The organism is Paraburkholderia sp. CNPSo 3274 (assembly GCF_024206475.1).
In the GTDB taxonomy this organism is placed as follows: domain Bacteria; phylum Pseudomonadota; class Gammaproteobacteria; order Burkholderiales; family Burkholderiaceae; genus Paraburkholderia.
Map to the genome: position 1 here is coordinate 1 of NZ_JAMBPR010000062.1, position 54,100 is coordinate 54,100.

The following is a 54,100-nucleotide window of genomic DNA, read 5'->3' on the forward strand; positions in this document are numbered from 1 at the left end:
GGGTGGCAAGGTCGGGGTGGGAAAGGTGGCTCCACCGGGGGACGGATGGAACGTGGCGGAGTCGGTGCCTCGTCCCGTGGTCTGCCGGAACAGGGTGGTCGCTGACGTCTTTTGGGCCATGGCGCGCGCGGCAGGTTGTAATACGCGCATTGCGCCATGACGCCGTGACGGCAACATGACAGTCACGAGAAGGTCTCGTTACGTAGTCCCAGGTGGTACGGTGCAGCCGCTTTTCCGGCGCGATGGGGGATGTCGTGCGGGCGGCTACCCCGTCGCGCCCTGTCGCGTAATTGCGACAATGCGTGTGCCCGCAATGCGGTCGTGAAGGAACTGGCGGTCGTGGGAGAGGCGGGCGCTCGCGGCCCAGATCACGAACCAGAAGGCAACGAGCGCAAGCGTGTGCGGAACCGAAAGATTGAGTAGCGGATGCAGCACGAGTGGCGGCAGGAACCAGAGCCATGCGGCGAGGTAGCGCAGCGTCCCTCGCGCGATCGTGGGCGGCTTGCCGTCCGGGCCGACCACACGCAGGCGCCAGGTCTTCATCGGCAGCGTCTGCCCGCCCTTGTGCCAGAAGCCGACGAAGTATGCGCCAGCCACGAAGATGATCCAGACCGCCATCGCGTTGTGATGCGTGTAGCCATTGCGCTGCTGCAGGACGAGGCTGAACGCGAGCCCCGCGGCGAAGACGACGCCGAAAAGCAGCACGCTTTCGTAGACGAACGCGGCGAGGCGGCGGCGAATCGAAACGGGCGCAGGTTCAACCGGGAAGACGACGGCGGACGACAGGACGGCGGTTTGGGCGCTTTCGGACACGATGGCGTCAGTTCGGGGACGGGACGTCCAAAGCATAACCTCGAAAACGCGCGTGGCGAAACGACCGGAACGCCGCGGCGGGGTTAACGAGGGTGCGTGCGAGGGTGCCGCTCGCGCCTGGTGGCGGCTTCAGGAGCCCTTGAATGCCGCGGGTGCTTCGGCAGGCGAGACAGGGATTGGCGTGGCCGGCACGAAGCTGCCGGCGGCGGGAATGCCCGCCGCGAACGACGAAGCCACCGGCGGCTCGCTCGGCGCGCCAGGCGCTGCGGGCGCGAGACCCGAGCCCGTGCTGCTCGCGCCAGCTGCGCCCGATGCCCCGGTGACGCCCGCGGGCGCATGCGGCACGCCGCGGTGATCGCGCTCGTTGACGAGGCGCTCGATATCGCGAATCTCGCTCTTGTTGCCGCTGGGCGGGGCGCTCACGACGGTAGGACGGCGCTTGTGCTCGCTCGCGGCAAGGCGTTCTTTCTGCTCTTCGGGGAGTTGCTGGTAAGCCTTCCAGGCGCGCTGGCGCGCCTGCGCCGGCAGTTCCTTGGAAACCTGGTAGTTTTCGCGCGCGACGCGCCGTTGCTCCGGCGTCATGCCGACCCATTCCGCCATGCGCTCATGCAGGCGCTTCTGTGCTTCGGGTGACATCTTTGGATAACGTGCGGCGATCTTCAGCCATTTGCGCTTACGTTCGTCGCTGAAGCGGTCCCATTCAACGGCGAACGGCGCGAGCGCGACGTGCTGCGCGTCGCTGAGATGCGCCCACGCGAGCGGATCGGACTGGCCGGGCAACGGGGCGAACGCGGTCGTAATCGAATTATCGACCGAGGGCGCTTTCGCCTGCGCGGGCGCGCCAGCGGAGTTCTCGCCAGCGGAGTTCTCGCCGGTGGGCTCGGGGTGAAAGCGCGGGTAGGTCGCCACATACGACACGACTGCCGCGACCACACATCCAATGACAACGGCCAGGCCGCGCTTGTAACTCACCCCGTCAGTCTCCTGCTCAGATTTTCCTTAGTGCGCGCGCGTCAGATACGCGTTGAACCCGTGATCGAGGTAGGCCGTGAGCGGCAGGTCGTCGCTCAGCATGGCCGCGTCGATATCGGCGAGTTCAGCGGTGCGTTGCTGATCTTCGAAATACGCGATGGCAAAGAGGCCCGCCACGAGCGCCGCGAGCGGCCAGGCGAGCGCGAAGCGCGCGAGCGCCGAACGGCGCCGCGCGGGCAAGTGCCTGGGCGCGCCGGACAGGCTGCCCACACCGGCCGCGGCGAGCGCCGGTGCGCGCACGAGCACGACCTCGGCCTTTTTGTGGACGAGTGCGGTCTTGCGTGCGGCGGCGAGTCGGGCAGTGGTGCCAGCGGGCAGGTTGGCGGCGCTCTCGTCGAGCGCACGACGCATCTCCCGCACGAACTCTAGTTCTTTATTTTCAAGGGCGGAGCTCATAGCGTGATTCCTTTGGCCTTGAGCGCTAGAGCCAGCGTATGGGTGGCTCGTGAGCAGTGCGTTTTCACGCTGCCTTCGGAGCAGCCCATTGCGGCGGCAGTCTCGGCGACATCCATATCCTCCCAGTAACGCATCAGAAACGCCTCCCGTTGACGTGCCGGTAATTTCTGGATCTCGTCGTCGATCATCTGGAGCACCTGGGCGCGCTCGATCTGCTGCTCGCTGCTCTCCGCTCCAGCCGTTCCCTGCTGCGCCTCGAAGGTCTCGAGGGGGTCGAACTCCTCGTCGTCGGCGTTGCCGAGCGACGAAAACAGGCTCACCCACGTATTGCGTACTTTCTGCCGACGAAAATAGTCGTGCATCGTATTTTGCAAAATACGCTGAAAGAGCAGGGGGAGTTCTGCGGCCGGGCGGTCTCCGTATTTTTCCGCGAGCTTGATCATCGCGTCCTGCACGATGTCGAGCGAGGCGTCGTCGTCCCTTACGGCGTAGACCGTCTGCTTGAACGCGCGTCTTTCGACGCCCGCCAGAAAGTCGGCGAGTTCCTTGTCTGATGCCATCCGGTGCAGGGCGCCGCCGCCAGCGTACGCGTAATCGTTCGAAAAATGTCGTAAAACCCGCGGATCCTAGCAAATTTTCGCGCCGACAGGGTAGCGGGAAGGCGGTGAGAATGTTTCGCATCATGGATGCGCCCGCCCAGAGGCTTCCCTGCCGGCCCTTGGCCGCCGCCGCGAGGTGTGCGCGCTGCCGCAACGTTCGTGCCCGCCTTCTCAATAATTCCTTGACCGAAAGACATCGAGCCGCTATCTTCGACGGTTCGCAACATAAGTGACTTGTCTCAATTCGGATGTGGCCCAAGAAGCTCATCTGTCAACTGGACGCGCCGCTTGAACCCGAGCCACAAGCCCGGCAGAGAGCACCCGATCAATTTTTTGCCGAAAATTCGAAAGGTCAATGATGAATATGCCCAGCGCGGAATTCTCCACGTCGGTCCCCCCTTCGCAAGAATCTGACCCTCAAGCTCATACCTCCATCGGCGGAACCGTGCTGATGAAGGCGCTCGCAGACGAGCAGGTCGAATTCATCTGGGGCTATCCCGGCGGCTCGGTGCTCTACATTTACGACGAGCTGTACAAGCAGGACAAAATCCAGCACGTTCTCGTGCGCCACGAACAGGCAGCCGTGCATGCCGCCGACGCCTATGCGCGTTCGACCGGTAATGTCGGCGTGTGTCTCGTGACCTCGGGACCTGGCGTCACCAATGCGGTGACGGGCATCGCGACGGCCTACATGGATTCGATCCCGATGGTGATCATCAGCGGCCAGGTGCCTACCGCCGCGATTGGTCAAGACGCCTTCCAGGAGTGCGACACGGTCGGCATCACGCGCCCCTGCGTGAAGCACAACTTCCTCGTGAAGGACGTGCGCGACCTCGCTGCTACCGTCAAGAAAGCTTTCTACATTGCGCGCACCGGCCGTCCCGGCCCCGTGCTGATCGACATTCCGAAGGACGTGTCGAAAACGCCGTGCGCGTATGAACCGGTGAAGAACGTCGCGCTGCGCTCGTACAACCCGGTCACCAAAGGCCACTCGGGGCAGATCCGCAAGGCGGTGTCGCTGCTCCTCTCGGCCAAGCGTCCGTACATCTACACCGGCGGCGGCATCATCCTCGCGGATGCGTCGCGCGAACTGAATCAGTTCGCGGACCTGCTCGGCTACCCGGTTACGAACACGCTGATGGGTCTGGGCGGCTACCGCGCGAGCGACCGCAAGTTCCTCGGCATGCTCGGCATGCACGGCACCTACGAAGCCAACATGGCGATGCAGCACTGCGACGTGCTGATCGCGATCGGTGCGCGCTTCGACGACCGTGTGATCGGCGACCCCGCGCACTTCGCCTCGCGTCCGCGCAAGATCATTCACATCGACATCGACCCGTCGTCGATCAGCAAGCGCGTGAAGGTCGATATCCCCATCGTCGGCGACGTGAAGGAAGTGCTCAAGGAGCTCATCGAGCAGCTTCAGCACGCCGATCACGGCCCGGATACGGCCGCGCTCGCCGACTGGTGGAAGGACATCGAAGGCTGGCGCGAGAAGAACTGCCTGAAGTTCGACCGTTCGAGCGAGATCATCAAGCCGCAGTACGTGGTGGAGAAGGCGTGGGAGCTCACGGGCGGCAACGCCTTCGTGTGCTCGGACGTGGGCCAGCACCAGATGTGGGCCGCGCAGTTCTACCGCTTCAACCAGCCGCGCCGCTGGATCAACTCCGGCGGCCTCGGCACGATGGGCTTCGGCCTGCCGGCGGCAATGGGCGTGAAGATGGCGCACCCGGACGACGACGTGCTGTGCATCACGGGCGAAGGCTCGATCCAGATGTGTATTCAGGAGCTGTCGACCTGCAAGCAGTACGACACGCCCGTGAAGATTATTTCGCTGAATAACCGCTACCTCGGCATGGTCCGCCAGTGGCAGCAGATCGAATACAGCAAGCGCTATTCGCATTCCTATATGGATGCGCTGCCTGACTTCGTGAAGCTCGCCGAAGCGTATGGCCACGTCGGCATGCGGATCGAAAAGACGGCGGACGTCGAGCCGGCGCTCAAGGAAGCGCTGCGTTTGAAGGACCGCACGGTGTTCCTCGATTTCCAGACCGACCCTTCCGAAAACGTCTGGCCGATGGTACAGGCCGGCAAGGGCATCACTGAGATGCTGCTCGGCTCGGAAGACCTGTAACGGTATTTGCACGGCGCCGTTTCGACCTCGCGCGGCGCGCGTCCACACAACGGGCGCGCGGGTTCGCAGGGGAGGGCGGCAGTCACGCTCAACTGGATAAATCGCGGATCACATCATGAGACACATTATTTCCGTTTTGCTGGAAAACGAGCCGGGCGCGCTCTCGCGCGTGGTCGGCCTCTTCTCCGCACGCGGCTACAACATTGAAACCTTGACGGTGGCGCCGACCGAAGACCGTTCGCTGTCGCGCATGACCATCGTTTCCATTGGCTCGGACGACGTGATCGAACAGATCACGAAGCATCTGAACCGCCTGATCGAGGTGGTGAAAGTGGTCGACCTTACCGAGGGCGCCCACATCGAGCGCGAGCTGATGCTGATCAAGGTAAGGGCGGTCGGCAAGGAACGTGAGGAGATGAAGCGGATGGCGGATATTTTCCGTGGCCGCATCATCGACGTCACCGAAAAGACCTACACGATCGAACTGACGGGCGCGAGCGACAAGCTCGACGCGTTCATCGAAGCGATCGATGCGACCGCGATTCTCGAGACCGTCCGTACGGGCGGCTCGGGCATTGGGCGCGGAGAGCGCATTCTGAAGGTGTGACCCGACCACAGTCGATCTTGCACCGGAACCTGGCCGGATGCGCAAATAACGACGCATCCGGTGAAGCAAAAGCTAATAGCAGTACCGAAATTCACCAGACTCTCGCCAAGGAACCAACATGAAAGTTTTCTACGACAAGGACGCCGATCTCTCCCTCATCAAGGGCAAGCAGGTCACGATCATCGGTTACGGCTCGCAAGGCCACGCACACGCGCTGAACCTGAAGGACAGCGGCGTGAACGTCACGGTCGGTCTGCGCAAGAACGGCGCATCGTGGAGCAAGGCTGAGAACGCCGGCCTGCAGGTCAAGGAAGTGGCCGAAGCGGTGAAGAGCGCCGACGTGGTCATGATGCTCCTGCCCGACGAGCAGATCGCCGATGTCTACGCGAAGGAAGTCCACGCGAACATCAAGAACGGCGCAGCGCTCGCGTTTGCCCACGGCTTCAACGTGCACTACGGCCAGGTGATCCCGCGCGCGGATCTGGACGTCATCATGATCGCCCCGAAGGCGCCGGGCCACACGGTTCGCGGCACGTACTCGCAAGGCGGCGGCGTTCCCCACCTGATCGCTGTCCACCAGGACAAGTCGGGCGCAGCGCGTGACATCGCTCTGTCGTACGCAGCAGCGAACGGCGGCGGCCGTGCCGGCATCATCGAAACGAACTTCCGCGAAGAAACCGAAACCGACCTGTTCGGCGAACAAGCCGTGCTGTGCGGCGGTACGGTCGACCTGATCAAGGCTGGCTTCGAAACGCTGGTCGAAGCGGGCTACGCGCCGGAAATGGCTTACTTCGAGTGCCTGCACGAACTGAAGCTGATTGTCGACCTGATCTATGAAGGCGGCATCGCCAACATGAACTACTCGATCTCGAACAACGCCGAGTACGGCGAGTACGTGACGGGCCCGCGCGTCATCACGGCCGAGACGAAGAAGGTCATGAAGGAAGTCCTGAAGGACATCCAGACCGGCGAATACGCCAAGAGCTTCATCCTGGAAAACAAGGCCGGCGCACCGACGCTGCAATCGCGCCGTCGTCTCGGCGCCGAGCACCAGATCGAAGTGGTCGGTGCGAAGCTGCGCGCGATGATGCCGTGGATCGCCGCGAACAAGCTCGTCGACCAGTCGAAGAACTAATCTGACGGTATCAATCTGATTGCGCGTGCGGTTTTGTGCAGTCGCGCAGCAGTTTGATCTGAGTCAGACCTGAAAAAGCCGCCCAGGTGGGATGAACCCTGGGCGGCTTTTGCTATCCTACGGTTTTTAAAATAACAGCGAAGCCACCATGAATTACCCTCATCCGATCATCGCGCGCGAAGGCTGGCCGTTCATCGCCATTGCGGCCGTCGTGGCGCTCTTGATCCATGCGGTCGCAGGCTTCGGACTCGCATGGCCCTTCTGGCTGATCCTGATCTTCGTCGTCCAGTTTTTCCGCGATCCGCCGCGCCCGATCCCGAGCCAGGCCAACGCCGTACTGTGCCCGGCGGACGGCCGCGTCGTCGCCGTGGAAACCGCACACGATCCGTATGCAAACCGTGAAGCGCTCAAGATCAGCGTGTTCATGAACGTCTTCAACGTACACTCGCAACGTTCGCCCGTGGATGGCGCCGTCGCCAAGGTCGAGTACTTCCCGGGCGCGTACCTGAACGCCGCCATCGACAAGGCTTCGACCGAGAACGAGCGCAATGCCGTGGTCCTGACCATGGCCGACGGCACGACCGTCACCTCGGTTCAGATCGCGGGCCTCATCGCGCGCCGCATTCTCTGCTACGTGCGTGCCGGTGAGCCGCTTTCGCGTGGCCAGCGCTATGGCTTCATCCGTTTCGGTTCGCGTGTCGACGTCTACCTGCCTGTGGGCAGCCGCCCGCGTGTGGCGATTGGCGAGAAGGTGTCTGCCTCGTCGACGATCCTCGCCGAACTGCCGACCCAATCGGCATAAAGGAGGGCTGCGATGGCCGGATTCAAACAGCGTCGACCCCGTAACCCGGCCGGCGGCCCGCTGCCGCGGCCGTTTCGGCGCAACAAGGCCGTGCAGGAGCCCATGGGCGTCGCCGCGAACCGGCGCGCGGCGCGCCAGGAGTTCCTGAAGAAGCGCGGCATCTACCTGCTGCCCAACGCATTCACCACGGCGGCGCTCTTCTGCGGCTTCTTCGCGGTCGTGCAGGCCATGAACGTGCGCTTCGAGGTGGCGGCCATCGCCATTTTCGTGGCGATGGTGCTCGACGGCATGGACGGGCGCGTGGCGCGTATGACGCACTCGCAAAGCGCGTTCGGCGAGCAGTTCGACAGCCTCTCGGACATGGTGTCGTTCGGCGTGGCGCCCGCGCTCGTGATGTACGAGTGGGTGCTCAAGGATCTCGGGCGCTGGGGCTGGCTCGCGGCTTTCGTCTACTGTTCGGGCGCGGCGCTGCGTCTTGCGCGCTTCAACACGAACATCGGCGTGGTGGACAAGCGCTTCTTCCAGGGCCTGCCGAGCCCGGCCGCGGCCGCGCTCATTGCCGGCTTCGTCTGGCTCGCCACCGACAACCGTGTGCCCGTGAAGCTCTCGTGGCTGCCGTGGGTGGCCTTTGTGCTGACGATCTACGCGGGCGTGACGATGGTGTCCAACGCGCCGTTCTACAGTGGCAAGGCGCTCGACGTGCGCCATCGCGTGCCGTTCGCGGCCACGCTGCTCGTGGTGGTGGCGTTCGTGCTGGTGTCGTCCGATCCCCCGCTGATGCTGTTCGGCCTGTTCGTGCTCTACGGCCTTTCGGGCTATGTGTTCTGGGCGTACCAGGCCGTGCGCGGACGCTCGAACCCCGCGCGTTCGTCGCCGCGCGAGCGGTAGGCGCGGATGCGGGAATGCCGCAAAGAAGGCTGCGCGCGAGCGCGGCCCTTTTTCTTTTTGCGCGCGCCCGGGCTGGTCTCTTCCAATTGCGCTATCGGCGGAATCCGGCTATAGTCGGCGGCATGGACACCATCCAGTTCCCCCTCTTCTCCCTTCAAGCCGGCGCGCGACTAAGCACGCTAGCGGTAGCGCGCCTGCCGCGCTGATCTCGCTCGCCCTCCGTAAGCCTCGTTCATTGTCAGCGTCGCCATCGGTGGCGCGAACACTCAAAATCCGTTTTAGACACTGAACAAGTCCCCCTGGAGACCCGAAATGGCAGCAGACAAGCTCATCATCTTCGATACGACGTTGCGTGACGGCGAGCAGTCGCCCGGTGCGTCGATGACGAAGGAAGAGAAAATCCGCATCGCGAAGCAGCTCGAGCGCATGAAGGTCGACATCATCGAAGCGGGCTTCGCGGCCAGCTCGAACGGCGACTTCGACGCGATCCAGACGATCGCCGGCATGATCAAGGACAGCACGATCTGCTCGCTCGCCCGCGCGAACGACAAGGACATCCAGCGCGCCGCCGACGCGCTCAAGGTCGCCGACCACTTCCGCATTCACACGTTCATCGCCACCTCGGCGCTGCACATGGAGAAGAAACTGCGCATGTCGCCCGAGCAGGTGCTCGAGCAGGCGAAGCTCGCGGTGCGTTTCGCGCGCAAGTTCACGAACGACGTGGAGTTCTCGCCCGAAGACGGCAGCCGCTCGGACATGGACTTCCTGTGCCGCGTGCTCGAAGCCGTGATCAACGAGGGCGCGACCACGATCAATATCGCCGATACGGTCGGCTACGGCATTCCCGAGCTGTACGGCAACCTCGTGAAGACGCTGCGCGAGCGCATTCCGAACTCGGACAAGGCCGTGTTCTCGGTGCACTGCCACAACGACCTCGGCATGGCCGTGGCGAACTCGCTGGCCGGCGTGCAGATCGGCGGCGCGCGCCAGGTGGAGTGCACGATCAACGGTCTCGGCGAGCGCGCGGGCAACACGTCGCTCGAAGAAATCGTGATGGCCGTGAAGACCCGCAAGGACTACTTCGGCCTCGATCTCGGCATCGACACCACGCAGATCGTGCCGGCTTCGAAGCTCGTTTCGCAGATCACCGGTTTCGTGGTGCAGCCGAACAAGGCCGTGGTCGGTGCGAACGCCTTCGCGCACGCCTCGGGCATTCACCAGGACGGTGTGCTCAAGGCGCGCGACACCTACGAAATCATGCGCGCGGAAGACGTGGGCTGGAGCGCGAACAAGATCGTGCTCGGCAAGCTCTCGGGCCGCAACGCGTTCAAGCAGCGCCTGCAGGAACTGGGCATTCAGCTCGACAGCGAAGCCGAACTGAACAACGCGTTCGCGCGCTTCAAGGAACTGGCCGATCGCAAGGCCGAAATCTTCGACGAAGACATCATCGCGATCGTCACGGAAGAGTCCGCGCAGGCGCAGGATCGGGAGCACTTCAAATTCATCTCGCTCGCGCAGCACTCGGAGACGGGTGAGCGTCCGCACGCACGCGTCGTGTTCTCGGCCGACGGCAAGGAAGTGACCGGCGAAGCCGCGGGTAACGGCCCGGTGGACGCCACGCTCAATGCCATCGAAACCGAAGTGGGCAGCGGCTCCGAGCTTTTGCTGTACTCGGTGAACGCGATCACGACGGGCACCCAGGCGCAGGGCGAAGTGACGGTGCGTCTCTCGAAGGCCGGCCGCATCGTTAATGGCGTGGGCACCGATCCGGATATCGTTGCCGCTTCGGCGAAGGCGTATATCTCGGCGCTCAACAAGCTCTACTCGGGCGACAAGGTCAATCCGCAGCGCTCCGAAGCGGTGTAAGCGGTGGCGAGGCGTCTTGCCTCGCATCGCCAGCAATGAAAAACCCCCGGGGCTCGCGAGAGCGCGGGGGTTTTGTTTTGCCGAGCCGCGATTCGAACAATCAGAACAGGCTGCGGCGATCCGGATCGTGCAGCGGATCGGGCGTCTTCTGCGTGAGCCGCAGAATGCCCTGGTCGTCGAAGTAGAAGCTGTAGAGCATGTACCAGACGTTGTCTTCGAGGTAACGGTAGGTCCACACTTCCTTCTTCATCAGCGGGAAGTAGGAGGTTTCGACCGGGCGGCCGAAGTTCACGAGCACGTCGGTGCGCGTCCATTTGCCGATTTCCGCGCGATAGAACTCGTTGGGCTGCAGCACCTGGCGCACGTTCACGACCCGGGCGCTGGCGTCGATGTCGGCGGCGGTGGTGGTTTCGCCCATCGGCTGGGTTGGCCACATCAGGCGCTTGCCGCCGTCGGGCAGGTCGTAGGTTTCAGCCGGCGGCCCGAAGCGGGCGATCACGGCCTGCGCGTCGTCGCCCGCATGGAATTGCTGCCACGGCTGTGCGCAGCCGGCGAGCGCGAGTGCGCCTACGCCCGCGAGGAGCCCGAGACGCAAGCGGCGCGAGGCGCGGCGCACAGGCGTTGCGAGCGAGGTTGATAGGCGCGTGAACATGATGTCCCCCGATGGCAAGGTTTCAATGACCGCCGTGAATGTGGAACCCTTATTTTGACACGGCGCGAGAGGCTCGCGGGGCCGGCCTGTCCGCGCACCCGACGGATCGCGGCCTTGCCGTCGCCCCGACTCGCGGCCTATGATCCGCGCTTCGAATGACAATCCGGCTGGCATCAAACAATGAGAGAAAAGCGCATAACGGCACGCATGGCGCGTGCGGCGGCGATCATGGTCGCCATGGTGGCGCTGGCGGCAGGGCTCGCGGCCGTAACCGGCGCACAGGCGGATGAGGCGCCGACCGGCAAGCCGATCCAGCTCGCGCTCATCGAGGGTATGTCCGGTCCGTTCGCGGACGCGGGCGCGGCCGTCGAGCGCAACCTGCGCTTCGGCGTGGAGCGGGTCAATGCGAGCGGCGGCGTCGTGCTGCATGACGGGCGGCATCCGCTCGAACTGGTCACGCTCGACAGCAAGGGCAGCCCCGAGGCGGCGCTCGTGCAGTTGCGCATGGCGCAGGACCGCCACATCGGCTATGTGATGCAGGGCAACAGTTCGGCGGTGGCGGCGGCGCTCGTGACGGCGATCGATCGTCAAGCCGCGCGCAATCCGGAGAACCGCGAAGTCTTCCTCAACTATTCCGCCGACGACCCCGCGCTCACCAACGCGAATTGCAGCTTCTGGCATTTCCGCTTCGACGCGCACGCGGGCATGCGCATGGACGCGCTCGCGGACGTGATCGCGGGGGACAAGTCGGTGAAGAAGGTATATCTGCTCAACCAGGACTACAGCTTCGGCCACGACGTGAGCACGCTCGCACGCGCGGCGCTGGCGAAGGACCGCCCGGACATCGCCATCGTCGGCGACGAGTTCCACCCCATCGGCCGCGTGAAGGACTTCGCGCCTTACGTCGCCAAGATTCGCGCCGCGGGCGCCGACGCCGTCATCACCGGTAACTGGGGCAGCGACCTCACGCTGCTCGTGAAGGCCGCGCGCGAGCAGGGCCTCGACACGAAGTTCTACACCTTCTACGGCAACAGCCTGGGCGCGCCGGCGGCGCTGGGCGACGCGGGCGTGAAGCGCGTGATTGCGGTCGCCGACTGGCACCCGAACGTGGGCGGCGCGGCCTCCGACGCGTGGTACAAGGCCTTCCGCACGCGCTATCCGGCGGCTAAGGACGACTACCCGGTGCTGCGCATGTCGATGATGGTGGAGATGCTCGCGCAAGCCATGGCGAAGGCGGGCACGGCCGACCCTGGGGCGGTCGCGAAGGCACTGGAGGGCATGCGATTCGATAATGGCTTCCACGCCATGTGGATGCGCGCCGACGACCACCAGGTGATCCAGCCCCTTTATGTCATGGAGATGGACAAGCAGGGCACGCCCGGTGTGCGCTACGACAACGAGGGTTCCGGCTACGGCTTTCGCACCGTGCTGGCGCTGCCCGCGGAGCGCACCGTGCCCGCCACTGCCTGCCAGATGACACGGCCTTGACGGCGTCCCTTACAAGCGGTTTCGCGGCAAATCGGGGCTGTGCTACAATACGCCCCTTGTCGCGAGCCTGCGGCAAGACAATTACGCAGTGAGAACCAAGCCACGGCACGGCCTTTCTTCCGTGACCGCTCGTTTGTTTTAAAGGAAAAGCAAAATGTCCGTAGCAGATATCAAGAAGTCCGACGTCGTCGCGCAATTTGCGCGCGGCACCAATGACACGGGTTCGCCCGAAGTTCAGGTTGCGCTCCTGACGTCGCGTATCAATGAACTGACCTCGCACTTCAAGTCGCACGCGAAGGATCACCACAGCCGCCGCGGTCTGCTGCGCATGGTGAGCCGCCGCCGCAAGCTGCTCGACTACCTGAAGGGCAAGGACGCTGACCGTTACCGCGCGCTGATCGAAAAGCTGGGTCTGCGTAAGTAATCGGAAGGTCTTCCACAAAGATGCCTGTGTCAGTTCCGCTGATGCAGGCATTTTGTTTTTGAACGGTGCGCATCATGCTGCTTTTCAGGCCGCTTCGATGCGATGAACACCGTCCGTAACACAAGGCAACATCACGTAGCACCAGCAGTACAAGCAGCAGGGCCGGGCCTCGGTGGCAGAGCTTTGTGTCATTCCAGCAGATCGTACGCGGCGATGCGTCACAGCCGCATTGCAACCGTTTTGCAACCTCGCGATCCGCTGGAATGGCATAACACTCCTCTTCCTGCGCGGTGTCGGAGCCTGTCTTGCCGCATCGTCCGCGTGTGCGGGCGGCGCATAACAAATGAGTAAGGAGTGAGTGACCATGACCATGTTCAATAAAGTCGTGAAGGAATTCAAATGGGGCCAGCACAACGTGCGCCTCGAAACGGGTGAGATCGCCCGTCAGGCGAGCGGTGCTGTCATCGTCGATGTCGAAGACACCGTCGTGCTCGCGACCGTCGTCGGCGCGAAGACCGCCAAGCCGGGTCAGGACTTCTTCCCGCTCACCGTCGACTACATCGAAAAGACCTATTCGGCCGGCAAGATCCCGGGCGGCTTCTTCCGCCGCGAAGGCCGTCCGTCGGAAGGCGAGACGCTCATCTCGCGCCTGATCGACCGTCCGCTGCGCCCGCTTTTCCCGGAAGGCTATTACAACGAAGTTCAGGTCGTGATCCACGTCCTGTCGATCAACCCGGAAGTCCCGGCTGACATCCCCGCGCTGATTGGCGCGTCGGCTGCGCTGGCGATCTCGGGTCTGCCGTTCAACGGTCCGGTGGGCGCCGCACGCGTGGCGTACATCAACAACGAGTACGTGCTCAACCCCACGCGCGCCCAGATCAAGGAATCGAGCCTCGACCTCGTCGTGGCCGGTACCGAGCGCGCTGTGCTGATGGTGGAATCGGAAGCCGACCAGCTGCCGGAAGACGTGATGCTCGGCGCGGTCGTGTTCGGCCACGAGCAAATGCAAACGGCTATCGACGCGATCCACGAGCTGGTGCGTGACGGCGGCAAGCCCGAATGGGACTGGACGCCTGCGCCGAAGGACGAAGCGCTCATCGCGCGCGTCACGGCCATCGCCAACGACAACCTGCTTGCCGCGTACCAGCTGCGCGACAAGCAACAGCGCTCGACCAAGCTGAAGGAAGTCTACGCAGCGACGTCGGCGAAGCTCGAAGAAGAAGCGGCTGCGGCCGGCACGACGGCGGCCGACAAGGCCACGGTCGGCAACATCGTGTTCGACCTCGAAGCGAAGATCGTCCGTTCGCAGATCCTGAACGGCGAGCCGCGTATCGACGGCCGTGACACGCGCACGGTTCGCCCGATCGAGATCCGCACGGGCGTGCTGCCGCGCACCCACGGTTCGGCGCTCTTCACGCGCGGCGAAACGCAGGCGCTGGTCGTCGCGACGCTCGGCACCAAGGGCGACGAGCAGATCATCGACGCGCTCGAAGGCGAGTACCGCGACCGCTTCATGCTCCACTACAACATGCCTCCGTTCGCGACCGGCGAAACGGGCCGTGTTGGCTCGCCGAAGCGCCGTGAAATCGGCCACGGCCGTCTCGCCAAGCGTGCGCTCGTCGCGTGCCTGCCGAGCGCCGAAGAGTTCGGCTACTCGATCCGCGTGGTCTCGGAAATCACCGAGTCGAACGGTTCCTCGTCGATGGCTTCGGTGTGCGGCGGCTGCCTCGCGCTGATGGACGCCGGCGTGCCGATGAAGGCGCACGTGGCCGGTATCGCCATGGGCCTGATCCTCGAAGGCAACAAGTTCGCCGTGCTGACCGACATCCTCGGCGACGAAGATCACCTCGGCGACATGGACTTCAAGGTGGCCGGTACGGAAGCTGGCGTGACCGCGCTTCAGATGGACATCAAGATCCAGGGCATCACCAAGGAAATCATGCAGGTCGCACTCGCGCAAGCGAAGGAAGGCCGCATGCACATCCTCGGCAAGATGACCTCGGCTGTCTCGGGCGTGAACACCGAGCTGTCGGCGTACGCTCCGCGCATGATCACCATCAAGATCAATCCGGAAAAGATCCGCGACGTGATCGGCAAGGGCGGTTCGGTGATCCGCGCGCTGACGGAAGAAACCGGCACGACCATCGACATTTCGGATGACGGCGTCGTGACCATCGCCTCGACCTCGAGCGAAGGCATGGCCGAAGCGAAGAAGCGCATCGAGAACATCACGGCCGAAATCGAAGTGGGCCAGGTGTACGAAGGCGCGGTCCTCAAGCTGCTGGACTTCGGCGCGATCGTGAACCTGCTGCCGGGCAAGGATGGTCTGCTGCACATCTCCGAGATCGCCAACGAGCGCATCAAGGATATCAACGACTATCTGAAGGAAGGCCAGATCGTGAAGGTCAAGGTTATCCAGACGGACGAGAAGGGCCGCGTGCGTCTGTCCGCCAAGGCGCTGCTCAACGAGCAAGCGAATGGCGGCGCACCGCAAGGCGAGCCGCAGCAGTAAAGCGGTAAGCTCCAACGGCCGGCAGCGTGCGGAACGCGCCGGCCGTTTTTTTATGACAATGAGGGTGAATGGCAGTGCGCACGCATCAATCATGTCGCGTGCGCAGCGCCATCCAGACGGGGCGCCCAGACCGGGGCGCGAAGCTCCAAGGAGACGCGAGATGAAGGCAGTCGAGATTACGGAATTCGGTGCGCCGGACGTGCTCAAGCTGGCCGAACGGCCAACCCCCGAGCCGAAGGCTGGTGAAGTGCTGATCAAGGTGAGCGCCTCGGGCGTGAACCGCCCCGACGTGTTCCAGCGCAAGGGCTCGTATGCGCCGCCGCCGGGTATTTCCGATCTGCCGGGGCTCGAGGTGGCGGGCGAGATCGTTGGAGGCTCGATCGATGAGAAGAACAATCCGTTCGGCCTGAAGATTGGCGATCGCGTGTGCGCGCTGATCGCGGGCGGCGGTTACGCCGAATACGCGGTCGCGCCGCTCGGGCAATGCCTGCCGGTGCCGAAGGGGCTCACGGATGTCGAGGCGGCCTCGCTGCCCGAAACGTTCTTCACGGTCTGGAGCAACGTATTCCAGCGCGCCTACCTCGGCCAGGGCGAGGGCGGCGAGAACGAGACTCTGCTCGTGCAGGGCGGCTCGAGCGGCATCGGCGTGACGGCGATCCAGATCGCGCATGCCCTTGGCTTTCGCGTGTTCGCAACCGCGGGCTCGGACGACAAGTGCCACGCCTGTGAAGCGCTCGGCGCCGACCGCGCCATCAACTACCGCACCAGCGATTTCGTGGAGGTCGTGAAGGCGCTCACGAACGACCGCGGCGTGGACGTGATCCTCGACATGGTGGCCGGCGGCTATGTGGCGCGCGAGCTTTCCGCGCTTGCGACCGGTGGCCGCATCGTACTCATCGCGACGCTCGGCGGCTCCAAGGCCGAACTCAACATGGGTGAGATCCTGCGCCGCCGGCTCACAGTGACCGGTTCGACGCTGCGTGCGCGGTCCGTGGAGTTCAAGGCCCAGATCGCTCAGGAACTCAAGGCGAAGGTCTGGCCCCTCATCGAAGAGGGTCGCATCAAACCCGTCGTGTTCCGCGTATTTCCCGCCGCGCAGGCCGCCGAGGCCCATGCGTTAATGGAAAGCAGCGAGCATATCGGCAAGATTATGCTCGACTGGAGCAGCGCGGCCTGACGGCACATCGGCGCGAGCCACCCGCTCGTGCTTGATTTTTCGGGTTTTTTTCGCGTATTTTTTTGTGCATCGCGGGCGGGGCGGTTTGACCCACCTGGATTTCACGCAGTAAAATCATGTGTTTTGCGTCCGCTTTTAACAGCAACCGGAACAATGACGAAACAACGATCGAAGCTCGTAGTCGGTAACTGGAAGATGCATGGCCGCCTCGCGGTCAATGCGGCACTGCTAGAAGGCGTTGCGCGCGGTGCGCAGGCGCTCCCCCAGGACGTGCACGTTGGTGTGTGCGTGCCGTTCCCGTATCTCGCGCAGGCGCAGGCGCTGCTCGGCGGCAGCCGGGTTCAGTGGGGCGCGCAGGACATTTCGGCGCACGAGCAGGGTGCCTATACGGGCGAAGTCGCGGCAGGCATGGTTGCCGACTTCGAATCCACTATTGCGATCGTTGGTCACTCGGAGCGTCGCGCGTACCACGGCGAGAGTTCCGAATTCGTCGCCGTGAAAGCGCAGCGCGCGCTTGCGGCGGGCCTCACGCCTATCGTCTGCGTGGGTGAGACGCTCGAAGAACGCGAGTCAGGCGCGACCGAGCGCGTGGTTGGCGCACAGATCGATGCCGTGCTGGCCGTGCTGTCGGTCGAAGAGGCGGCGCGTATCGTTGTCGCTTACGAGCCGGTTTGGGCGATCGGCACCGGCAAGAGCGCGAGCTCGGACCAGGCTCAACAGGTGCATGCGTTCCTGCGTGCGCGCCTCGCTGCCAAGGGCGCGCAAGCGGCGGACGTGCCGCTGCTCTACGGCGGCAGCGTGAAGCCGGAAAATGCGGCGGAGCTCTTCCGTCAGGCCGACATCGACGGCGGCCTGATCGGCGGTGCGTCGCTGAAAGAGGGTGATTTCCTCGCGATCTGCGTGGCCGCCGCGGCGGGCGCCAGCGTCGCGAGCTAAAGGCTTGCGCACGAAGCATTCGAAATAAAACGCGTCGTGCGGGCTGCTTATGCGTCTGCTCCGGGAGGGGCGGACGTTCAACCAGGACTCAGGTGAGTGTGATGCTGTATTTGAAAACGTTGATTATCGTCGTCCAGCTTCTGTCGGCGCTCGGGGTGATTGGCCTCGTCTTGCTGCAGCACGGAAAAGGCGCGGATATGGGCGCTGCTTTCGGCAGCGGCGCATCGGGCAGCCTGTTCGGCGCGAGTGGCTCCGCGAACTTCCTTTCGCGTACTACCGCAGTTCTCGCAACGGTGTTTTTCTGCTCCACCCTTGCGTTAACTTACCTGGGGTCGTATCATGCGAAGCCTTCGGCGGGCGTGCTTGGCGCTTCGGTTCCAGCCCCAGTCGTAGCCTCGTCGCCGGCTGCTTCGGCGCCGGTTGCATCTGCTCCTGGCGCATCCGCTCCGGCGGCGGCTTCGCCGGCTGCAGCAGGCTCGCAACCCGGCAACGACGTTCCGAAATAAGTTTGAGAAACTTGTTTTGTGCGTTGAACAAAGAACGGAAACAAGTTACAATCTAAGTCTTGAAGCGATTCGCGGGTTGCAAGATTTTGTTGTCCCGGATTGCATGTAGTGCCGACGTGGTGAAATTGGTAGACACGCTATCTTGAGGGGGTAGTGGCGAAAGCTGTGCGAGTTCGAGTCTCGCCGTCGGCACCAATGTTATCTAAAAATGCCAGCCGCTTGCTTCAGCTTCGGCTGGCATTTTTGCTTCTTACGTCGTGTTCGTCTTCTGTTCGCAGCGCGAAGTACGTGAAGTGATTCCCGCGGAGCGATGCAAGTTCCAGCGGAACCTCAGAACCAACCGATATAGAGGATAACCTTGAACCTCGCTGCCTATTTCCCCGTCCTTCTGTTCCTCCTCGTGGGTGTCGGTCTGGGCATAGCGCTAGTGACAATCGGCAAGGTCCTCGGTCCCAACCGGCCAGACAGCGAAAAAAATTCGCCGTACGAGTGTGGCTTCGAAGCGTTCGAAGACGCCCGAATGAAGTTCGACGTACGCTACTACCTGGTCGCCATCCTTTTCATCATCTTCGACCTCGAAACGGCGTTCCTGTTTCCGTGGGGCGTGGCCCTGCGCGACATCGGCTGGCCGGGCTTCCTGTCGATGATGCTGTTTCTGCTCGAATTCCTGCTGGGCTTTGCCTACATCTGGAAGAAGGGTGGTCTCGACTGGGAATAATGGGTTAATCGCCGGATTGCATGGGCGGCACTGCGGGGAAACTGTGGGCTGTCCGTCTGGAGTGGAAAGCACATGAGTATCGAAGGGGTCTTGAAGGAAGGGTTTGTCACCACCACGGCTGACAAGCTGATCAACTGGACGCGCACTGGCTCGCTGTGGCCGATGACGTTCGGTCTGGCGTGTTGCGCGGTCGAGATGATGCACGCGGGTGCGGCCCGTTATGACCTTGACCGTTTCGGCGTGGTGTTCCGTCCGAGCCCGCGTCAGTCGGACGTCATGATCGTCGCCGGCACGCTCTGCAACAAGATGGCGCCCGCGCTGCGCAAGGTCTACGACCAGATGGCCGAGCCGCGCTGGGTCATTTCGATGGGGTCGTGCGCCAACGGTGGCGGCTACTACCACTATTCGTATTCGGTCGTGCGCGGTTGTGATCGCATCGTGCCGGTCGACGTCTATGTGCCGGGATGCCCGCCGACAGCGGAAGCCCTGGTCTACGGGGTGATCCAGTTGCAGGCGAAGATTCGCCGCACCAGCACCATCGCCCGTCAATAAAGGCCGCGTGCCTCCCCATAATATGGCAAGCAAACTCGAGACCCTGAAAGCGAACCTCGAAGCGGCCCTCGGCGCGCGCATCGTCAGCCTCACCGAGGCGCTCGGCGAGCTGACGCTGTTCGTCAAGGCGAGTGAGTCCCTCGCAGTGGCCAAGGAGCTGCGCGACAATCCCTCGCTGCGCTTCGAACAACTGGTCGACCTGTGCGGCGTCGACTATCAGACCTTCGGTGACGGCGCGTGGGAAGGCGCGCGCTTTGCCGCGGTGTCGCATCTGCTCTCCCTCGCGAACAACTGGCGCGTGCGTCTGCGCGTGTTCGCGCCGGACGATGAAGTGCCTATCGTGCCCTCGCTCGTCGAGATCTGGAATTCGGCCAACTGGTACGAGCGCGAGGCGTTCGACCTGTATGGCATCGTCTTCGAAGGCCACCCCGACCTGCGCCGCATCCTGACCGACTACGGTTTCATCGGCCACCCGTTCCGCAAGGACTTCCCGGTTTCGGGCTATGTCGAAATGCGCTACGACCCGGAGCAGAAGCGCGTGGTCTACCAGCCCGTCACGATCGAGCCGCGCGAGATCACGCCGCGTGTGATCCGCGAAGATCGCTACGGCGGTCTGAAGAAACACTAAGAGGGTCGCATGTCAGAGATCAAGAACTACACGCTCAACTTCGGCCCGCAGCACCCGGCAGCGCACGGTGTGCTGCGCCTCGTGCTCGAGCTCGACGGCGAAGTGATCCAGCGCGCCGATCCGCACATCGGCCTGCTGCATCGCGCGACGGAAAAGCTTGCCGAAAGCAAGACGTTCATCCAGTCGGTGCCGTACATGGACCGTCTCGACTACGTGTCGATGATGGTCAATGAGCACGGCTATGTGCTTGCCATTGAAAAGCTGCTCGGCATTGAAGTGCCGATCCGCGCGAAGTACATCCGCGTGCTGTTCGACGAAGTCACGCGCGTGCTGAACCACCTCATGTGGATCGGCTCGCACGCGCTCGACGTCGGCGCGATGGCGGTGTTCCTCTACGCGTTCCGCGAGCGCGAAGACCTGATGGACGTCTATGAGGCGGTCTCGGGTGCGCGCATGCACGCGGCGTACTACCGTCCGGGCGGCGTGTATCGCGATCTGCCCGACGCAATGCCGCAATACAAGGCGTCGAAGATTCACAACGAGAAAGCGCTCGCCCGCATGAACGAGGCGCGCCAGGGCTCGGTGCTGGACTTCATCGACGACTTCTTTACGCGCTTCCCCGGTTGCGTCGACGAGTACGAAACGCTCCTCACCGACAACCGTATCTGGAAGCAGCGTCTCGTCGGTATCGGCGTGGTGAGCCCCGAGCGCGCCATGCAGCTTGGCCTCACGGGTGCGATGCTGCGCGGTTCGGGCATCGAGTGGGACCTGCGCAAGAAGCAGCCGTACGAAGTCTACGACCAGATGGACTTCGACATTCCGGTGGGCGTGAACGGCGACTGCTACGACCGTTATCTCGTGCGCGTCGAAGAAATGCGCCAGTCCACTCGCATCGCGAAACAGTGCATTGAGTGGCTGCGCAAGAATCCCGGCCCCGTGATGATCGACAATCACAAGGTTGCGCCGCCCTCGCGCGTGAACATGAAGTCCAACATGGAAGAGCTGATTCACCACTTCAAGCTCTTCACGGAAGGCTTCCACGTGCCTGAAGGCGAGGCGTACGCTGCCGTCGAACATCCGAAGGGTGAATTCGGCATCTACCTGGTGTCAGATGGCGCGAACAAGCCGTATCGTCTGAAGATCCGCGCGCCGGGTTATGCCCACTTGTCCGCGCTCGATGAAATGGCGCGCGGCCACATGATTGCCGACGCGGTCACGATCATCGGCACGCAGGACATTGTGTTCGGTGAAATCGACCGCTAAGGCGCGCAGTAGGGTGCGCCCGGTCCCGGGCGCACGCAGCATGGAACGCCACGTCTGTCGCAGCGAATGGTTGAAAACGCGCGGCAGGTTTTCGTTCGGTAGGAATTGAAAGAGTCGTGTCTGAAAATGATCTCAGCTGAAGGCCTGAAAGAAATCGATCGCGCGTTGACGAAGTACCCCGCCGATCAGCGACAGTCCGCCGTGATGGCGGCTTTGGCCGTTGCTCAGGAAGAGCATGGCTGGCTGTCGCCCGAAATCATGCAGTTCGTGGCCGACTACATTGGCATGCCGCCTGTCGCGGTCCAGGAAGTCGCCACGTTCTACACGATGTTCGAGACGAAGCCCGTCGGCAAGCACAAGATCACGCTCTGCACGAATCTGCCGTGCCAGCTCGGCCCGGAAGGCGGCTCGGAGAGCGCCGCCGAATACCTGAAGCAGAAGCTCGGTATCGACTTCGGCGAAACCACGTCCGACGGCAAGTTCACCTTGAAAGAAGGTGAGTGCATGGGCGCGTGCGGCGATGCACCGGTGATGCTCGTGAACAATCACCGCATGTGCAGCTTCATGAGCCGCGAGAAGATCGACCAGCTGCTCGAGGAGCTTTCGAAATGACTTCGTTGCACGACCGTCACATCAAACCGCTGATTCTCGCGGGCCTCAACGGCGAGAACTGGCATCTCGAAGACTACGTCGCGCGCGGCGGCTACAAGCAGCTGCGCCGTATTCTCGAAGAAAAGATTCCGCCCGAGCAGGTGATCGCCGACGTGAAGGCGAGCGGTCTGCGCGGCCGCGGCGGCGCGGGATTCCCGACCGGCCTGAAGTGGAGCTTCATGCCGCGTCAGTTCCCGGGGCAGAAGTATCTCGTCTGCAACTCGGACGAGGGGGAGCCTGGCACGTTCAAGGACCGCGACATCCTGCGCTGGAATCCGCATAGCGTGATCGAGGGCATGGCCATCGGCGCGTACGCGATGGGGATCACCGTGGGCTACAACTACATCCACGGCGAGATTTTCGAGGTGTATCGCCGCTTCGAGGCAGCGCTGGAAGAAGCGCGCCAGGCGGGCTATCTCGGCGACAACATTCTCGGCACGGACTTCTCGTTCCAGCTGCACGCGCACCATGGCTATGGCGCGTACATCTGCGGCGAGGAAACCGCGCTGCTCGAGTCGCTCGAAGGCAAGAAGGGTCAGCCGCGCTTCAAGCCGCCTTTCCCGGCGAGCTTCGGCGTGTACGGCAAGCCGACCACGATCAACAACACCGAGACTTTCGCCGCGGTGCCGTTCCTGTTGACCGTGGGTCCGCAGACGTACATGGAACTCGGCAAGCCGAACAACGGCGGCACGAAGATCTTCTCGATCTCGGGCGACGTGGAGCGTCCGGGCAACTACGAGATCCCGCTCGGTACCCCATTCGCGACGCTCATGGAGCTGGCTGGTGGCATGCGCGGCGGCAAGAAACTGAAGGCCGTGATTCCGGGCGGCTCGTCGGCGCCGGTCATTCCGGGTGACCTGATGATGCAGACGGACATGGACTATGACTCCATCGCCAAGCAGGGCTCGATGCTCGGCTCGGGCGCCGTCATCGTCATGGACGAAACGCGCTGCATGGTGCGCTCGCTGCTGCGCCTCTCGTACTTCTATTACGAAGAGTCGTGCGGCCAGTGCACGCCGTGCCGCGAAGGCACGGGCTGGTTGTACCGCGTGGTCAACCGCATCGAGCACGGCGAGGGCCGCCAGGAAGACCTGGACCTGCTGAACTCGGTGGCGGGCAACATCATGGGTCGCACGATCTGCGCGCTCGGCGACGCGGCGGCCATGCCGGTGCGCGGCATGCTCAAGCACTACTGGGACGAATTCGAATATCACGTGCACAACAAGCGTTGTCTCGTCGGCGGTCATGCCGGCTCGCACGCGGCATCGGAAACGGTGGCCGCCTGACAGCGAGTCAAGACAGCGCGTTGTGTGCGAACCGCGTAGCACGACGCATCGGGGAATGCCGCTGTGAAATTGAGCGGTAACAGGTTAGGGACGATTAACCATCATGGTTGAACTTGAAATAGACGGCAAGAAGGTGCAGGTGCCCGAGGGCAGCATGGTGATCCAGGCTGCTCAGCGCGTGGACACGTACATCCCGCACTTCTGCTATCACAAGAAGCTCTCCATCGCGGCCAACTGCCGGATGTGTCTCGTCGATGTCGAGAAGATGCCGAAGGCCGTGCCCGCGTGCGCGACGCCGGTGTCGCAAGGCATGGTCGTGCGCACCATGTCGGACAAGGCCGTGCAGGGTCAGCAAGCCGTGATGGAATTCCTGCTGATCAACCACCCGCTTGACTGCCCGATCTGCGATCAGGGCGGCGAATGCCAGCTCCAGGATCTGGCCGTCGGCTACGGCAAGTCCGCGTCGCGCTACAGCGAAGAAAAGCGCGTGGTGTTCCACAAGAACGTCGGTCCGCTCATCTCGATGGAAGAGATGTCGCGCTGCATCCACTGCACGCGCTGCGTGCGTTTCGGCGACGAAATCGCCGGTGTGATGGAGCTCGGCATGCTCGGCCGCGGCGAGCACTCGGAAATCACCTCGTTCGTCGGCAAGACGGTCGACTCGGAACTCTCGGGCAACATGATCGACCTGTGCCCGGTCGGCGCGCTCACGAGCAAGCCGTTCCGTTTCTCGGCGCGGACGTGGGAACTGTCGCGCCGCAAGTCGGTGAGCCCGCACGACGCAACGGGTGCGAACCTCGTCGTGCAGGTGAAGAACAATCGCGTGATGCGCGTGCTGCCGTTCGAGAACGAATCCATCAACGAATGCTGGATCTCGGACAAGGACCGCTTCTCGTACGAAGGCCTGAACAGCGAAGACCGTCTCACGCGCCCGATGATCAAGCAGGGCGGCGAGTGGATCGAGACCGACTGGCAGACCGCGCTAGAATACGTCGTGAAGGGCATCAAGGGCATTTGCGACGAGCACGGCGAGAACCAGCTCGCGCTGCTCGCGAGCCCGCACAGCACGCTCGAAGAACTCTATCTCGCGAAGCAGTTCGCGGACGCGATCGGCACGCCGAACGTCGACTTCCGCCTGCGCCAGAGCGACTTCTCGGCGCCGCTCGAAGGCGCGCCGTGGCTCGGCACGAAGATCGCGGAACTCTCGTATGCCGACTCGGCGTTCGTGATCGGTTCGTTCCTGCGCCGCGATCACGCGCTGTTCGCCGCGCGTCTGCGCCAGGCTGCGAAGGGCGGTGCACAGGTCAGCTTCCTGCAAGCCACCGCTGACGGCTCGCTGATCCCGAACGCGCAGCGCATCGTCGCCGCGCCCTCGGCATGGCTCGACGAACTCGCTTCAATCGCAGCGGCTGTGGCCGAGGCGAAGGGCGTTGCGATGCCGGAAGGCTTCGCGGGCGCGCAGGTGACTGAAGCCGCGAAGCAGGTCGCCGCATCGCTTGCGAACGGCGAGCGACGCTACGTGCTGCTCGGCAACGCGGCGGTCCAGCATCCGGAATTCTCGCGCCTGCACGCAGCCGCGCAGTTCATCGCCGAAACGACGGGCGCGACGCTTGGCTTCCTCACGGAAGCGGCCAACACGGTCGGCGCGCATATCGCCGGCGTACTGCCGGGCCGCGACGGCCTGAACGCACGCGAAGCGTTCGAGCAGCCGCGCAAGGGCTATCTGCTCTTCAACGTCGAGCCGGAATTCGATACGGCTAACCCGGCCGCCGCGCGTGCCGCGCTCGCGCAGGCCGAAATGGTCGCCGTGTTCTCGCCGTACAAGACGGGCCTCGACTACGCAGACGTGCTGCTGCCTATCGCACCGTACACGGAAACCTCGGGTACCTTCATCAACGCCGAAGGTACGGCTCAGATCTTCAACGGCGTCGTGCGCCCGCTCGGCGACACGCGTCCGGCGTGGAAGGTCCTGCGCGTGCTCGGCACGCTGCTGGGCGCCAAGGGTTTCGAATACGATACCGCCGAAGAAGTGCGCCGCAAGGCGCTCGGCGACGGCAGCTTCGAAGGTCGTCTGTCGAACAAGGCCGGCGCCGCGGTTGCGCGCGGCAGCCTCGCGAAGGCCGCGGAAGGCCGCTTCGAGCGCATCGCCGACGTACCGATCTACCACGCCGATCAAATCGCGCGCCGCGGCGAAGCGCTGCAGCTCACCATGGCTGCCCGCGTGGCGAACGCGATCGGCCTGCCGGCGGCATACTTCGACCAGCTCGGCCTGAAGGAAGGCGACGCCGTGCGCGTGCGCCAGGGCGATCTGTCGGTAACGGCGCCCGCGACGCGCGATGCGAATCTTGCGCCGACGGTGGTGCGCGTGTCGGCGGCGACGCCTGCCGGTGCGCAACTCGGCAGCCTGTTCGGTGAACTGCTGGTGGAGAAGGCGTAAATGAGCTTGTTCGATACGATCAATGCAGGCGGCAGCCAGCTGCTCGGCGTGGCATGGCCCACCGTCTGGGCGCTGGTGCGCATTCTCGTCGTCGCGGTGGTGATCCTGCTGTGCGTGGCGTACCTGATCCTCTGGGAGCGCAAGCTGATCGGCTGGATGCACGTGCGTATCGGTCCGAATCGCGTGGGCCCCGCAGGTCTGTTGCAGCCAATCGCCGACGTGCTGAAGCTCCTGCTCAAGGAAGTGATTCAGCCTGCGCAGGCGAGCCGCTGGATCTACATGGTCGCGCCGATCATGGTGGTGGTGCCGGCCTTCGCGGTCTGGGCGGTGATTCCGTTCCAGGCGGGCGCGGTGCTCGGCGACATCAACGCGGGCCTGCTCTACGCGATGGCGATCTCGTCGATCGGCGTGTACGGCGTGATTCTGGCGGGCTGGGCGTCGAACTCGAAGTACGCGTTCCTCGGCGCCATGCGCGCCGCGGCGCAGATGGTTTCGTACGAAATTTCGATGGGCTTCGCGCTCGTCGTCGTGCTGATGGTGTCGGGCAGCCTGAATCTTTCTGTGATCGTCGAAGGCCAGATGCGCGGCATGTTCGCAAACTGGGGCATTACGTTCCTCTCGTGGAACTGGCTGCCGCTCCTGCCGATGTTCGTCGTCTACTTCATCTCGGGCATTGCCGAAACGAACCGCCACCCGTTCGACGTGGTGGAAGGGGAGTCGGAAATCGTCGCGGGTCACATGATCGATTACTCGGGTATGGCGTTCGCGCTGTTCTTCCTCGCCGAGTACATCAACATGATCGTGATCTCGGCGCTCGCCTCGGTGCTGTTCCTTGGCGGGTGGAGCGCCCCGTTCGGGTTCCTCGACTTCATCCCGGGCGTGTTCTGGCTGGTGTTGAAGGTCTTCTGCCTGCTGTCGGTCTTCATCTGGGCCCGCGCGACGTTCCCGCGCTATCGCTATGACCAGATCATGCGTCTCGGCTGGAAGGTGTTCATTCCGGTGTGCATCGTATGGCTGATCGTGGTCGGCTTCTGGTACATGTCGCCGTTGAGCATCTGGAAATAAGGGGCGAACACAACCATGAACGCTATCCAAAACTTCTTCAAGACGTTTTTCCTGACCGAGCTGCTCAAAGGGCTCGCGCTGACGGGGCGTTACGCCTTCAAGCGCAAGTTCACCGTGCAGTTCCCGGAAGAAAAGACGCCTATGTCCCCGCGTTTTCGGGGTTTGCACGCGCTGCGCCGCTATGAAAATGGCGAAGAGCGCTGCATCGCGTGCAAGCTGTGCGAGGCCGTGTGCCCCGCGCTCGCGATCACGATCGAATCGGAAGTGCGCGAGGACAACACGCGCCGTACGACGCGTTACGACATCGACCTGACCAAGTGCATCTTCTGCGGTTTCTGCGAAGAGAGCTGCCCGGTCGACTCGATCGTCGAAACGCACATTCTCGAGTATCACGGCGAGAAGCGCGGCGATCTGTATTTCACGAAGGATATGCTGCTGGCCGTTGGCGATCGCTTTGAAGCGCAGATCGCGGCGAGCAAGGCAGCGGATGCACCGTACCGTTGATCTTTCAGTTTGACGCTGCATCGGCCCGCGGTTCGGGCCGGCTGTGGGGAACGCGTGTGTCGAACACCCGCGCTTTACCGCAGCCTGACCGCCGCGGCGCGACGCTCCCTGGTCTGGCCGCCAGTCTGCGCCGCGCAATCCGCCTCACGAAGGCCTCAACGATGAACCAGTAATCATGGAATTCACGACCGTCCTGTTCTACATCTTCGCGCTGCTGCTCACGCTGTCAGGGCTGAAGGTGATCACTTCGCGCAATCCTGTCGCGTCTGCGCTCTTCCTCGTGCTCGCGTTCTTCAACGCGGCCGCGATCTGGATGCTGCTCGAGGCCGAATTCCTCGCGATCCTGCTGGTGCTCGTCTACGTGGGCGCGGTGATGGTGCTGTTCCTGTTCGTGGTGATGATGCTGGACATCAACGTCGACGTGCTGAGCCGCGACTTCAAGCGCTTCATCCCGGTGGCGACCATCGTGGGCGCGATCATCGTGGTCGAGACCGCGCTGATCCTGTGGCACGGCTTCGGCGCGACGAGCACGCCGGTGCCCGACACCACGCCGGCCGCTGCCGCCGCGATCTCGAATGCGCACCTGATCGGCAAGATCATCTACACCGACTACATCTTCGCCTTCGAAGTCGCCGGCCTCGTGCTGCTGGTGGCGATCGTCGCGGCCGTCGCGCTGACTGTGCGCGAGCCGAAGGACTCGAAGCGTCAGGACGTGTCGAAGCAGGTCAAGGTGCGTCGCGAGGACCGCGTGCGCCTCGTGAAGATGCAGGCCGTCGTGGAAGTGCCGGAGCCGGCGGAACCGGCGCAAGCCGAAGCCGGGGCTGCGCCTGCGGCGGGTGCCGCACCGGCCGCACCGGCAACGAAGAGCTAAGCGCGAAGGAGCGAACCATGCTGACACTGGCCCATTACCTCGTCCTCGGCGCGATCCTTTTTGCGATCTCGATCGTTGGCATTTTTCTCAATCGGCGCAACGTCATCATCATCCTGATGGCGATTGAGCTGATGCTGTTAGCGGTGAACACGAACTTCGTCGCGTTCTCGCATTATCTCGGTGACGTTCACGGACAGATTTTCGTGTTCTTCGTGCTAACTGTTGCGGCAGCGGAAGCCGCGATTGGTCTGGCTATTCTTGTGACTCTGTTCCGCAGCCTCGACACGATCAACGTCGAGGACCTCGATCAGCTCAAAGGCTAAGGCAGGCTGCTATGGCAACAACACTCAACGAAACCTTATTGCTGGCGATCCCGCTGGCGCCTCTCGCCGGTTCTCTCATTGCCGGTTTGTTCGGCAAAACGGTCGGGCGCGCGGGCGCGCATACGGTGACCATTCTTGGCGTCGCGATTGCGTTCGTGCTTTCGTGCATCACGTTGTTCGACGTGATGGGCGGTGCGAGCTTCAACGCGACCGTCTACGAATGGATGTCGGTTGGCGGCCTGAAGTTCGAAGTGGGCTTCCTCATCGACTCGTTGACGGCGCTCATGATGGTCGTCGTGACCTTCGTGTCCCTGATGGTGCACATCTACACGATCGGCTACATGGCGGACGAAGAGGGCTACGAGCGCTTCTTCTCGTACATCGCGCTCTTCACGTTCTCGATGCTGATGCTCGTGATGGCCAACAACTTCCTGCAGCTGTTCTTCGGCTGGGAAGCGGTGGGTCTCGTCTCGTACCTGCTGATCGGCTTCTACTTCAAGCGTGAAAGCGCCATCTACGCGAACATGAAGGCGTTCCTCGTGAACCGCGTGGGCGACTTCGGCTTCCTGCTCGGCATCGGCCTGCTGCTCGCATACGGCGGCTCGCTCAACTACAACGACGTGTTCGCGAAGGGGCATGAAATCGCCGCGCTGACGTTCCCGGGCACCTCGTGGAACCTGCTCACCGTTGCGTGTATCTGCCTCTTCATCGGCGCAATGGGTAAGTCGGCGCAGTTCCCGCTGCACGTCTGGCTCCCGGACTCGATGGAAGGCCCGACGCCGATCTCCGCGCTGATTCACGCGGCAACCATGGTGACGGCCGGTATCTTCATGGTCGCGCGCATGTCGCCGCTGTTCGAACTTTCGGAAGCCGCGCTTTCGTTCATCGTCGTGATCGGCGCCATTACCGCGCTCTTCATGGGCTTCCTTGGCGTCGTGCAGAACGACATCAAGCGCGTGGTCGCGTACTCGACGCTTTCGCAACTCGGTTACATGACCGTGGCGCTCGGCGTCTCGGCTTACCCGGTCGCGATCTTCCATCTGATGACACACGCGTTCTTCAAGGCGCTGCTGTTCCTCGGCGCGGGTTCGGTCATCATCGGCATGCACCACGATCAGGACATGCGCAACATGGGCGGCCTGCGCAAGTACATGCCCATTACGTGGATCACCTCGCTCATCGGTTCGCTCGCGCTGATCGGCACGCCGTTCTTCTCGGGCTTCTACTCGAAGGATTCGATCATCGACGCCGTGAAGCTCTCGCACCTGCCGGGTTCGGGCTTCGCGTACTTCGCGGTGGTCGCCAGCGTGTTCGTCACGGCGCTGTACTCGTTCCGTATGTACTTCCTCGTGTTCCACGGTGAAGAGCGCTTCCGCGGTCCGAAGCATCCGGAATCGCCGATGGCGATCGAAGCCGCTAACGCTGCCCACAGCGGTCACGGCGATCACGGCCACGGTCACGACGAACACCACGTACACGTGCCGCACGAGTCACCGTGGGTCATCTGGGTGCCGCTCGTTCTGCTCGCGATTCCTTCGGTGATCGCCGGTGCGTTTGCGATCCAGCCGCTGCTCTTCGGTGATTTCTTCTCGCATGGCGTGGCGTTCCAAAACGTCATCTTCGTTGGCGAGAACCACGAAGCGCTCATGGAGATGGGCAAGGAATTCCAGGGCTGGGCCGCGATGGGCGCACATGCGTTCTCGGGTCTGCCGGTGTGGCTCGCACTCGCGGGTGTGGTGGTGGCGTGGTTCTTCTACATGAAGCGCCCGGAACTGCCGGCCGTCGTGTCGCGCACTTTCTCGCCGGTCTACAAGCTGCTGGCAAACGCGTACTACCTCGACAAGATCAACGAAATCGTCTTCGCTCGCGGAGCAGTCGCGATCGGTCGCGGTCTGTGGAAGGAGGGTGATGTCGTCGTGATCGACGGCGTCGTGAACGGGAGCGCCAAGTTTATCGGCTGGTTTGCAACTGTGATTCGGTTCCTGCAATCCGGCTATATCTACCACTACGCATTTGCCATGATCATCGGCATGCTTGGCCTCCTTACCCTGTTTGTAACGCTCGGCGGCAAATAAGGCAAAATAAGGCGAGGAAACGCATGCACGCAACTCCGATTCTCAGTATTGCGATCTGGATGCCGATCGTATTCGGCATCATCGTTCTTGTAGTGGGTTCCCGTCGGAACCCGAGTGCGGACCGCTGGCTCGCACTCATCGGTTCGGTGCTTAGTTTCCTCGTCACCCTTCCGCTCGTTGCGGGCTTCGATACGACCACGGCTTCCCTGCAGTTCGAGGAGAAGTCGGTCTGGATCGATCGGTTCAATATTTCGTATCACCTGGGCGTCGACGGCATCGCGATGTGGTTCGTCGTGCTGACGGCGCTCATCACCGTGATCGTCGTGATCGCGGGCTGGCAGGTCATCACGAAGAACGTCGCGCAGTATTACGCGTCGTTCCTCATCCTGTCGGGCATCATGATCGGCGTCTTCTGCGCCGCTGACGGTCTGCTGTTCTACGTGTTCTTCGAAGCCACGCTCATTCCGATGTACATCATCATCGGTGTGTGGGGCGGCCCGAATCGCGTGTACGCGGCGTTCAAGTTCTTTCTCTACACGCTGGCCGGCTCGCTGCTCATGCTGGTCGCATTGCTGTACCTGTACCGCATTACCGGGACCTTCGACCTCGCCGCCTGGCAGGCCGCGAAGATCGCCATGACGCCGCAAATCTTGCTGTTCATCGCATTCTTCTTCGCGTTCGCCGTCAAGGTGCCGATGTGGCCGGTTCACACGTGGTTGCCGGACGCACACGTCGAAGCGCCCACGGGCGGCTCGGTTGTGCTGGCCGCGATCATGCTCAAGCTCGGCGCGTACGGTTTCCTGCGTTTCTCACTGCCGGTCACGCCGGACGCGAGTCACTACCTGGCGCCGGTCATCATCACGCTGTCCTTGATCGCCGTGATCTACATCGGCCTCGTGGCGATGGTGCAGGCGGACATGAAGAAGCTGGTCGCGTACTCGTCGATTGCCCACATGGGCTTCGTCACGCTCGGCTTCTTTATGTTCGGCCCGTCGAGCCAGCTCGCGATGGAAGGCGGGATCATCCAGATGATTTCGCACGGTTTCGTCTCGGGCGCCATGTTCCTGTGCATCGGCGTGCTGTATGACCGCATGCACACACGCGATATCGCGGATTACGGCGGTGTGGTCAACACCATGCCGAAGTTCGCGGCGCTGGTCATGCTGTTCGCCATGGCCAACTGCGGCCTGCCGGGCACCTCGGGATTCGTCGGCGAATTCATGGTGATTCTGGCAGCCGTGCAGTACAACTTCTGGATCGCTTTTGGGGCGGCGTTCACGCTGATCCTGGGCGCGGCCTATACGCTGTGGATGTACAAGCGGGTGTACTTCGGCGCCATCGCGAACGACCACGTTCGCGAGCTAAAGGACATCAACAGTCGCGAATACTTCATGCTTGCGGTGCTCGCGCTGTTCACGCTTTTCATGGGCATCTACCCGAAGCCCTTTACCGATGTGATGCACGTTTCCGTGGAAAACCTCCTCTCCCACGTCGCAGTGTCGAAACTGCCGCTGTCACAGTAATACCCGAGCGGAGGAACAAAAGATCATGCCAAACGCCCCTATGTACGCTCTGCTGCCCGACGGCCTGGTGATGACCGGCCTCGTCGTCGCGTGGCTCAACGACACGTTCACCGGTCCTGAAGGCCGGCGCACGACCTACTTCATCGCGCTGCTGACCACGGTCATAGCCGGTATCTGGTTCGCGGTGGACGCGTTCGATCCACACGTGTACTACTACTTCACGCGCATGTACGTGGTCGATCCGTTCGCGAGCGCCATGAAGGCGGTGGTGACGCTCGGCTACGCCGTGTCGATCGTGTACTCGCGCAAGTATCTCGAAGACCGCGACATGTTCCGGGGCGAGTTCTTCCTGCTTGGCCTGTTCTCGCTGCTCGGCCAGCTCACGATGATCTCGGGCAACAACTTCCTCACGCTGTACCTCGGCCTCGAGCTGATGTCGCTCTCGCTCTACGCGGTCATCGCACTGCGTCGTGACGCGGCGCAGTCGAACGAAGCGGCCATGAAGTACTACGTGCTGGGTGCGCTCGCTTCCGGCTTCCTGCTCTATGGCATCTCGATGCTGTACGGCGCGACCGGCTCGCTCGAGCTGAACGAAGTGTTTAAGGCCGTGGCTTCGGGCCACATCAACGATATCGTCCTGCTGTTCGGCGTGGTGTTCATCGTCGCGGGCGTGGCGTTCAAGATGGGGGCGGTGCCGTTCCACATGTGGGTGCCCGACGTCTATCAAGGCGCGCCTACGGCGATGACGCTGCTCACCGGCGGCGGCCCGAAGGTCGCGGCATTCGCGTGGGCCGTGCGCTTTCTCGTGATGGGCCTGCTGCCGCTGGCAGTGGACTGGCAGGAGATGCTGATCATCCTCGCGGCACTCTCGATGATCGTCGGCAACATTACGGGTATCGTCCAGCGCAACATCAAGCGCATGCTCGCGTACTCGGCCATCTCGAACATGGGCTTCGTGCTGCTCGGCCTGCTCGCCGGCATCGTCGACAACAAGGCGACGGGTGCGGCCAGCGCATACAGCTCGGCCATGTTCTACAGCATCGTCTATCTGATCACGACCCTCGGCGCGTTCGGTGTGGTGATGCTGCTGTCCCGCCGCGATTTCGAAGCGGAAACGATCGACGACTTCAAGGGCCTTAACCAGCGCAGCCCGGTGTTCGCGTTCGTCATGATGCTCATGATGTTCTCGCTCGCCGGCATTCCGCCGACCGTTGGCTTCTACGCGAAGCTCGCTGTGCTCGAAGCGACCATGAACGCGGGCCTCACGTGGCTTGCCGTGCTCGCCGTGATCACGTCGCTGTTCGGCGCGTTCTACTACCTGCGTATCGTCAAGCTGATGTACTTCGACGCACCGCAGGACGACGCACCGATCGAGGGCCACGCATCCAACCGCGCGCTGCTCACGCTCAACGGCGTGGCGGTGCTCGTGCTGGGTATCCTTCCTGGCCCGCTGATGTCGATCTGCCTGCAGGCTGTCACGCATACGCTGCCGCTCTAATGTCGGCAGCGGGCTGGTTCATTGTGCTGTTGGCGCTCGCGGGCGCCAACCTGCCGTTCCTCAACCAGCGATTGTTCGGCGTCGTGCCGCTTCGCGCACCGAAGAAGAGTGCGTGGATTCGCATCGCTGAAATGATCGTGCTGTATGTTGTGGTCGGTACGTTCGGCTTCCTGCTGGAGGCGCGCGCTGGCAATCGTTTTGACCAGGGCTGGCAGTTCTACGCGATCACCTTCAGTCTTTTTGTCGTGTTCGCGTTCCCCGGCTTCACCTGGCAATATCTCGTCAAACGCCGCCCGGCGTGACGCGCGTAGCCGGCCCCCGCGGCCGGCACGCGTCGTGCGACCCGCAGTCCGGCCCGCAGTTTGGCCGATTTCACTTCAAGCGGCGCGCCCGCGGCTACCCGATTTTTCTGAGCACCCACGAGGCTGACTATGGCTGAACATCATCAACACGACCCGGCGCTCGCCGAGACGTGCGTGGAAAGCACGACGCTCTACGCGGGCAATTTTCTTACCCTGAAGCGCGACACCGTCGCGCTGCCGGACGGCAAACACGCCACGCGCGAGTTCGTCCAGCATCCTGGCGCGGTGATGGTCATCCCGCTGTTCGACGACGGTCGCGTGCTGATGGAGCGCCAGTACCGCTATCCGCTTTCGCGCGTGATGACCGAATTCCCCGCGGGCAAGCTCGATCCGCAGGAGGGTGCGCTTGCCTGCGCGATCCGCGAACTGAAGGAGGAGACGGGCTATACGGCGCGCGAGTATGTGTATCTCGCGCAGATCCATCCCGTGATCTCGTACTCGACCGAGTTCATCGACATTTACCTCGCACGCGGGCTGACCGCAGGCGCGGCCAAACTCGATGACGGCGAGTTTCTCGAAACCTTCACGGCGACGGTTCCCGAACTGCTCGAATGGGTGCGAACGGGCAAGATCACCGACGTGAAGACGATCGTCGGCACGTTCTGGCTCGAAAAGGCGCTGTCGGGCGCGTGGCCGCTCGCGAAGGCAGAACAGGGCTGACACGCTACGCGGTGCAGCGAACTCCCGATCAACGGCGGCCCTCGTGGCCGCCGTTGTCGCTTCTGCGTGCACCCGAAGCAGAACACGCGTCGAAGCACCTTCAGCGCGCCGGCCCGAGCGGCGCTACAATCGAACCCCCGGGAAAATCCCCGGTGGGTGGCCGCAGGATTTTTTTCGAACGGTCGTTCACAAATTTACGATTTGCGCTAAACTCATCGCAAGCCTCGATTCCCCATGAAGGTCCTCGATTTACAGTGTCCAGACGGCCATCGGTTTGAAGGCTGGTTCGCATCGGTTGACGACTTCGAGTCGCAACTGTCCCGCAAGCTGGTCGAATGTCCGATGTGCGGCGCCACCCACGTGACCCGCTTGCCGTCCGCGCCCCGGCTGAACCTGTCCGGCGCGAGCGAAACGCCGAAAGCGTCGCCGCACGAGCAGGCAGCGCAATGGCAGGCGCATGCGATGCGTGTAATCCGCGAGGTCCTCGAGAAGACGGAGAACGTAGGCGACCGTTTCGCCGAGGAGGCGCGGCGCATTCACTACAACGAAGCGCCGTCGCGCAGCATCCGTGGAGTCGCTTCCGCGGACGATGCGCAAGCTCTCGTCGAAGAAGGCATCGATGTGATGCCGCTGCCGGTTCCGGCCGCGTTGAAGGGTCCGCTGCAATAACGCCATGCGGGTCTTCGCCGCGGCGCGGGGAACGCTCCGCACCGGCCGCGGCCAGGAGACATTGCGCATGGATCTGGACTACACCCCCGCTGACGACGCATTTCGCGCCGAAATTCGCGCCTGGCTCGAGGCCAATCTGCCTCAAGCGATACGCGACAAGGTTCTCAACCACAAACGCCTCTCGCGCGACGACATTGCCAACTGGCACAAGCTGCTAGGCAAGCAGGGCTGGTCCGCGCCTGCGTGGCCCGCGGAGTGGGGCGGGCCCGGCTGGACCGAAACGCAACGCCATATCTGGGATGCCGAGTGCGGCCGCATCGGCGCGCCGCCGGTACTGCCGTTCGGCGTGTCGATGGTCGCGCCCGTGCTCATGAAATATGGCAACGAGGCCCAGAAGCGCCGCTATCTCCCGCGCATCCTTTCCGGCGAAGACTGGTGGTGCCAGGGCTACTCCGAGCCGGGCTCGGGATCCGACCTCGCGTCGTTGCGCACGCGTGCCGTTCTTGTGAAAAGCGGCGAAGGCGATCACTACGTCGTGAACGGACAGAAGACCTGGACCACGCTCGGCCAGTACGCCGACATGATGTTCTGCCTCGTGCGCACCGATCCTGCTGCCAAGAAACAGGAAGGCATTTCGTTTCTCCTCATCGACATGAAAACGCCCGGCATCACCGTGCGTCCGATCATCACGCTCGATGAAGATCATGAGGTTAACGAAGTATTTTTTGAAGACGTGAAGGTGCCCGTCGAAAATCTCGTTGGCGAGGAGAACCGCGGCTGGACCTACGCGAAGTATCTGCTCGGCCACGAACGCACGGGCATTGCGCGCGTGGGCGCGTCGAACCGCGAGCTCGCATTCCTCAAGGGCGTCGCCCTCGAGCAGAAGAAGCACGGTAAGCCGCTGCTCGAAGATCCCGTGTTCGCGGCGCGCGTGGCAGCCGTCGAAATCGAGCTGATGGCGCTCGAAGTCACCGCCGAGCGCGTGATCGCGAGCGCGTCCAACGGACGCGGCCCTGGTCCCGAAGCGTCGATGCTCAAGATCAAGGGCACGGAGATCCAGCAGGCGCTGACCGAACTGATGGTCGACGCGGTCGGCCCGCTTGCGGCGCCGTTCGATCCGGCCTTCCTCGAAGGCGAGCACGAACACGCGGCAGGCGGCGACGACGACGCGGCACCACTCGCGGCGTACTACTTCAACTATCGCAAGACGTCGATCTACGGCGGATCGAACGAAATTCAGAAGAACATCATCTCGCAGATGATTCTGGGGATTTGAGGAGCGGCGCCATGAACTTCAATTTCACCGAAGAACAACAGCAACTCGCCGACGCGTTGCGTCGCTATCTCGACAAGAACTACGGCTTCGAAGCGCGCCAGGCGATCGTGAAGGCGCCCGCTGGCGTTTCGGAGCAGCACTGGAACGCGTTCGTCGAACTTGGACTGACCGCGCTGCCGGTACCGGCGGAGCAGGGCGGCTTCGACGGCGCGCCATTCGACATGCTCGTCGTCATGCAGGAGCTGGGCCGCGCGCTCGTGGTCGAGCCGTACTGGGCAACCGCGGTGGGCGTCGAGGCGCTCAAGCTCGCGGGCGGTGCGGCCAATCCGGAAAACGCGGCGTTGCTCGAACGCGTGGCCTCGGGCGAGATCAAGCTTGCTGCCGCGTTCCACGAGCCGCAGTCGCGCTACGACCTGTTCTCGCTGGAAACGCAGGCGAAGGAAACCGGCGACGGCTTCGCGCTCACCGGCACGAAGTCGGTCGTGCAACACGGCGCCCAGGCCGACCACTGGATCGTGCCGGCGCGGTTCGCTGGGGAGCTCGCGCTCTTCGTCGTCGCTCGGGACGCGAAGGGTGTCGAGGTGAGCGATTACCGCACGATCGACGGCCAGCGCGCCGCGACGCTGACCTTCAAGGAAGCGCACGCGCGCCGTCTTGGCGACGCGCACGCCGGCGCGGCGACGTGGGAGAAGATTGCCGACTACGCCACCTTCCTGCTGTGCGCGGAAGCCGTGGGTGCAATGGACGCGCTTAACCATGCAACGGTCGAGTACACGAAGACGCGTCAACAGTTCGGTGTGCCGATCGCGCGCTTCCAGGCGCTGCAGCACCGCATGGCAGAAATGCTGATCCACGCCGAGCAGGCCCGCTCGCTGACTTACCTCGCCGCCGCGCGTTACAGTAGCGAATCGGCCGAAGAGCGGCGCCGCGCGATCTCGGCAGCGAAGGTGCGCGTGGGGCAGGCGGCGCGTTTCATCGGCCAGCAGGCTGTGCAGTTGCACGGCGGCATGGGTGTCACCAACGAAGTGGCGGCCGCGCATCTGTTCAAGCGTCTCGCGATCATCGAAACGACGCTCGGTGATGTCGATCATCATCTTGAACGCTTCGCCTCGCTGCCCGGTTTCGCGCAGGCAGCGTAATGCGTGGCGGCAGCAGGTAACATCAGTGGAGAATACGGATGGGCGTGAGTTACGAAGATCTCGAAGTAGGCAAGCGCTATGTGGTCGGTTCCCACACTTTTAAGCGCGACGAGGTAGTGCATTTCGCGGAGCAGTTCGATCCGCAGCCGTTCCACATGAGCGAAGCGGGCGGCGAGGCGTCGATGTTCGGCGGCCTCGTCGCGAGCGGCTGGCATACCTGCTCGGTCATGATGGGCATGCTCGTGCGCAATTTTCTCAAGGACTCGACCTCGATGGGCTCGCCCGGCGTCGACGAGATCCGCTGGCTCAAGCCCACGCGCGTGGGCGACACGCTGACGATGACGAACGCGATCCTGAGCAAGCGTGTTTCGGCGAGCAAGCCCGATCGCGGCATCGTCGAAACGCAGTGGGAAGGTCACAACCAGCACGGCGAACTGATCGTGACCGTGCGTTCGAAGGCACTGTTCGGCCTTCGCCATCCAGGGAGCGCAACGTGAGCGAAAGCGATGTCATGCAGATTGCCGACGCGGCGGCGTTGCGCGCGCTGATCGGCGCGGGGCCGTTCGTGAGCGGCTGGCGCGAGGTGAGCGAGGCGGACGTACACGGTTTCGCCGACGCCACGGGCGACCACCAGTGGATCCACATCGACGCCGAACGTGCGCGCCGCGAGTCGCCGTTTGGCGGCCCGATTGCGCATGGCTTCCTCACGCTTTCGCTGATTCCTGTGCTGCTCGGAGGAACACTGCACATGCGCCAGCGCATGGGCGTGAACTACGGGCTCAACCGCGTGAGGTTCACGCAGCCGGTGCCCGTGGGCGCGAAGGTGCGTGCACGTATCGCGGTGAAAGAAGTGAGCGACGTGGAAGGCGGCGGCGTGCAGGTCGCGTGGGATGTGAGTATCGAGCGCGAAGGCAGCGAGCGGCCCGCATGCGTGGCCGAGTTCATCACGCGGCACTACTTCTAGGTTTGTTGCGCGATGAACGAAAAGGGGCGCTCCGCTGCAAGGCGGGCGCCCCTTTAGTTTTGCCCGGGCTTCAGCGCAATTAGTGCCTGGCGTACTGCGTCGCGCCGAACAGCATCTCCTTCGCCTTGTCGTCCATGAGCGGCTTGCGCGCATTGGCGAGCACTTCCACGCCGCGCTTGACCGCCGGCCGCGCCGCGATCGTTTCGTGCCAGCGCTTCACGTTGGGCAGCGAATCGAGATCGATGCCCTGGTTTTGCCAGGAGCGCGTCCACGGGAACGCGGCGATATCCGCGATGGTGTACTCGTCGCCGGCCAGATACTCGGTCTTTTCCAGCTGCGTTTCCATCACGTTGTAGAGCCGCTTCGCTTCATTCGTGTAGCGATTGACCGCATAGTCGATCTTCTCGGGCGCATAGATGCGGAAGTGGTGCGCCTGGCCGAGCATGGGGCCGAGGCCGCCCATCTGGAACATCACCCATTGCAGCACGTCGTAGCGCGCGGCGAGGTCCTCAGGCATGAAGCGGCCGGTTTTCGCGGCGAGGTAGATCAGGATCGCGCCCGACTCGAACAGCGAGAACGGCTGGCCGTCGGCGCGGCGCGGGCCTTCGGAGTCGGTAATGGCGGGAATCTTGTTGTTCGGGCTGATGGCGAGGAATTCGGGCTTGAACTGGTCGCCTGCACCGATATCGACCGGATGCACCCGGTATTCGAGGCCGGTTTCCTCGAGCATGATATGGACTTTGTGACCGTTCGGCGTGGCCCAGCTGTAGACGTCGATCATCGTGGCTCCTTGGCACCATGAAAGAAGGCGCCGCGAAAGTCTGGATAGTCTTCCGCGACGCCCGATCTGGCGCAAATTAGCATAGATCGGCGTCGCTCGCAGAGGGCGCAAGAGCGCCCCTGCTGCGCTTGTGGACTTGCGCGGACCTACGAACGCGTGACCGGCATCTCTACGCGCGACGCCGCTCCCGCGTCCATATGGCGCGCGAGTTCGAGCTTGGCGATGGCGTTGCGGTGCACTTCGTCGGGGCCGTCGGCGAAGCGCAGCGTGCGCGCCGAAGCGTACGAGTACGCCAGCGGGAAGTCGCCGCTCACGCCCGCCGCGCCGTGCACCTGCATGGCCCAGTCGATCACCTGGCAGGCCATGTTCGGCGCCACCACCTTGATCATGGCGATCTCACCGCGCGCGCCCTTGTTGCCGACGGTATCCATCATGTATGCGGTCTTGAGCGTGAGCAGCCGGGCCTGTTCGATCATGCAGCGCGCTTCGGCAATGCGCTCCTGCGTGACGGTCTGCTGGGCGACTGCCTTGCCGAATGCCACACGTGAAAGGGCGCGCTTCGCCATGAATTCGAGTGCGCGTTCCGCGAGGCCGATGAGACGCATGCAGTGGTGAATGCGGCCCGGTCCCAGTCGCCCTTGCGCGATCTCGAACCCGCGGCCTTCGCCGAGCAAAATGTTCGCAGCGGGCACGCGCACGTTTTCGAGCGTGATCTCCATATGGCCGTGCGGCGCGTCGTCGTAGCCGAACACGGTGAGCGGGCGGCGCACGGTGATGCCGGCCGAGTCCGAGGGCACAAGGATCATCGACTGTTGAGCATGGCGCGGCGCATCGGGATCGGTCTTGCCCATCAGGATGTAGATCGCGCAGCGCGGGTCGCCCGCACCCGACGACCACCACTTCGTGCCGTTGATCACGTAGTCATCGCCGTCGCGCTCGATGCGCGTCTGGATGTTCGTCGCGTCCGACGAGGCCACGTCGGGCTCGGTCATCAGGAAGGCGGAGCGGATCTGGCCTGCCAGCAGCGGCGCGAGCCATTGCTGCTTGTGCGCCTCGCTGCCGTAGCGCTCGATGGTTTCCATGTTGCCGGTGTCGGGCGCGCTGCAGTTGAACACTTCAGGTGCCCAGTGCACGCGGCCCATGATTTCGCACAGTGGCGCATATTCGAGGTTCGTGAGGCCCGCGCCGCGTTCGGAGGCAGGCAGGAACAGGTTCCACAGCCCAGCCGCGCGCGCCTTTTCCTTCAACTGCTCGACGATCTCCGTGGGCACCCACGCGTTGCCATTCGCGCGATTGCGCTCGACTTCCTCGTGGAAAACGGCTTCGTTCGGATAGATGTGTTCGTCGAAGAACGCGAGCAGTTTCTCGCGCAGCGCCTGCACTTTCGGGGAGTAATCGAAATTCATCGGTAACCTCGCAATGCGATGCAGTGACAGTGACAGTGACAGTGACAATGAAAAGTAAGTCGTTTCTCGAACGCGTTTCAGCGAACCTTCTGCGCGTAGCGCCAGGCGAGCTCCGCCATCGGCCTCGCGCGGCGCCCTGCGTCGATTGCCTGCGCGCTCGCGGCTGTGCCGTCCACCACGCGTTTCATGATGCCCTGCAGGATCGCCGCGATCCGGAACATGTTGTACGCAAGATAGAAGTTCCAGTCGCCGCGAATCTCGAGGCCGGTGCGCTCGCAATAGCGCGCGACGTACTGCGCCTCGTCGGGAATGCCGAGCGCCTGCCAGTCCAGCCCGGCAATGCCGCGGAACTGCGCGGGATCGACGTGCCAGGCCATGCAGTGATAGGAGAAGTCGGCGAGCGGGTCGCCGAGTGTGGAGAGCTCCCAGTCGAGCACGGCCAGCACGCGCGGCTCGTGCGGGTGAAAGATCAGGTTGTCGAGGCGATAGTCGCCATGCACGATGGATACGCGTGAGCCCGCATCATCGGGCATGTGCTGCGGCAGCCATTCGATCAGGTGATGCATGGCGTCGATGCACTCCGTTTCCGAGGCCTGATACTGGCGGCTCCAGCGATCGATCTGGCGTGCGAAATAATTGCCTGGCTTGCCGTAATCGGCGAGGCCCACGGCGTCGGGTTTCACGTTGTGGAGCGCGGCGATCACACGGTTCATCTCGTCGTAGATCGCGCCGCGTTGCTCGCGCGTCATGCCGGGCAGCGACTGGTCCCAGAGCACGTGCCCCTCGACGAACTCCATCACGTAGAACGCACGGCCGATCACCGCTTCGTCGTCGCAGAGCGCGAGCATTTTTGCGACCGGTACGTCGGTTGCGGCGAGCGCGTCCATCACGCGGTATTCGCGTTCGATCGCGTGCGCGGACGGCAGCAGCTTCGCCTTGGGTCCCGGCTTCGCGCGCATCACGTAGGTGCGGCCGGGTGTGACGAGCTTGAACGTCGGGTTCGACTGGCCGCCGGCGAACTGCTCGATCGTGAGGGGGCCTTTGAAGCCTTCCACGTGAGCGGCGAGCCAGGTGCCCAGCGCCTCGGTGTCGAAGCGCTGGCGCTCGGCAACCGGGCGCGTACCTTCGAACGCCGAGTAGTCGGGGCGCGGTTGCGCGTTGTTTTGCGTGTCTCCATCCGGGGTGGCTTGCGCCATATTCGTCTCCCTTCTCCTGATTCTCCTGTGGGTCGCCGCGCGTCAGCCGCGCGGTTTATAGCGCAGGTACTGCGCGTACAGCATCTCCATCGTCGTGTTGCGGGTGTCGCGGTGCAGCGGCGAGGGCGGCGCGTGGTTGAGCATGCGCACGACCCAGTCTCGCGGCGCGGCGCCGACATCGAGTGCGTTGATGCAGCCCGTGGCCTGCGCGAGATGGCCGAAGAATGCGCGTCCGCCCGCCGTGATCGCATGCGAAAGAATCGCGCGGTTCACGCCGCCGTGCAGCACGAGCAGTGCCGAGTCCCACGAACGGTCGGCGCGCAGTGCATCGAGCGGCGGCAGCACGCGGTCGAGCAGCTCGCCGATGGTCTCACCGCCGAGAAAGCGCGTGTCTTCCGGCACGATGCCGTCGAACACGCGCAGAAAGGCGGCTTCGACTTCAGCGGGGGGAATGGCGGCGAGACGGCCGCCGCGAATCTCTTCCCACGCGCTCTGCACTTCGAGTTCAATCGACTGACCGGTTGCCGCGAGCACGCGCTGCGCAGTCTCGACCGTGCGGCGCAGTCCGCTCACGATCACGCGATCGAAACGCACCCCCTGCAGGGCGAACGCTTCGCCGGCGGCGGTTGCCTGGGCGCGGCCGTTCTCGTTGAGCGGCACCGTGTCCGGGTCGATTGCGCGACCCGTCTCGTCGAAGTAGGTGACGTCGCCGTGACGCATCACGTAGAGGCGCCGGCGCGCGGGCAACTGGTATTCGGTCATGGGTGTGCCGCTCGTGCGGATAGAAGCGGATTTACTTGTAGACAGGGGCGCGTTTTTCGAGGAACGCGGTAATGCCTTCGAGGCCGTCGCGGTGATGCAGCGACGCGACGAAACTTTCGCGCTCCGCAGCGAGCTGCGCGTCGAGCGGTTGCGTGTCCGCGACGTTCGTCAAACCCTTGATGCGCGCGACCGAATTCGGCGAGATCTTCGCGAGTTCGTCGGCCCAGGCAAGCGCCGTATCGAGCGCCGTGTGCGGCTTCGCGAGCCGGTTCACGACGCCCAGTTCCGCGAGACGCGCCGCGCCGATCGGCTTGCCTTCGACCATCAGCTCGAACGCGAGCGAGCGCGGCAGCGAGCGCGCGAGGAACCACGAGCCGCCGCCGTCGGGCGTCAGACCCACACGCGAATAGGCCATGACGAACTTCGCATCGTCGGCGGCGACGAGCAGGTCGGCGGCGAGCGCGAGCGAGAAGCCCGCGCCGGCGGCCGCGCCTTCCACGGCCGCGATGATCGGCTTGCTCGACTGGCGCATCGCGGTGACCCACGCAGCGAGCATGTCGATGCTGGCGGCCTGCACCGAAGGGTCCTTCGCGCGGTTTTCGAGCAGGCGGTTGAGGTTGCCGCCCGCGCAGAAGAAGTTGTCGGCGCCCGTGAGGACGATCGCGCGCAGCGACGGGTCGCGCTCGGCGGCGTCGAAGGCTTCGACGGCGGCGGCGTACATGTCGGGATGCAGCGCGTTGCGTGCGCCGGGGTTCGACAGCGTGAGGACGAGTGTCGATTCGTGGCCTTGCGGGCGGGTGCTGCGGAGTTCTGCGCTCATTGCGGAGCCTCGTTCGATGCGTTGATGTCTGCTGCTTCGGCGTGCGTCAGCGAAAGGCCGAGCTGCGCGCGGCGCGCGAGCCACGGCGACGGGCGATAGCGCGGCTCGCCGAGCACGCTGTGGATGTTGCGCAGGATCGTGAGGATCGTGCGCGCGCCCAGCGCGTCGCCGAGCGCGAGCGGGCCGCGCGGGTAGCCCAGGCCCAGCGTGACCGCGAGGTCGATGTCGCGGGGCGTGGCAATCTGCTTTTGCGCGATGTCGCAACCGATGTTGACGATCGTCGCGACGATACGCTGCGCGACAAAGCCCGTCGAATCGCGGATCACGGTGACTGGCACACCGTCGGCGGCGAAGAACGCGTGGCCCGCTTCGCATGCTTCGCGCGTGGTGGCGGGTGTCGTCATCAGCGTGCGGCGCTTCGCGGTGCCGAGCGGGAACAGCGTGTCGATGGCGACGACGCGGCTCGCGTCGAGCTGCTCGTCGAGCGCGGCGGTCGTGGCGTCGAGGCCGAGCGGCGCGACGACGATCAGCGAGTCCGCTGCCGGTGTATCGCCTTGGTCGATGGGCACACCCGCTTTCGCTGCGAGCGCGAGCACGGCGTCACGCGCGGCGGCGTTGCGGCGGCTCACCCAGACGCGCGCGGGCAGCGCTGTGGGCGCAGCGGGCTCGTCGGGCACCTCCTGCTTGCCATCGACATAGCGATAGAAGCCTTCACCGGCTTTGCGGCCGACGAGGCCCCCCGCAAGCCGCACGCCGGTAATGGGCGAGGGCGTGAAGCGCGGCTCCTCATAGAACTGGTGATAGATCGACTCCATCACCGGATGCGAGACATCGAGCGCGGTGAGGTCTAGCAGCTCGAACGGTCCGAGGCGAAAGCCCGCCTGCTCACGCATGATGCGATCGATCTCGACGAAGCTCGCTACGCCTTCGCCCGCCACGCGCAGGCCTTCGGTATTCATGCCGCGGCCCGCGTGATTGACGATGAAGCCGGGCATGTCCTTCGCGCGCACTGGCGTGTGGCCCATGCGGCGCGCGAGCGCCATGAGCGCGTCGCCGGCCGCGGGATCGCTGCGCAGGCCGTCGATCACTTCGACCACCTTCATGAGCGGCACGGGGTTGAAGAAGTGATAGCCCGCGACGCGCGATGGATCGCTGCACGCGGCAGCGATGGCGGTAATGGAGAGGGAAGAGGTGTTCGAGACGAGCAGGCAACGCTCGCTCACCACGGTTTCGAGCTCGCGAAAGAGCGTACGCTTGGCCTCGAGATTCTCGGCGATCGCCTCGATCACGAGATCGCAGAGCGCGAGTTCATCGAGCGTGTGCGCGCCGCTCACGCGTTCGAGCGCGGCCTTGGCGGCGGCCTCGTCGAGCTTGCCTTTTGCCGCGAGTTTCGCGAAGGTGTCGGCGAGATAATCGCGCGCGGCGGCGACCGCCTGCGGGTTCGTGTCGTAGAGGCGCACCGAGAGGCCCGCCTGTGCGGCGATCTGGGCGATACCGCGGCCCATCGCGCCGGTGCCGACTATGCCGATTGTCTCAATGTTGAAATGATGTGAAGTCATTGGAAGCCTGGCTCCATGATTGGCCTAGAATAGCACGCTCGTACAATTTTATGAAAACGGTTCGGCAGTTTCGATAAGGGAACTGCCCCTCTCAAGGAGGCAACGAGGATGATCAAACTGCACGGTTTCGCGCTTTCGAATTACTACAACAAGGTCAAGCTTCTGCTGCTCGAGCACGGCATCGAGTTCGAGGAGGTGCCGAATAAACTGCCGCTCGAAGAGGCGCTGCTCGCGCAGTCGCCGGGCGGCAAGGTGCCTTTCATCGAAACGGAACAAGGCTTTTTGTGCGAGTCGGAAGTGATCGTCGAGTATCTGGCGGCACGCTTTCCAGAGAAGCACATTTTCGCGGCGGATCCGTGGCAGGCGGCGAAGGAGCGCGAACTCATCGTCTTCATCGAGACGCATCTGGAGTTGAACGCGCGTGAACTGTACGGCGAGGCGTTCTTCGGCGGCAAGGCGATGGAAGAGGTCAAGACGACCATGGAAAAGCGGCTGCGCCGCTACGTGGCGGCCTTCAGGCGGATCGCGAAGTTCGCGCCTTACGTGGCGGGCGAGCAGTTCGGCGCGGCCGATGCAGCGGCGTTCGTGAGCCTGCCGCTTGTGGGCCGCGCGACACAGGCGGTCTACGGCAGCGATTTCCTCGCCGAAGTGGGCATCGACTGGAAGTCGTATATCAAGCTGATCGGTGAACGCCCGACGGCGCAGCGCGTCAACGCCGACCGCAAGGCGTATATCGAGGCGAACTCGTAAGCGTTGCGGCACTTTGCACATGGTTGCGCGCGATGATCGGGAACGCACTGCCGTTCGCGGATTCATCGCGCGCGAACGACTTCAGAGCCGCGCGAGCCGCTCGAGCGCGGTCGCGAGCGTGCTTTCCTGCTTGGCGAAGCAAAAGCGCACGACGCCCGATTCGTGCGCCTCGTGATAGAACGCTGACACCGGAATGGCCGCCACGCCGATCTCCGCTGTGAGCCACTTCGAGAATTCCGCTTCGGGCAGATCGCTGATCGCCGAATAGTCCACGCACTGGAAGTAGGTGCCTGTGCATGGCAGCAGCTTGAAGCGCGTGTTGGCGAGTCCGGCGCGGAAGAAGTCGCGCTTCTTCTGGTAGAACGCGGGCAGTTCCAGATACGGCTTCGGATCGCGCAGATATTGCGCGAGGCCGAACTGCATCGGCGTGTTCACGGTGAACACGTTGAACTGGTGCACCTTGCGGAACTCGGCCGTGAGCGGTGCGGGCGCGGCGACATAGCCCACCTTCCAGCCCGTCACGTGATAGGTCTTGCCGAAGCTCGACACGATGAAGCTGCGCGCGGCCAGTTCCGGATAGCGCGCCACGCTTTCGTGCGGCTGGCCGTCGTAGACCATGTGCTCGTAGACCTCGTCGGAGAGGATCAGCACGTTGGTGCCCCGCACGATCTCCTCGAGCTTTTGCATGTCCTCGGCGCGCCACACTGTGCCCGTGGGGTTGTGCGGCGTGTTGATGAGGATGAGGCGCGTTTTCGGCGTGATGGCCGCGGCGAGGCGGTCGAACGGAATCGCATAGTCGGGCGCTTCGAGCGTCACGAACACGGGCTTGCCGCCCGCGAGTTCGATCGACGGCAAATAGCTGTCGTAGGTCGGCTCGACCACGATCACTTCGTCGCCCGCGTGCACGGTCGCGAGAATCGCCGTGAGGAGTGCTTGCGTGGCGCCAGCGGTCACCGTGATCTCTCTATTGGCGTCGTAGCGGCGGCCGTACACGTGCTCGATCTTGTCCGCAATCGCCTCGCGCAGCGCGGCGATGCCTGCCATCGGCGGGTACTGGTTGTGGCCCTCGCGCATGGCTTGCGCGACGGCGTCGACGATGCGCGCGTCGCAATCGAAGTCGGGAAAGCCCTGACCCAGGTTGACCGCGCCCTTTTCGGCGGCGAGCGCGCTCATCACGGTGAAGATCGTCGTGCCGACGTTCGGCAGACGCGACGGAAAAGAGGGCGTGAGCAGGGTGTCCTGCGAATTCTGCGTGGGATGCGGTGCGTTCATGTCGCGGGCGGCAGTCAGGCGTTGGGACGGGAAAGGTTGATTGTAGGCAAATCGGCGCGGCAGCGGTGATCAGGCCGGGCGCGTGCGCCGCGATGCAGGGGCATCAGGCCTGTGTTGCTTGAACTGCGTTTTGCATGCATTCGGCGACGAAGGCGTCGGGCGTCGCGATGCGAAAGCCGAAGTCGCGCGCCACACGCTTCGCGAGCTTGAGCACCGCGCGGTCCTTCGAGACGAGCCACTGTGCGCCGCTTGCTCGCGCCAATTCCAGAAACTTCTGGTCGTCGCGGTCGCGGCATTGGGGCAGGGGCCGCGCGTCGGCGGGAAGCTCGGGTAGCTCGATCAGTTCGACGAGCCTGGCCAGCGCGGCGAGCGCGTCCGCTTTCGCGACGCCGCGGCCAGCGAACTGCGGATAGTCGAGCACGTGAGCCAACTCGGCCTGGCAGCGCGCGTCGATCAGCGCCTGGATCGCGCCGCGCTCGAGCGCCACGCGAATGGGGCGCGTGTGCGGGTCGTCGAACACGAGGATATCGAGCCAGACGTTCGAGTCGAGAACCACGGGGAGCGCCGCGGCGGCGGCGGGCGAGAGGGATGCTGCGGTTGGGGGCGTGAGGCCGGTCATTCGTGAATTCGCTACAATCGGGCTTTCGCCTTTGAACATCGGCACATCGTGCCTGCAAGCCTCTATGATAATCGTTCTGTCGCCGGCCAAATCGCTCGACTATGACACACCGGCGCACATCGAAACCCACACCATCCCCGATTTCGTCGACGACGCAGCCGAGCTGATCGCGGGCCTGCGCCGCCTCTCGCCGCAACAGATCGGTTCGCTGATGAGCATTTCCGACCCGCTCGCGCGCCTGAATTTTCAGCGCTATGCCGACTGGTCGAAGCAGTTCAGCCAGACCAATGCGAAGCAGGCCGTGCTCGCGTTCAATGGCGACGTCTACGAAGGCTTCAACGCGAAGTCGCTCTCGTCGGCGGATCTCGACTATGCGCAACAGCATGTGCGTGTGCTCTCCGGGCTCTATGGCTTGCTGCGTCCGCTCGATCTGCTGCAGCCATATCGCCTGGAAATGGGCACGCGTTTCGAAAATGCGCGCGGCAAGGATCTCTACGCGTTTTGGGGCGAGCGCATCACGCACGCGATCAATGCGCAGATCGAGCACAACCACGCGAAAGCGAAGAAGGGCGCGCGCGTGCTGGTGAACTGCGCGTCGAACGAGTACTTCAAGGCGGTGAAGCCGAAGAAGCTCGCCGCGCCTGTCATCACGCCGGTATTCGAAGACTGGAAGGGCGGGCGCTACAAGATCATCAGCTTCCACGCGAAGCGCGCGCGCGGATTGATGGCGCGTTATGCCGTCGAGAACCGCGTTGCCGAGCCCGAAGCGCTCAAGGCGTTCGACGTGGAAGGCTACGCGTTCGATGCGGATGCATCGAACGATTCGACCTATGTATTTCGTCGGCGCATCGCCGAGTAAATGAACAAGTAAGCGGGAAGGAAAACACCATGACGATTGCCATTACCAGCCAGTTCGATGCGGGCGCGATCGAGGTTCTATCGTGCGAGCGCGCCGACGACATCCGCCTGCGCGTGCGAGCGGACAACCAGTCCGAGTTCGCGCAATGGTTCTACTTCCGCATCTCGGGCGTGCGCGGCGAGCGTTGCGTGATGACGTTCGAGAACGCCTCGGCCTGCGCATTTCCCGAGGGTTGGCACGACTATCAGGCCGCGGCGAGCTACGACCGCGTGAACTGGTTCCGCGTGCCGACCTCCTATGACGGGAAGGAACTCGTCATCGACCACACGCCCGACTTCGACAGCATCTACTACGCGTACTTCGAGCCGTATAGCGAAGAGCGTCACGCGGAATTCCTTGGCGCGCTTCAGCAACTGCCGCACGCCGCGCTCACGGAACTCGGCCAAAGCGTGGAAGGCCGGCCCATGTCGCTGCTCTCGCTCGGCATGCCGGGCGATACCGCGCCTGACGGCAAGCCCAAGAAGACGGTCTGGATCATCGCGCGCCAGCATCCGGGCGAGAGCATGGCCGAGTGGTTCGTGGAAGGGTTGGTTAAGCGGCTCGCCGGTTGGGGCGATTGGGCGGGCGATCCGGTCGCGCGCAAGCTGTACGACCGCGCCGTATTCCATATCGTGCCGAACATGAATCCGGACGGTAGCGTGCACGGGAATTTGCGCACCAACGCCGTGGGCGCGAACCTGAACCGCGAGTGGATGGGGCCGGACGCGCAGCGCAGCCCCGAAGTGCTGGTCGTGCGCGATGCGATCGAAGCCACGGGCGTCGATCTTTTCTTCGACATCCATGGCGACGAGACGCTGCCCTATGTGTTCGTGGCGGGCTCGGAAATGCTGCCGGGCTTTACCGATCAGCAACGCACGGAGCAGAAGGCGTTCATCGAGGCGTTCAAGGTGGCGAGCCCCGACTTCCAGGATCAGCACGGCTACGAGGCGAGCCGCTACCGCGAAGATGCGCTCAAGCTCGCGTCGAAGTACATTGGCCATCGCTATGGCTGCCCGTCGCTCACGCTCGAGATGCCGTTCAAGGACAACGCCAATCTGCCCGACGAACGCGTAGGCTGGAACGGCGAGCGTAGCGCCGCGCTTGGCGCTGCGATGCTACAGGCCATCCTGCATCACGTAGAGACGTTCGCGTAACACGCGGCCCTCGCCACGCAGACGTTAAGGAAAGGGGGAAACGGCCTGGCCGTTTCCCCCTTTTTTTCATCGAGAATAGCGAGGAGTTCAGTGAGCCGTCGTTTTCTTCTTTGAAGTCGTTTTCTTCGCAGCGGATTTCGTCGTTGTCGATTTGCTGGACGATTTCGTGCTGCTCGTCGACGACTTGTGGCTCGACTTGTTCGAGGGCGCGTTCTTTGAGCCCTTGCCAGTGGCCTTCTTGGTCGAATGCTTGCCCTTTCCATGTGTGCCGCCCTGCGACGCTGTGCCGCGCTCGCTCCGTGCGTGCGCCGGCGGGACGGGATCGTTCCAGCTGAACGCGAGCATCTGCTGCCCGACATAGCCGCAGCGAAACTTCAGATCGTAGGGCGCGTTGCCGCTTTCTTTGGCAATGCCGATGCCGTCGACTGTCACGATCGTATCGACCTTCACGCGTTGCTTGCCTTCGTCGAACGAGTCGTTCCACGGCGTCACGCTCGCGTGCGCTTTGTCGAACGAACTGGGCGGAAACTCGACGTGATCGAGCGCCGCCGACGTGCTTGCTACGAAATCGCCATGCGCCGCGCAGTCCGCGACTAGCGGGTCCGCGTGCATCTGGGTGACGAACTGATTGACGAGATCGTTGTGTTGATCGAGTTGATCGGCCTGCGCGGCTGGCGCGGCGATGAGCATGAGGCTCGCGGCGCACGCCGCCAGTTGACCGGCTACGAACAAAAGCCGGCGGGATGCATGGTTGCAGTCCATCTACTTGCTAGGGAAGAGGGGTGAGACGTCAGGCACCGTAAGATGCTGCGCAGCTGGGTTGAGTTCAATTCGGAAACAATTATTTTGTTCTGTCTGAGCGGCGGGATCGGCGTAAGCGCTGCTGGGTATGCGCCGATGGTCGATCGCGACGTATCGTCGCGCCCGTCGTCACGTTGCTGGCGGTGCGGCGTCGAGCTGAGGCAGCGCTCAGGTTCGCGGGCCGCCCAGGCGATAGCGACGCACGTCGTAGGTGGTGACCCAGGCCGGCCGGTAGACGGCGATCAGCGCGGTCGCCATGCCTGTGAACCAGGCTTCGCCCGAAGCGAGCAGAAATACGCTGAATGCATAACCTGCGGGCACGGTAATCGCCGATCCGCCGTTGAGCGTGACATGGGTGCCGAGCGCGAGATAGGCCGCCGCCGAAACGGCGATGGCCGGCGACACGAAACCCTGGCCGACGATGAACATGAAGAGGTTGCGCGGCAGCCACGCGGTGCAGGCGCGCTGCAGCAGCGCCGAAATCGCGACAGGGAAGGCGCCGAATATCAGGAAGGTGAGGGCGACGCCTTCCCAGGGGGCGTCGAAGACAAGCGCGGCGAGCCCGACGACGATGCCCATGGCGACGAGCGCGAGCCCCCAGTCGAATAGCGTGACCACGAGCGTGGCGCCGAGCAGGTGCAGCACGGTGCCGTCTTCGAGCCACGCGTTGCTCGCCCACAGCACGGAGATCGCGACGGCGATCGCGAGCCACACGTGCTGGAGCGTCGCGTCTTGCAGACGCTTGAAGGGGTTCTTCCATAGCGCGAGCGCGAGCAGCCCCACGGTGACAACCCAGGCACCGATTGCAACCCAGAGCGGAAGCGGCGTAAATAGGAACCCCATGTGCTTCATATTACTCGTTGGAAGGCAAGACGTGTGCGCGAGCGAGCACCAGGGCTTCCTCGTCCGCGCTCTCGCTGGCCTCGTCGACCTCGACGGGGCGCACCTGCTGCGCCGCGGCGGGGTCGCCATAAGGCGTCACCGGCTCCGCGGCGATGGGCAGCGGCGCCACACTGTCGCCTGACAGCAACGGATAGCGAAGCGCCAGACCTTCACGTGCGCGCAATGGCACCGGGCCGTGTTCGCCGTGCCTGGGCTTCGCCGCCCGCTCGCATCGCGCGCGCAGCACCTGCAGCTGGTTCGCGAGCAAGCCGTTGTAGATCGCGACGGCCGCCGCGCGATTGGGCGCGCCGAGCTGCTGAAAGATGCTTGTCAGATGGACTTTCACCGTGCCCTCGCTGATGCCGAGCGCTCTCGCGATCATCTTGTTCGTATTGCCCATATGGACGCAGCGCAGGATCTGCTCCTGTCGTGGTGACAGGTCGACCTTCGGACGCACCTTGCGGGCCTGTGCGGCGGCCTTGGCGTTGCGCCGGGGCGGCAGGGGCCATGGCGTGCATGGACCGAGCACGTCGGTCGGCAGATGATCGCCGCCGAGCATGATGAGCTCCAGAAACTTCACGATCAGGAGGGAGTCCGTGGTGCGCCGGATGATGCCGCGGGCGCCTTCGTTGATGAGCGCGCGCACGGTCGTGGGCGTCTCGGTGCTGTCGACCAGTATGGCCACGGGCAGGCCGCGGTGCCGCATGACAAAGTGGCGCAGTTCGCCGGCGCGGATGCCGTCGTGCCAGTCGATCACGATCAGGTTGGGGGTGAACCGTTGCATGGCGCGCTCAGCGCTGCGCCAGTCCGGCGCATCATTGAAGCGTGCGCGACGGTCGATTTGTCTTAACAGCGCCTTGAGCCCTTCGCGCCTTTCGGCGTCCGGATTGAGTACAACGAACCGCATGGATATGCCCTCCTCTCGTTGACGGCCTCTCGAAATGTTGTGCAACGCGCACCGCTTCTAAGCGGCGGTGAACCAGACCAACAGCACCATGATGACAAAAAGGTTGAGCGCTGGCGGCCTGTCCAAAAGGCATAAGACATAGGGCAAAAAAAAGTCCCGCACACAGGCGGGACCGGGTAGGAATTTGGGCGTTGTCCTAGTGGAAGTGTGGTTGTACGGGCTCAGCATCTTCTGGCATCTCGGCGTGGACGATCTCGCCGAGTGGATCCGCATAGAGCGGCACGCCGCAGTCATCGCAATATTCCGGCTCGAAGCGGCCAGCGTGACGACGGATGTCGGTGATGCCCGATTCCTTCAGCAGTGCAACGATCTCTTCGAGCGGACCGCTGCTGACATTCTCTTCGGTCGGTTCTTCGTCGATCTCGGCGTCGCCGTTCTCGCGGCCATAGAGCGGCCAGACCACGCCATACAGCACGTCGTTGCTGCCGCGCTTCGTGAAAGCGATGCGGTATTCGTCGATACGGCGCTCGCCGAAGCCGGCGACGACGGCGCGCAAGTCCTGAGCGCCTGCGCCGATCGTGTCGAGCAGATAGCGCACGGCGGTGCGGATCGTGTGCGGGCGCACGCGCTCGTCCGCGTCGCGGCAGGCGGAGTAGTAGGCGTCCGGCAGCAGGCACTCGAACTCGCAGCCCGGCATGACGACGGCAAGGTTGGCGCCGCCCTGGGTGGCCCATTGTTCCAGGCATTGACCGCGTTCGATGCGCGAGCCGTGCTCCTCTTCCTGCCAGCGGAAGAGCGGGGCGCCAACAGGAGCTGCGACGACGGCGAGCAGGAAACGCGGATCGGCGAGGATCGGCGACGTTTCCGGCAGTTCGCCCGAGCTGATTTTAGCCGGCGCGCCGCTCAGCGCCGCCTGCGTAAGCTGTTGTGCGAGGCGCCAGGTTTCGACATGGTGGCGTGGCAACTGGTCGATGCTATAGAGATAGGGGGCCATCGACACGCGTGTGCCGTTCGCGAGCACATGGGCCTGAAGATGGGTGCGCAGGGCGTCTGCCCCGTCGGCCTTCAGCGGGCCCGAAGGGATGACATAGCGCGTCCAGGCCAGCACTGGCGCGGCGACGAGCAGCGCCTCATATTGCGCGCCGTCGTGTTCGACGACGAACGATTCGCTGTGCGTCTCGGCCATGTCAGCGAGCGCGCCGTAGGCGTCCGGATGATTCTGCTGCAGATGATCGAGCGCGGCGTCGAGCGTAGTCTGATTGCCGTTGCGCACGACCTTCGCTAGCAGCGTGTCGAGCTTTGCCTCCCAGAAGCGGTCTTCGGTGCGGCTGCCCGAGGCGAACAGGGCGAGCGAGAGGCCGACGAGCTTGTCGGCGTCAGGAGGAAGGCGTTTGGCGATTCGCGAGCGCATAAATCCGTGAGTTGGGGTGCAGAGAACCCCATATTCTAGTCGGTTCCGCGCGCGCCATCGGATTGGGCAGCAGGAGCGCGTCGGATCGGCACGGGCGCGCTGCTGGATCGTGGTTGCTGCGGAGCCGGAAGGCATCGGCCGGACGCACTATGGCGACTACTACTTGAGGTAGGCGAGCCGTGTTTAGCCTATTCTGTTAGCCCGTCAAAAAACCGCTTGCAAGATGTCGCTTGCGTGACTAGAATTCCGGTCTTTCGCGCTTTCGATGAAGGCGCGGGGAGACGGGAAGCCCGGGCGAAAGCCTTGTGGCGACTGGGTCTGCGGGTGATTCGAAGTTGAGCGGCAGGTTGAACGAAGTTAAAAAACCTGTTGACAGATCGCCGGGCAGTCTTCATAATCTCGTTTCTCTGCTGCAGACGCAGCAACGCAGAAAGAAGCCGGTAGTTAAGTG

General features: G+C 63.6%; 53 protein-coding genes and 1 tRNA gene. 37 read left to right on the forward strand and 17 right to left on the reverse strand.

Translation table 11 applies throughout. The features are described from left to right. Positions 1-264 precede the first annotated feature (264 nt). The 4 genes from M3I54_RS32345 to M3I54_RS32360 form a co-directional block, all read right to left on the reverse strand. Positions 265-786, reverse strand: coding sequence for an RDD family protein (locus M3I54_RS32345; RefSeq protein ID WP_375542254.1), 522 nt, complete (start codon positions 784-786; stop codon positions 265-267). Positions 787-942: 156 nt separating this feature from the next. Beyond that, complete coding sequence (locus M3I54_RS32350; protein WP_254343180.1) at positions 943-1,785, reverse strand: DUF3106 domain-containing protein; 843 nt, start codon at positions 1,783-1,785, stop codon at positions 943-945. 27 nt (positions 1,786-1,812) lie between these two features. Further along, on the reverse strand, positions 1,813-2,241 hold the full coding sequence (locus M3I54_RS32355; protein WP_254343181.1) for a DUF3619 family protein: 429 nt from the start codon (positions 2,239-2,241) through the stop codon (positions 1,813-1,815). Continuing rightward, the gene (locus M3I54_RS32360) at positions 2,238-2,801 is read right to left on the reverse strand and encodes an RNA polymerase sigma factor (protein ID WP_254343182.1); all 564 of its coding nucleotides are present in this window, start codon (positions 2,799-2,801) and stop codon (positions 2,238-2,240) included. The genes M3I54_RS32355 and M3I54_RS32360 overlap by 4 nt, the downstream gene beginning before the upstream one ends. A gap of 397 nt (positions 2,802-3,198) precedes the next feature. On the opposite strand from M3I54_RS32360, the gene M3I54_RS32365 reads away from it, so the two are divergent. From M3I54_RS32365 to M3I54_RS32390, 6 genes are all read left to right on the forward strand, one after another. After that, positions 3,199-4,974: an acetolactate synthase 3 catalytic subunit gene (locus M3I54_RS32365; RefSeq protein WP_254343251.1), complete on the forward strand. Its 1,776-nt coding sequence runs from the start codon at positions 3,199-3,201 to the stop codon at positions 4,972-4,974. A gap of 115 nt (positions 4,975-5,089) precedes the next feature. Continuing rightward, entirely contained in the window at positions 5,090-5,581 is a 492-nt protein-coding gene (gene ilvN / locus M3I54_RS32370) for an acetolactate synthase small subunit (RefSeq protein WP_027795483.1), read from the forward strand. Between the two features lie 118 nt (positions 5,582-5,699). Further along, the gene (gene ilvC / locus M3I54_RS32375) at positions 5,700-6,716 is read left to right on the forward strand and encodes a ketol-acid reductoisomerase (RefSeq protein ID WP_254343183.1); all 1,017 of its coding nucleotides are present in this window, start codon (positions 5,700-5,702) and stop codon (positions 6,714-6,716) included. A gap of 148 nt (positions 6,717-6,864) precedes the next feature. Further along, entirely contained in the window at positions 6,865-7,518 is a 654-nt protein-coding gene (locus M3I54_RS32380) for a phosphatidylserine decarboxylase (RefSeq protein ID WP_254343184.1), read from the forward strand. A 12-nt stretch (positions 7,519-7,530) separates the two neighbouring features. After that, the gene (gene pssA / locus M3I54_RS32385) at positions 7,531-8,406 is read left to right on the forward strand and encodes a CDP-diacylglycerol--serine O-phosphatidyltransferase (protein ID WP_028205687.1); all 876 of its coding nucleotides are present in this window, start codon (positions 7,531-7,533) and stop codon (positions 8,404-8,406) included. Positions 8,407-8,718: 312 nt separating this feature from the next. After that, entirely contained in the window at positions 8,719-10,272 is a 1,554-nt protein-coding gene (locus M3I54_RS32390) for a 2-isopropylmalate synthase (RefSeq protein WP_254343186.1), read from the forward strand. Positions 10,273-10,372: 100 nt separating this feature from the next. On the opposite strand, the gene M3I54_RS32395 is transcribed toward M3I54_RS32390, so the two are convergent. Continuing rightward, complete coding sequence (locus M3I54_RS32395) at positions 10,373-10,924, reverse strand: hypothetical protein (RefSeq protein WP_254343188.1); 552 nt, start codon at positions 10,922-10,924, stop codon at positions 10,373-10,375. A gap of 237 nt (positions 10,925-11,161) precedes the next feature. Here M3I54_RS32395 and M3I54_RS32400 point away from each other — a divergent pair, with 237 nt between their 5' ends. The 28 genes from M3I54_RS32400 to M3I54_RS32535 all read left to right on the forward strand — a co-directional run bounded on the left by M3I54_RS32400 (position 11,162) and on the right by M3I54_RS32535 (position 38,431). Beyond that, positions 11,162-12,412: a branched-chain amino acid ABC transporter substrate-binding protein gene (locus tag M3I54_RS32400; protein ID WP_254343253.1), complete on the forward strand. Its 1,251-nt coding sequence runs from the start codon at positions 11,162-11,164 to the stop codon at positions 12,410-12,412. Positions 12,413-12,566: 154 nt separating this feature from the next. Then, complete coding sequence (rpsO, locus tag M3I54_RS32405) at positions 12,567-12,836, forward strand: 30S ribosomal protein S15 (protein ID WP_042271770.1); 270 nt, start codon at positions 12,567-12,569, stop codon at positions 12,834-12,836. A gap of 364 nt (positions 12,837-13,200) precedes the next feature. Then, entirely contained in the window at positions 13,201-15,348 is a 2,148-nt protein-coding gene (gene pnp, locus M3I54_RS32410; protein WP_254343190.1) for a polyribonucleotide nucleotidyltransferase, read from the forward strand. A 160-nt stretch (positions 15,349-15,508) separates the two neighbouring features. After that, complete coding sequence (locus tag M3I54_RS32415; protein WP_254343192.1) at positions 15,509-16,525, forward strand: NAD(P)H-quinone oxidoreductase; 1,017 nt, start codon at positions 15,509-15,511, stop codon at positions 16,523-16,525. Between the two features lie 153 nt (positions 16,526-16,678). After that, positions 16,679-17,461, forward strand: a complete 783-nt coding sequence (tpiA, locus tag M3I54_RS32420; protein ID WP_254343194.1) for a triose-phosphate isomerase — start codon at positions 16,679-16,681, stop codon at positions 17,459-17,461. A 101-nt stretch (positions 17,462-17,562) separates the two neighbouring features. Continuing rightward, the gene (gene secG, locus M3I54_RS32425; protein ID WP_254343196.1) at positions 17,563-17,967 is read left to right on the forward strand and encodes a preprotein translocase subunit SecG; all 405 of its coding nucleotides are present in this window, start codon (positions 17,563-17,565) and stop codon (positions 17,965-17,967) included. Between the two features lie 110 nt (positions 17,968-18,077). Further along, positions 18,078-18,162: transfer RNA gene (locus tag M3I54_RS32430), tRNA-Leu, on the forward strand. 163 nt (positions 18,163-18,325) lie between these two features. Then, the gene (locus tag M3I54_RS32435; protein WP_028205678.1) at positions 18,326-18,685 is read left to right on the forward strand and encodes an NADH-quinone oxidoreductase subunit A; all 360 of its coding nucleotides are present in this window, start codon (positions 18,326-18,328) and stop codon (positions 18,683-18,685) included. A gap of 72 nt (positions 18,686-18,757) precedes the next feature. Continuing rightward, positions 18,758-19,237, forward strand: a complete 480-nt coding sequence (locus M3I54_RS32440) for an NADH-quinone oxidoreductase subunit B family protein (protein ID WP_027819582.1) — start codon at positions 18,758-18,760, stop codon at positions 19,235-19,237. Positions 19,238-19,259: 22 nt separating this feature from the next. After that, positions 19,260-19,865, forward strand: a complete 606-nt coding sequence (locus M3I54_RS32445; RefSeq protein WP_254343198.1) for an NADH-quinone oxidoreductase subunit C — start codon at positions 19,260-19,262, stop codon at positions 19,863-19,865. Positions 19,866-19,874: 9 nt separating this feature from the next. After that, a complete protein-coding gene (locus M3I54_RS32450; RefSeq protein WP_133182092.1) occupies positions 19,875-21,128 on the forward strand; it encodes an NADH-quinone oxidoreductase subunit D in 1,254 nt (417 codons plus the stop codon). 126 nt (positions 21,129-21,254) lie between these two features. Then, positions 21,255-21,740: an NADH-quinone oxidoreductase subunit NuoE gene (nuoE, locus tag M3I54_RS32455; protein ID WP_254343200.1), complete on the forward strand. Its 486-nt coding sequence runs from the start codon at positions 21,255-21,257 to the stop codon at positions 21,738-21,740. Further along, positions 21,737-23,065 carry an NADH-quinone oxidoreductase subunit NuoF gene (nuoF, locus tag M3I54_RS32460; protein WP_254343202.1) on the forward strand — a complete coding sequence of 443 codons (1,329 nt, stop codon included), beginning with the start codon at positions 21,737-21,739 and terminating at the stop codon, positions 23,063-23,065. The genes nuoE and nuoF overlap by 4 nt, the downstream gene beginning before the upstream one ends. Before the next feature lie 103 nt (positions 23,066-23,168). Next, a complete protein-coding gene (gene nuoG, locus M3I54_RS32465; RefSeq protein WP_254343204.1) occupies positions 23,169-25,502 on the forward strand; it encodes an NADH-quinone oxidoreductase subunit NuoG in 2,334 nt (777 codons plus the stop codon). Continuing rightward, the gene (gene nuoH, locus M3I54_RS32470; protein WP_254343206.1) at positions 25,503-26,567 is read left to right on the forward strand and encodes an NADH-quinone oxidoreductase subunit NuoH; all 1,065 of its coding nucleotides are present in this window, start codon (positions 25,503-25,505) and stop codon (positions 26,565-26,567) included. 15 nt (positions 26,568-26,582) lie between these two features. Further along, a complete protein-coding gene (gene nuoI, locus M3I54_RS32475) occupies positions 26,583-27,071 on the forward strand; it encodes an NADH-quinone oxidoreductase subunit NuoI (RefSeq protein ID WP_254343209.1) in 489 nt (162 codons plus the stop codon). A gap of 175 nt (positions 27,072-27,246) precedes the next feature. Further along, positions 27,247-27,942: an NADH-quinone oxidoreductase subunit J gene (locus tag M3I54_RS32480; protein WP_254343210.1), complete on the forward strand. Its 696-nt coding sequence runs from the start codon at positions 27,247-27,249 to the stop codon at positions 27,940-27,942. A gap of 17 nt (positions 27,943-27,959) precedes the next feature. Further along, entirely contained in the window at positions 27,960-28,265 is a 306-nt protein-coding gene (gene nuoK, locus M3I54_RS32485) for an NADH-quinone oxidoreductase subunit NuoK (protein ID WP_006052894.1), read from the forward strand. 11 nt (positions 28,266-28,276) lie between these two features. Further along, positions 28,277-30,340 carry an NADH-quinone oxidoreductase subunit L gene (gene nuoL / locus M3I54_RS32490; RefSeq protein WP_254343212.1) on the forward strand — a complete coding sequence of 688 codons (2,064 nt, stop codon included), beginning with the start codon at positions 28,277-28,279 and terminating at the stop codon, positions 30,338-30,340. Between the two features lie 23 nt (positions 30,341-30,363). Beyond that, positions 30,364-31,863 carry an NADH-quinone oxidoreductase subunit M gene (locus tag M3I54_RS32495; RefSeq protein ID WP_254343214.1) on the forward strand — a complete coding sequence of 500 codons (1,500 nt, stop codon included), beginning with the start codon at positions 30,364-30,366 and terminating at the stop codon, positions 31,861-31,863. 25 nt (positions 31,864-31,888) lie between these two features. Then, positions 31,889-33,361, forward strand: a complete 1,473-nt coding sequence (gene nuoN / locus M3I54_RS32500) for an NADH-quinone oxidoreductase subunit NuoN (protein ID WP_254343215.1) — start codon at positions 31,889-31,891, stop codon at positions 33,359-33,361. Then, positions 33,361-33,663: a DUF2818 family protein gene (locus M3I54_RS32505; protein WP_254343216.1), complete on the forward strand. Its 303-nt coding sequence runs from the start codon at positions 33,361-33,363 to the stop codon at positions 33,661-33,663. Before nuoN ends, M3I54_RS32505 begins: the two co-directional genes overlap by 1 nt. Before the next feature lie 129 nt (positions 33,664-33,792). Beyond that, a complete protein-coding gene (locus tag M3I54_RS32510; RefSeq protein WP_254343217.1) occupies positions 33,793-34,383 on the forward strand; it encodes an NUDIX domain-containing protein in 591 nt (196 codons plus the stop codon). Between the two features lie 234 nt (positions 34,384-34,617). Next, entirely contained in the window at positions 34,618-35,052 is a 435-nt protein-coding gene (locus tag M3I54_RS32515; RefSeq protein WP_254343218.1) for a DUF1178 family protein, read from the forward strand. Between the two features lie 67 nt (positions 35,053-35,119). Continuing rightward, a complete protein-coding gene (locus M3I54_RS32520; RefSeq protein WP_254343219.1) occupies positions 35,120-36,328 on the forward strand; it encodes an acyl-CoA dehydrogenase family protein in 1,209 nt (402 codons plus the stop codon). Positions 36,329-36,339: 11 nt separating this feature from the next. Continuing rightward, complete coding sequence (locus M3I54_RS32525) at positions 36,340-37,467, forward strand: acyl-CoA dehydrogenase family protein (RefSeq protein ID WP_254343221.1); 1,128 nt, start codon at positions 36,340-36,342, stop codon at positions 37,465-37,467. Between the two features lie 38 nt (positions 37,468-37,505). Next, positions 37,506-37,964, forward strand: a complete 459-nt coding sequence (locus M3I54_RS32530; RefSeq protein ID WP_254343222.1) for a MaoC family dehydratase — start codon at positions 37,506-37,508, stop codon at positions 37,962-37,964. A 14-nt stretch (positions 37,965-37,978) separates the two neighbouring features. Then, a complete protein-coding gene (locus tag M3I54_RS32535; RefSeq protein ID WP_254343255.1) occupies positions 37,979-38,431 on the forward strand; it encodes a MaoC family dehydratase in 453 nt (150 codons plus the stop codon). 79 nt (positions 38,432-38,510) lie between these two features. Here M3I54_RS32535 and M3I54_RS32540 read toward each other — a convergent pair whose 3' ends face one another. The 6 genes from M3I54_RS32540 to M3I54_RS32565 all read right to left on the reverse strand — a co-directional run bounded on the left by M3I54_RS32540 (position 38,511) and on the right by M3I54_RS32565 (position 44,955). Further along, entirely contained in the window at positions 38,511-39,212 is a 702-nt protein-coding gene (locus tag M3I54_RS32540; protein WP_028205659.1) for a glutathione binding-like protein, read from the reverse strand. Positions 39,213-39,358: 146 nt separating this feature from the next. Further along, the gene (locus tag M3I54_RS32545) at positions 39,359-40,618 is read right to left on the reverse strand and encodes an acyl-CoA dehydrogenase family protein (protein ID WP_254343224.1); all 1,260 of its coding nucleotides are present in this window, start codon (positions 40,616-40,618) and stop codon (positions 39,359-39,361) included. A 77-nt stretch (positions 40,619-40,695) separates the two neighbouring features. Then, positions 40,696-41,814 carry a phosphotransferase gene (locus M3I54_RS32550; RefSeq protein ID WP_254343226.1) on the reverse strand — a complete coding sequence of 373 codons (1,119 nt, stop codon included), beginning with the start codon at positions 41,812-41,814 and terminating at the stop codon, positions 40,696-40,698. Positions 41,815-41,856: 42 nt separating this feature from the next. After that, positions 41,857-42,576 (reverse strand): histidine phosphatase family protein, encoded by a 720-nt coding sequence (locus M3I54_RS32555; protein ID WP_254343228.1) that lies wholly within the window; start codon positions 42,574-42,576, stop codon positions 41,857-41,859. 31 nt (positions 42,577-42,607) lie between these two features. Beyond that, positions 42,608-43,396 carry an oxepin-CoA hydrolase, alternative type gene (locus M3I54_RS32560; RefSeq protein WP_254343237.1) on the reverse strand — a complete coding sequence of 263 codons (789 nt, stop codon included), beginning with the start codon at positions 43,394-43,396 and terminating at the stop codon, positions 42,608-42,610. Next, the gene (locus tag M3I54_RS32565) at positions 43,393-44,955 is read right to left on the reverse strand and encodes a 3-hydroxyacyl-CoA dehydrogenase (protein ID WP_254343238.1); all 1,563 of its coding nucleotides are present in this window, start codon (positions 44,953-44,955) and stop codon (positions 43,393-43,395) included. The genes M3I54_RS32560 and M3I54_RS32565 overlap by 4 nt, the downstream gene beginning before the upstream one ends. A 108-nt stretch (positions 44,956-45,063) precedes the next feature. Between M3I54_RS32565 and M3I54_RS32570 the strand changes: the two genes are divergently transcribed. Continuing rightward, a complete protein-coding gene (locus tag M3I54_RS32570; RefSeq protein ID WP_254343239.1) occupies positions 45,064-45,705 on the forward strand; it encodes a glutathione S-transferase in 642 nt (213 codons plus the stop codon). A gap of 81 nt (positions 45,706-45,786) precedes the next feature. On the opposite strand, the gene M3I54_RS32575 is transcribed toward M3I54_RS32570, so the two are convergent. Both M3I54_RS32575 and M3I54_RS32580 read right to left on the reverse strand, forming a co-directional pair. Next, entirely contained in the window at positions 45,787-46,977 is a 1,191-nt protein-coding gene (locus M3I54_RS32575) for a pyridoxal phosphate-dependent aminotransferase (protein WP_254343240.1), read from the reverse strand. 103 nt (positions 46,978-47,080) lie between these two features. Continuing rightward, positions 47,081-47,596: a putative toxin-antitoxin system toxin component, PIN family gene (locus M3I54_RS32580; RefSeq protein WP_254343241.1), complete on the reverse strand. Its 516-nt coding sequence runs from the start codon at positions 47,594-47,596 to the stop codon at positions 47,081-47,083. Between the two features lie 64 nt (positions 47,597-47,660). Between M3I54_RS32580 and yaaA the strand changes: the two genes are divergently transcribed. Continuing rightward, positions 47,661-48,455, forward strand: coding sequence for a peroxide stress protein YaaA (gene yaaA, locus M3I54_RS32585; protein WP_254343242.1), 795 nt, complete (start codon positions 47,661-47,663; stop codon positions 48,453-48,455). 29 nt (positions 48,456-48,484) lie between these two features. Further along, positions 48,485-49,648, forward strand: a complete 1,164-nt coding sequence (locus M3I54_RS32590) for a M14-type cytosolic carboxypeptidase (protein ID WP_254343243.1) — start codon at positions 48,485-48,487, stop codon at positions 49,646-49,648. Between the two features lie 87 nt (positions 49,649-49,735). Here the strand turns inward: M3I54_RS32590 and M3I54_RS32595 are convergent, their stop codons facing one another. The 4 genes from M3I54_RS32595 to M3I54_RS32610 form a co-directional block, all read right to left on the reverse strand. After that, positions 49,736-50,410: a BspC domain-containing protein gene (locus M3I54_RS32595; RefSeq protein ID WP_254343245.1), complete on the reverse strand. Its 675-nt coding sequence runs from the start codon at positions 50,408-50,410 to the stop codon at positions 49,736-49,738. Between the two features lie 207 nt (positions 50,411-50,617). Further along, positions 50,618-51,292 carry an energy-coupling factor ABC transporter permease gene (locus M3I54_RS32600; RefSeq protein WP_254343247.1) on the reverse strand — a complete coding sequence of 225 codons (675 nt, stop codon included), beginning with the start codon at positions 51,290-51,292 and terminating at the stop codon, positions 50,618-50,620. A 10-nt stretch (positions 51,293-51,302) separates the two neighbouring features. Next, positions 51,303-52,238 (reverse strand): response regulator transcription factor, encoded by a 936-nt coding sequence (locus M3I54_RS32605; RefSeq protein ID WP_254343257.1) that lies wholly within the window; start codon positions 52,236-52,238, stop codon positions 51,303-51,305. A 196-nt stretch (positions 52,239-52,434) separates the two neighbouring features. Beyond that, complete coding sequence (locus tag M3I54_RS32610; RefSeq protein WP_254343249.1) at positions 52,435-53,649, reverse strand: DUF2863 family protein; 1,215 nt, start codon at positions 53,647-53,649, stop codon at positions 52,435-52,437. Between the last annotated feature and the right edge of the window lie 451 nt (positions 53,650-54,100).

Coding starts and splice junctions, on each gene's coding strand:
- M3I54_RS32355 (WP_254343181.1), bottom strand. CDS start 2,241: ATGAGCTCCGCCCTTGAAAATAAAGAACTAGAGTTCGTGCGGGAGATG.
- M3I54_RS32360 (WP_254343182.1), bottom strand. CDS start 2,801: ATGGCATCAGACAAGGAACTCGCCGACTTTCTGGCGGGCGTCGAAAGA.
- M3I54_RS32365 (WP_254343251.1), top strand. CDS start 3,199: ATGAATATGCCCAGCGCGGAATTCTCCACGTCGGTCCCCCCTTCGCAA.
- ilvN (WP_027795483.1), top strand. CDS start 5,090: ATGAGACACATTATTTCCGTTTTGCTGGAAAACGAGCCGGGCGCGCTC.
- ilvC (WP_254343183.1), top strand. CDS start 5,700: ATGAAAGTTTTCTACGACAAGGACGCCGATCTCTCCCTCATCAAGGGC.
- M3I54_RS32380 (WP_254343184.1), top strand. CDS start 6,865: ATGAATTACCCTCATCCGATCATCGCGCGCGAAGGCTGGCCGTTCATC.
- pssA (WP_028205687.1), top strand. CDS start 7,531: ATGGCCGGATTCAAACAGCGTCGACCCCGTAACCCGGCCGGCGGCCCG.
- M3I54_RS32390 (WP_254343186.1), top strand. CDS start 8,719: ATGGCAGCAGACAAGCTCATCATCTTCGATACGACGTTGCGTGACGGC.
- M3I54_RS32395 (WP_254343188.1), bottom strand. CDS start 10,924: ATGTTCACGCGCCTATCAACCTCGCTCGCAACGCCTGTGCGCCGCGCC.
- M3I54_RS32400 (WP_254343253.1), top strand. CDS start 11,162: ATGGTGGCGCTGGCGGCAGGGCTCGCGGCCGTAACCGGCGCACAGGCG.
- rpsO (WP_042271770.1), top strand. CDS start 12,567: ATGTCCGTAGCAGATATCAAGAAGTCCGACGTCGTCGCGCAATTTGCG.
- pnp (WP_254343190.1), top strand. CDS start 13,201: ATGACCATGTTCAATAAAGTCGTGAAGGAATTCAAATGGGGCCAGCAC.
- M3I54_RS32415 (WP_254343192.1), top strand. CDS start 15,509: ATGAAGGCAGTCGAGATTACGGAATTCGGTGCGCCGGACGTGCTCAAG.
- tpiA (WP_254343194.1), top strand. CDS start 16,679: ATGACGAAACAACGATCGAAGCTCGTAGTCGGTAACTGGAAGATGCAT.
- secG (WP_254343196.1), top strand. CDS start 17,563: ATGCTGTATTTGAAAACGTTGATTATCGTCGTCCAGCTTCTGTCGGCG.
- M3I54_RS32440 (WP_027819582.1), top strand. CDS start 18,758: ATGAGTATCGAAGGGGTCTTGAAGGAAGGGTTTGTCACCACCACGGCT.
- M3I54_RS32445 (WP_254343198.1), top strand. CDS start 19,260: ATGGCAAGCAAACTCGAGACCCTGAAAGCGAACCTCGAAGCGGCCCTC.
- M3I54_RS32450 (WP_133182092.1), top strand. CDS start 19,875: ATGTCAGAGATCAAGAACTACACGCTCAACTTCGGCCCGCAGCACCCG.
- nuoE (WP_254343200.1), top strand. CDS start 21,255: ATGATCTCAGCTGAAGGCCTGAAAGAAATCGATCGCGCGTTGACGAAG.
- nuoF (WP_254343202.1), top strand. CDS start 21,737: ATGACTTCGTTGCACGACCGTCACATCAAACCGCTGATTCTCGCGGGC.
- nuoG (WP_254343204.1), top strand. CDS start 23,169: ATGGTTGAACTTGAAATAGACGGCAAGAAGGTGCAGGTGCCCGAGGGC.
- nuoH (WP_254343206.1), top strand. CDS start 25,503: ATGAGCTTGTTCGATACGATCAATGCAGGCGGCAGCCAGCTGCTCGGC.
- nuoI (WP_254343209.1), top strand. CDS start 26,583: ATGAACGCTATCCAAAACTTCTTCAAGACGTTTTTCCTGACCGAGCTG.
- M3I54_RS32480 (WP_254343210.1), top strand. CDS start 27,247: ATGGAATTCACGACCGTCCTGTTCTACATCTTCGCGCTGCTGCTCACG.
- nuoK (WP_006052894.1), top strand. CDS start 27,960: ATGCTGACACTGGCCCATTACCTCGTCCTCGGCGCGATCCTTTTTGCG.
- nuoL (WP_254343212.1), top strand. CDS start 28,277: ATGGCAACAACACTCAACGAAACCTTATTGCTGGCGATCCCGCTGGCG.
- M3I54_RS32495 (WP_254343214.1), top strand. CDS start 30,364: ATGCACGCAACTCCGATTCTCAGTATTGCGATCTGGATGCCGATCGTA.
- nuoN (WP_254343215.1), top strand. CDS start 31,889: ATGCCAAACGCCCCTATGTACGCTCTGCTGCCCGACGGCCTGGTGATG.
- M3I54_RS32505 (WP_254343216.1), top strand. CDS start 33,361: ATGTCGGCAGCGGGCTGGTTCATTGTGCTGTTGGCGCTCGCGGGCGCC.
- M3I54_RS32510 (WP_254343217.1), top strand. CDS start 33,793: ATGGCTGAACATCATCAACACGACCCGGCGCTCGCCGAGACGTGCGTG.
- M3I54_RS32515 (WP_254343218.1), top strand. CDS start 34,618: ATGAAGGTCCTCGATTTACAGTGTCCAGACGGCCATCGGTTTGAAGGC.
- M3I54_RS32520 (WP_254343219.1), top strand. CDS start 35,120: ATGGATCTGGACTACACCCCCGCTGACGACGCATTTCGCGCCGAAATT.
- M3I54_RS32525 (WP_254343221.1), top strand. CDS start 36,340: ATGAACTTCAATTTCACCGAAGAACAACAGCAACTCGCCGACGCGTTG.
- M3I54_RS32530 (WP_254343222.1), top strand. CDS start 37,506: ATGGGCGTGAGTTACGAAGATCTCGAAGTAGGCAAGCGCTATGTGGTC.
- M3I54_RS32535 (WP_254343255.1), top strand. CDS start 37,979: ATGCAGATTGCCGACGCGGCGGCGTTGCGCGCGCTGATCGGCGCGGGG.
- M3I54_RS32540 (WP_028205659.1), bottom strand. CDS start 39,212: ATGATCGACGTCTACAGCTGGGCCACGCCGAACGGTCACAAAGTCCAT.
- M3I54_RS32545 (WP_254343224.1), bottom strand. CDS start 40,618: ATGAATTTCGATTACTCCCCGAAAGTGCAGGCGCTGCGCGAGAAACTG.
- M3I54_RS32550 (WP_254343226.1), bottom strand. CDS start 41,814: ATGGCGCAAGCCACCCCGGATGGAGACACGCAAAACAACGCGCAACCG.
- M3I54_RS32555 (WP_254343228.1), bottom strand. CDS start 42,576: ATGACCGAATACCAGTTGCCCGCGCGCCGGCGCCTCTACGTGATGCGT.
- M3I54_RS32560 (WP_254343237.1), bottom strand. CDS start 43,396: ATGAGCGCAGAACTCCGCAGCACCCGCCCGCAAGGCCACGAATCGACA.
- M3I54_RS32565 (WP_254343238.1), bottom strand. CDS start 44,955: ATGACTTCACATCATTTCAACATTGAGACAATCGGCATAGTCGGCACC.
- M3I54_RS32570 (WP_254343239.1), top strand. CDS start 45,064: ATGATCAAACTGCACGGTTTCGCGCTTTCGAATTACTACAACAAGGTC.
- M3I54_RS32575 (WP_254343240.1), bottom strand. CDS start 46,977: ATGAACGCACCGCATCCCACGCAGAATTCGCAGGACACCCTGCTCACG.
- M3I54_RS32580 (WP_254343241.1), bottom strand. CDS start 47,596: ATGACCGGCCTCACGCCCCCAACCGCAGCATCCCTCTCGCCCGCCGCC.
- yaaA (WP_254343242.1), top strand. CDS start 47,661: ATGATAATCGTTCTGTCGCCGGCCAAATCGCTCGACTATGACACACCG.
- M3I54_RS32590 (WP_254343243.1), top strand. CDS start 48,485: ATGACGATTGCCATTACCAGCCAGTTCGATGCGGGCGCGATCGAGGTT.
- M3I54_RS32595 (WP_254343245.1), bottom strand. CDS start 50,410: ATGGACTGCAACCATGCATCCCGCCGGCTTTTGTTCGTAGCCGGTCAA.
- M3I54_RS32600 (WP_254343247.1), bottom strand. CDS start 51,292: ATGGGGTTCCTATTTACGCCGCTTCCGCTCTGGGTTGCAATCGGTGCC.
- M3I54_RS32605 (WP_254343257.1), bottom strand. CDS start 52,238: ATGCGGTTCGTTGTACTCAATCCGGACGCCGAAAGGCGCGAAGGGCTC.
- M3I54_RS32610 (WP_254343249.1), bottom strand. CDS start 53,649: ATGCGCTCGCGAATCGCCAAACGCCTTCCTCCTGACGCCGACAAGCTC.